We start from the raw sequence: 57,671 nt of genomic DNA on the forward strand, positions 1-57,671 counted from the left end.
ACAGGTGGGCGTACAACGTCACCGTGCCGTCGCGGTGCCGGACCTTGATCCGGTTGCCGTACGCGCTGCCGTTCCATCCCGCCTCGATGATCGTCCCGGCCCCGACCGCCCTGATGGGCGTGCCCACGGGGGCGGCGAAGTCGAGACCGTGGTGGGAGGAGGACCAGTTGTTTCCTTGGTGGCCGAACCGTCCGGTCAAGTGGTATTTCTGTACTGGTAATACCCAAGGTTTTGGTTTCGGGCGGTTCCTGGCCGCTCGGATGGCGGCTCGCCGGCGTTCGGCGTCCTGCCGGAGTCGTGTTCGGGTCGTGGCGGCGGCCATTCGAGGCGTTGGCCGCCCCGCATTCCGGGCCAGCCACGACGTAGAGGCTCGCGTCACACCACTATTTTCTCGGTTTGCGTACATCGTCGAAGAGGTTCGGCGAGGTGGGCTGCGGTGTCGCGGTGCCGCATTATTGCTGGGCCGCGGTTCGGTGCCAGTCGTGACGCCAGTCGGCGCTGGTAGTTCGCCCACCGCCACGGCGGTCGCGGGAACGGCAATGCCAATCAAGAATGTTGCGGCAAGGGTCCACGACACATAACTATGGCCACGCGGCCTTTCGGCAGGAGGTTGTGCTTGCCGCCGATTTCGCAGACGATCCACGATGGTTACCCTCGAGTTCAGCGAATGCGCCACGCCTTCCAGGCAGCCGGTGGCGAGTATTTCGACATCACACCCTCAAGAATTCACCAGTCGATGTAGGGAAAAACGCTTTGTTGGGTGAGTGTTCTCTCTTTGCATTCGGCGGTGGCGGTGAGGCCAAATTGCACTCGGCAATGGCGAGTTCAGTACAGTCACTTTGTTGTTCAACTGCTTAGCTCGACGTTCGACCGTTCTTGAATTGAGAATCGGGCGCGTCCTTGCGATTCACGGCGTGCGGGAAGGGGCCTTCCCGCGGCGTCGTCGCGAGTGGCCGGCGCTGGGTCCGTCGCTGGAGGGCATGCCCGTGCCGACAGACTTCCGATACGACCGTTGCGTAAATCTCTCGGCTGGTGTACCGTCTGATTACGAAACGACCGTATCGAAAAGAGGTGGTCCGACAGTGAACGCTCGGCGGGGCCGGCCGCGGGATCCCGACACCGACGCGCGGATCCTGCGGGTCGCAGGGGAGCAACTCCTGGAGCGCGGCTACACGGCGTTCACGGTCGATCACGTGGCCGAGATCGCGGGTGTCGCCAAGACGACGCTGTACCGACGTTGGCCCACCAGAGACCATCTCGCCATCGCCGTGATCGGCCGAGGGCAGGAGGAGATCGAGATCGCCGACACCGGTGACCTGCGGGCCGATCTCATCGACTTCATGGCCCAGATCGCGGCGGCATTGAACCGCACCCGGCGTGCCGGCCGTGCGGCGGACGACCAGGACGACCAGGACGACCAGGACGGCCAGTCAGCTGGCCTGGTCGCGGAACTCGTCGCCGCCGCGGCGCGACACCCCGACATCGGCACGCTCGTCCGCGATCTCTTCGACAAGCGGATCGCGCTGGCGGTCGCGCGGATCGAGGCTGCGCGGCGGAGGGGCGAGGTGCGTTCCGACTCCGACCCACACCTGCTCGTGGATCAGCTGGCCGGCGCGCTCTACTACCGGATCCTGATCACCGGCAAGCCGATCGATCGTCGCTATGCCACCCACCTCGTCGACGCCGCGTTCGCCGGTGTCCTTCCTCGTTGAGGAGATCTGAGCATGACCACGACCGCGAGTGCACCGACATTGGAAAGTGGAGCCCCGAGGCGGCGGTCTCCTCGCCGACGGTTGATCGTGGTCGGTGCGCTGGTCGCTGTCCTGGCGGGCTACAGCGCGTGGACCAATCTGCGTCCGCTCACCTTGAGCGCGACGATCGAGGTCGACGCCACGTCGGAGCAGGTGTGGAGCGTGTTGGCCGATCTCGACGCGTACGCCGAATGGAATCCGTTCATCGTCTCCTCCTCCGGCGAGCTCGAGGTCGGCTCCACCGTGCGCCACGTCATCCGTTCCGGCGACGGCACGACGACGTTCACGCCTACCGTCCTCGCCGTCGAACCCGGCCGTGAGCTGCGTTGGGTCGGCAGGGTGCCCCCAGGGGGAGTCTTCGACGGCGAACACAGTTTCACCATCGAGCCGCTCGGTCCGAACCGGGTGCGGCTCAAGCAGACCGAACGATTCGCCGGCGTGGCGGTGCCGATCGCCAGTGGCTTTTTGAAGCGCGACATCCTGCCGCGGTTCGAGGCGATGAACCGCGCCCTCGCAGAGCAGGTCGCCCGGCATGGCCGCGGGTGACCAGCTTGTGCCGAGGGCGTCGTGGGGACTTACCGACGGAAGGGGGCGCTCTCTAGTCTTCCGGTGGGGATCACGAGTCCGCGCCGACTAGGTGCTGCGAAGGGAAGGCCATGCCCACAATGCCGCGCACGACCCGGCTGTTGCCGCTCGCCCTTCCCGCCACACTCGTGCTCGCCGCGGCCATGGTCGCCCTTCCCGCCGGACCCGCGGCGAACGCCCAGAACACACCCGGAGCGGCCCCCGACACACCCGGGAGCTCCGTCACCGTACACATCGATCCGTCGTACCAACAGCCGGAGTTCGAGGGATGGGGCACCAGCCTGGTGTGGTTCGCCAACATCACCGGCGGCTATCCGGACGAGATCCGTCACAAGCTCGTCGACATGCTCTTCGCAGACGACGGTCTCCGGCTCAACATCGCCCGCTACAACGTCGGTGGCGGCAACGCTCCGGACGTCCGTGACGACTACATGAAGGTGGGCGCCACCATGCCAGCCTTCTGGAAGGCGCCACCCGGGACCACGCACACAGACGTCGACTGGTGGGACCCCGACAACCCCGACCACTGGAACCTCGACGCCGACGCCAACCAGCGTTGGTGGATCGACCAGATCAAGGACCGAGTGGACCGCTGGGAGGCGTTCAGCAACTCACCGCCCTACTTCCAGACGGTCAGCGGCTACGTCTCCGGCGGCTTCGACTCGAGCGCGGACCAGATTCGCGCCGACCGGGTGGACGACTTCGCCACCTACCTGACCCGCGTGGTCGACCACATCGAGCAGGAGCACGGTATCTCCTTCGACACGGTCGACCCGCTGAACGAACCGAACACGCCCTACTGGGGCACCCAGCTGGGACCCGACGGCCAACCGACGGGCGGCCGGCAGGAAGGCGCGCACGCGGGACCGGCCCTGCAGCAGTTGGTGGTCAAGGCGCTGCGCCGGGCGCTCGACACCGCCGACACCCGTGCGGTCGTCGCCGCCATGGACGAGACCAATCCAGGGACCTTCACCACGAACTGGAACGCCTACGACGCCGAGGCCCGTGCCGCTGTCGACCAGCTCAACGTCCACACGTACGGAACGGGCCAGCGCACCAGTGTCCGCGACCTCGCCAAGGGGAGCGAGAAGAAGCTCTGGATGAGCGAGGTCGAGGGCTCCTGGGGGAGCGGCACCAGCTACACGAGCATGGAGTCCGGGCTGGGGATCGCGACGAGGATCGTCGACGACCTGCGCGAGCTCGAACCTTCGGCGTGGGTGTTCTGGCAGCCGATCGAAGACGCCATCCCGCAGCAGGCGGGCGGGGGCAACTGGGGCAGCATCCACATTCCGTTCGACTGCACGGCAGACGACACGCTCGAGACCTGCCCGATCCAGCCCAACACGAAGTACGACACGATCCGGAACTTCACCCACCACATCCGTCCGGGCGACCACCTGGTGAAGGTCGACGACCCGTCGAGTGTCGCGGCCGTGAAGGCGTCCGGGCGCGCCGCGACCGTCGTCCATGTCAACAACAGTGCCGAGACGCGCGAGGTGACGCTGGACCTGTCGCGGTTCAAGACCGTCGACGCCAAGGCCTCGGTGACGCCCGTCGTGTCCAGTGCCGACGGCGGGCTCGTCACGCAGGAACCGATTCAACTGAAGAACCGCACGGCGTCGTTCGTCGTGCCCGCCAAGTCGGTGACGACGTTCGTCGTCGAGGGCGTACGCGGCGTGGCGAAGGAGGCCGCGTACCTCCAGCCGGGTCACGTCTACCGGCTCCAGGGTGTGCAGAGCGGGAGATCCCTTGCGCCCTCGAACGACCAGAGCGGCGTGGTAATCCGTACGAACGACGCCGAGGACACCGGCCAGCTGTGGACGGTACGGAAGCTGACGGGCGGGACCACCCATCGCGAGCGGTATGCGATCGACAACGCGGGCAACGGCAAACGCCTCGCCGCGCAGGACAACGCCGCAGGACTGGTGGACGTGCCACCCGGTGAGGCCGACGTGGCCGAGAGCGCCCAATGGATCCTGTCGACGACCGGCGACGGCACCTGGACGTTCGTCAACGCCGCCACCGGTCGCCTGATCGACGTGCCGGGGCAGGCGACGGACGACGGTAGTCCGGTGTCGACATACACCCCCACGTCGGGGCCGAACCAGCGCTGGGCCGTCGTCGACGAGACCGCCCAGCGGACCGAGAGACGGTGGAGACCTATACGGTGCCTGGCCGGACGCCGACGCTGCCCGAGGTCGTGACACCCGTCTATCCCGACGGAGCGCGCGGCGCGCTGCCCGTCACGTGGACGATGCCGCCTGACGGGCGGTGGCGCGAGCCGGGAACCGTCCACGTCACGGGAACGGCGACGGATCCGCTCGGCCGGCTGCTGCCCGCCAAGGCCGTCGTCACCGTCGACACCTTCACGTCCACCCTGGCCGGGAGGGCGAAGACCTACGTCGGCGGTCAGCCTGACCTGCCCACCACCGTGGTCGGCGTCGGCGAGCACGGCGGCCGCGCACAGCTGCCCGTGACCTGGGGCGCGCCGCCGGACGGCGCGTACGACCAGGCCGGCGTGACGACCCTGCCCGGTGTGGCGGAGGTGGTCGATGGCACGACGGTCGAGGCGACCGTCCGTGTGCAGGTCACCGAGCCGGTTCCGACCAACCTCGCGCCTGACGAGGACGTGGCGGTAGGCGCCACGTTCACCGAGAGCGGCTACTCGCCCGAGCGGGTACGCAACGGCGACCGTACCGACAAGGCCTGGTCGAACTGGAAGCCTGGCACGAAGAACCCCTCCGACACGTTGACCTTCTCCCTGCCGGGCGCGCGGGATCTCACCCGGGTCGTGACGTACTTCTACCGCGACGGCGACAACATCAGCTTCCCCGAGAGCCTGAAGGTGCAGGTCCAGACCGTGGGCGGCGACTGGGCGGACGCGAGCGACGACATCCCGGTCGGCACGGAAGGCTCACCGGTCATCGACGTTCCCCTGCCGGCTGATGCGGGACCGGCGGCGGGGGTGCGGGTCGTGATGACCGCGCGGCCGTCGGGATACATGACCGTGAGCGAGATCGAGGTGTACGCCAAGGCGCCCGGTGTCTCCTCAGACGCCTCGGCCGCCTCGATCGAGGTGGACGGTGTTCCGCTGGCCGACTTCGACCCTGACACCACGGAGTACGACGTGACCGGCGATCCGAGCAGGAGCGAGGTCACGGCGACGCCCGCCGATCCGTATGCGACCGTGACGATCCACCCGGACGAACGAACGGACAGGTCCGTACTCGTCACCGTGACGAGCGAGGACCGCGACCAGACGCGGGACTACCGGCTCAGGTTCGTACCTCGATGAGGTTGCCGGTTCATGTTCGCTCAGAGCGTCCGGAACGTGCCGCTGGGAAGGGCCCGGGGGGCCGTACCGTGTGCGCATGACGGAACCCAGCGGGACGACGGTCGGTGAGTTGGCGGCACGGCTGAGCGGCTGGCTACGCCGCCTTCCGCCAGCGGAGGACCGGATCGTGGCGTTGATCAAGGAGCTCGACGCCAGGTATGGCGACCGGTCGGACCCGGTGACCGCGAAGACGTGCCGGGAGGTCGAACGCACCGCGTGGGCGTACTCGCGTCATCTCGAGTTGCAGTTCGAGCCTGCGGGTATTGGAACGCCTGACGAGGAGAGCCGGGGTTGGGACGATCCTGACCCGGCCGGCGTCCTGCGTGGTGCCGCCGCGGTGACCCAGGTGCAGCGGTTGCGGGAGGGTGTCAGCCTCATCCAGATCGACAGCCTGGAACCGGTGAGCCTGGCGCAGTCGTACGTCAAGGCGGCGTTCCAGCTCGCTCGGCACGCGTCCGGGATCATCATCGACCTTCGGGGCAACGGCGGCGGCGACCCCGCGACCGTCGCGCTCATCGCCGGCCTGGTGCTCGGAGACGTCTCGCGCCCGTTGTCCGAGGTCACCTATCGCGAGCGTAGGCGGCAGTGGTGGACGCCTGACTTCGAGGCCGGGACAGCTGTGCCGGCTCACGTCCCGGTGGCGGTGCTGTCGAGTACGCGTACGTTCTCCTCCGGCGAGGCGCTTGCCTACCATCTCCAGGCGCGCGGCAGGGTCATGGTTGTCGGCGAGGCGACACCTGGTGCCGCGGACCACGTCACACCCATCCGCCTGGCGCCGACGGTCCTCGGGATCCTGCCGGAGGCGTACGTCACCGACGCGGTGACTGATACCAACTGGGAGGGCCGCGGCGTCCTGCCTGACGTCGCATGCACCGCCGAGGAGGCGGCCTCGGCGGCCGTCGACCACCTGCTGCGGGCGTGACCGATCGGTGTGGTCATCGTGGTGCCGCGAGGTGCCGGGAGAAGAAGTCCACCGACTTCGCACCACTCCAGCCGTGCCCGCCGGGGAACAGGTCGAGCTCGAGCCGATCAGCCGCGCCCGCGGCCCGATAGATGTCCGCCACTCGGGAGTGACACGCCATCGCGGACTCGAGGCGGAAGCACTGGTCGAACGCGCCGATGTCGACCAGGAGCGGGCGTGGTGCCAGCAGGCCTTGCAGGTCTGGTAGATCGACGAGTTCGTACAGACCGGGCGTGATCTGCGATCCACAGTAGTTGAGGTCCCGGAACGCGAAATGTTCGAACAGATCGCTGTAACAGATGATCTCGGCGGCCGCGAGCCGCTCGTCAGTCAGGGCACTCCACAGCGTCATGGTGCCGCCGCCGGACAGACCCATCACCCCCAGCCTGCCCGCGTCGACGTACGGAAGTGCCGAGGCGAAGTCGACCAGGCTCCGCCCGTGCGCGAGGTTGATGCCGAGTGGCGTCATCCCGAGCATCGTGGCCTGCAGGTAGTAGAGGTTGCACCAGTCCCGGCCGCCGGCGAGGTCGTGATGGTGGGGCTTCGCGCTGTCGTCCTGGTCGCCGTACCCCATCCAGTCGATGCCGAACGTCACGAAGCCCGCCTCGGCCATCCGTCGACCGTAGGAGGTGTGGGTGTCCCGGTCGGCCTCACGCAGCGCCGGTGACGAGTCGTTTCCCATGACGACTTCCTTGCCGCCATGGCTGTGTCCGTGCCAGCAAAGGAGCGCGGGACGGGTCTCACTCGCGCCCAGCCCGGCCGGACGGTTGACATAGGCGTACGCCGCAAGGTGTTCGCTCACGTCGAGCAGCCATCGCTGGGTGAGGACGTCGCCACGCTGCCATTCGGCGATGAGCTCTGCCTGCGGCGGGACAGCGGCGGGAGCCGTGCCGAGCGTGGCGAGGACGTCGGGGAGTGCCTTCGCCTGCCACTCCGCTACATCACGGCCAGGGGTGTAGCGGTGAGTGGGTGGTCGGGTGGCGGCGAGTGTGCGGAACATCTCGTACGGGCTCGTGTTGCGGACGGTGCCAGCCATGACAGCCCTTCCTTCCCACCACCTGCCGAGGACCGGCAGCTCGTCAACCGCGCGTAGATGACGCTGGCAGTGATGATGATGAGCTGCCGGTCCACGGCGGCAGGATCATCGTTCACCCTGATCGCTCAGTACCGGCTTGACGTCGACGAGGGGAGTTCCATCGACCGCTTCGAGATCCCGTACGAGGATCCGGAGCCCGTCGATGGCGGTGATGCGTACCCGATGCAGGCCGATCGGATTCGGCCGGTCCGCGGACCGGGTGCTGAACACCCCGGTCACGGGATTCCGGGGATCATCACGCGGATGCACGGCGAGTACGTCTCTCTCGGCGCGGTGAAGCCACGTCAGGACGAGAACCTCCGCACCCACCACGAGGTCGCGGAGGCCGTCCGCCACGTCAGTGTTGAACACCAGCCACGCCTCCGGCGCGCCTTCGGACCCCTGCTTCGGGGCGACCGCAGGATCGACGAGCGTGGACTCGACGTATCCAACGGGCCTTACTTCGTACGACGTCATGGCATCACCCCAGAGCGCGGCTCACCCGGTCACCTTAGACCTGGCCCATGACGCGTGCCTGACCATCCGTCCGTCCGTCCGGCTCAGGCGTCCGTGTAGTACTGCTCGGGGTTGGTCGGCCCAGGTGTGGGATAGACGTACGCGTTGGGCATCGTCCTCGGAACGTTGTGAAAGGTCGTCTTGACGATCCCGTAACCCTGTGCGGGCAGGATCGTGCCGATCGCGTAGAACTCGTCCGTGGCGATCTGCAGGATCTGCATGAAGAGCTCGCGCCGTTCTGCCGGGTCCGGACTTGCCCTGAGCTGGTCGTACAGCTCCATCTGCCGGCGTGTCGTGGCAGGCGGCTTCATGGCGGGGGAGTCGCCGTAGTACCAGTTCGCCCAGGCGATCGCGTAGTTGGACTCCTGGCTGAACGGGAAATACCAGCGGGGGTCCAGGATCGCGTCGTTCAGTCCACCGTCGCCGCCCCAGATGGCGACGTCGTGCTTGTTGGCTTCCTTGCGGGTGTAGAACAGCGCGCGGTCCTCGGCCTTGATCCGCATAGTGATGCCGACCTCGGTCCAGTAGCCCCGGATGAGCTCCAACGCGTCGACCTGCGTGGGGCTGAGGCCGGTTGCGGTCTCGACGTCGAACTGGATCGGTTCTCCGTCCGGCCCCAGCCGTCGGTTCTCGCCGTCCCGTTCGGAGTAGCCCGCCTTGTCGAGATGCTGGTTGGCCAGATCGACGTCGTAGTCGACGTACTGCGTGGCGAGTTCTTCGACGTAGAACTCCGACCGCTCACTTGGCGCCGCCTGCCAGGGCTTGCCCTGCCCCTGGAACACCGCCGTGATGAGTTCCTCGCGGTTGATGGCGTACGACAGGCCGATGCGGAAGTCCTTGTTCTGGAAGATCTCCCGCTTCATCTGGTCCGTGTGGGTGAGGTTGAACGCGATCATCAGGTTGTTCATGCTCGCGGGCACGGTGTCGAAGAAGTCGTAGCCGCCGGATTCGCGGTTGCGGGCGAGGACCGGCTTGTTCCTTGGCTCGTTGATGTGGCGTACGTGCATGTCGAAGTCGCCGTTGCTGGCCCGTAGCAGCATCACCTCGGGGTCGGTGATGACCTGGAAGCGCACCTCGTCGAGGTAGGGAAGCTGGCTGCCGTCCGGGTCGGTCTTCCAGTAGTACGGATTGCGGCTGGCGACCAGGCGGGAGCCGTCACCGAGGGCGTTGTCGACGTGCCACGGGCACAGCGTGGGAAGGTCCGGGTTCATCCAGCGCGCGTTGTAGGGCGTGCCCTCGATCAGGGCGCCCTTGCGGTTGAACAGCTCCACCCAGTCGGCGACGCCCTCCTCCTCGACAAGCGCGTCGATGTCAGGGTTGTACTTCTCGTGGAACTGCTTGAGGTAGTGGAACGGCCTGGACACCAGGTCGGAGCCGCCCGCCTGGGCCTGTTCCTCCGGAAAGAGGCCGTTGGGGCGCTCGAACGTCACGCGTACCGTGACGTCGTCGATCTTCTCGAACGTGGCGGGATTGTCCGGCGGCACCGGGGTGAGCTTCTTGTTCCTCTCCACGTCCTCGTTGGCGAACACGAGATCGTCGGCGGTGAACGGCTCGCCGTCCGACCAGCGCATCCCCGCGCGCAAGGTGATGGTGTACTCCCTGCCGTCGGCGTTGGGTTCCACCGACTTCGCGACGTTCGGGATCACCGTGCTGAACTCGGGGTCCCAGCGCGTGAGGTTGTCGTAGCCGATGGTGCGATCGAGCCAGGCGGCGTCGGCTGGGCCGAGCAACGCGGTGTTCCAGGTGCCGCCGTACGCACCGATCTGATCGGTGGGTTGGACGACGAGCGGTTCCTTCGGCAACCGCTTGGCGACCGGCGGCAGGTCTCCCGCCTTGACCAGCTTCGCCAGGCTCGGCGCTTCGCGACCCTTCTTGCCGCCTCCGCCAACACCACTGCCACCGCCGCCGGAGTTGGGATCGGTGGACAGCAGGTCGCAGCCGGTAGCGAAACCAGCCGCCACCAGTCCTGCGGTGCCCATGCGGAGCAGCTCACGTCGCGTCTGGCCGCGGCCGCGATTGTTCTCGACGCCCATCTCACACGCCCCTGTCCTCGGCTTCGGTGCCTCGATCGTGGAGCCCCCGTGGACAACGCTTTCCGAAGACTAGGGACTACGCAGGACGGAGACAAGAAGGGGCCCTCGGCAGTAGCCATTGTGGGACACCGCGCGGCATTCCGCCCAGCCGCGTCGTAGACCACAGCGACTCCATTGTCGTGGTGGGAGCGACGCGACGTGGGCAACGACGCCGGCGTCAGTGCCGGTATGCGCGTGCCTGCAGATCGAAAAGCCTGGCGTAGTGGCCGCCGGCGTGCATCAGTTCGTCGTGGGAGCCGACCTCGGTGATCCGGCCGTTCTCGACGACGACGATCAGGTCGGCCATTCGCACGGTGGAGAACCGGTGCGAGACGAGCACGGTGACCGCTCCGGTCGTAGCAGCGAGATCGTGCGCGGTGGCGGCGTACTGCTCGTAGAGGGACTGCTCGGCCGCGGGATCGAGTGCGGCCGTGGGCTCGTCGAGCAACATCAGCAACGGCCGATCGCGCATGAACGCCCGAGCGAGGGCAAGTCGCTGCCACTGGCCACCGGAGAGGCCGACCCCACCCTCGAAGGTCGCGCCGAGTTGCGTATCCAGGCCGGCTGGCAGGCTCGCAACCACCGGCTGTGCCTGACCGTCGACGGCCGCCGACGCGACTCGTGCGCGATCCGTGCGGTGCGCGAGGTTACCGACGCCGATACTGTCGACCGCCAGAAACTCAAAGGTCGCGTAGTCCTGGAATCCGGCCGAGATTCGGGCCCGCCACCTGGTCGGGTCGAACTCGGTGAGCGGAACCCCGTCTACGAGGACATTGCCCTCAGTGGGGTCGTAGAGTCGGGCGAGCAGTTTCACCAAGGTCGACTTCCCGGCACCGTTGGCGCCCACGAAGGCGACCGTTGCTCCGGCCGGTAGATGGAGATCAATGCTGTGCAACGCCGGTCGGCGAGACGTGTCGGAAAGACCCACAGGGTAGGTGAACGAGACATCGCGCAGGTGGATGCCGTCGCGGAGAAGCGCGGGCGGCGTCCGGGTGCCATCCCGCCAGCGGCGCTGTGCGGAGTACTCGCGCAGCCAGTGGTATCGGCTGAAGACCTGCATCTGGTCGACGACCATCCGAGCGTTGGCAGTGACCGCTTTGCCCGCAGAGATGACCTGCGCCCCGATGAGTAAGAGCAATGACACATCACCGACGCTCGATGAACCGCTTTGCAGCCCGTCAACTACCCACCACACGGCCAACGCGTACGCCGCGCCGAAGACTACCCAGCTCGCGGCAGCGTAGCCGGCGAAGTGTCTGGTGACGGCGATCTGCGGACGACTGCGCTGTCTCATCGCGGCTTTGCAGACTGCGAGCAGTGGACCGCCGAGGCCGAAACACCGTACTTCCAAGCCCTGGCGCGGATCGGTGAGCACGTCGACGGACTGCTGCGTCAGGCGGCGGTAGCGCTCGTTGTCGAGGAGAACCTCGTTGTGCTTGTTCGCGCCGCGCACCTCGACCGCAGCGGGAAGCAACGCGACCAGAAGCAGCACGCACAGTTCCGGCCGCACCGAGGCGAGCAGACCAACGACGGTGACGGTGCTCGCGACCGAGCCAAGCGTCTCCAGCAGGCGCGGACCGCCTACGAGGGCATTGACGTCAGCCTCGATCATGGCGATGCGGTCCGCCAGCGCCGGATCCTCGTGATGCGCGATCGACGGGATCTCCGCGGTGAGTCGTAGCAGGTCGTCGTGCACATGTCGCGACACCAGGTCTTCCACCGTGTCGCCCAACGGCCAGGTCACTTCGTCTGCCACGGCACCCAGGAGCAGCGCAGCCGCGGCGAGCGCGATGCCGGGCCAGATCGAGTGCCGTGTCGAGTACGCCAGGATCGCGTGGCTGATGCCGAGCAGACTCACCGCCGGCAGGGTGGAGCTCAGAATTACGCACGTGCACATCCCCGCTGTCATCCACGGTGCTGCGCGCCAGGCGGTCGACAGCCACAGCCCGACGATGCGCAGGGCGTTCACAAGCCCTCCTCGACCTCGACGTACCGACTCGCCTGCGTCATGAACATGTCGTGGTAGCGCCCGCGTACACTCATCAGCTCCTCGTGCGACCCCTTCTCGACGATCCGCCCGCCCTCGAGGACACAGATCGTGGGCATGGGCCGCACCACGGAGAAGCGGTGCGAGATGACCAGCGACGTCACCTCCCGAGCAAGCTCGAGATATCCGTTGACCAGCCGCGCCTCCGATTCGACGTCGAGTGCGGCAGCGGGCTCGTCAAGCACGAGTACGCCGGCGCGGGCATCGACCGCACGGAGGGCCCGTGCCAGCGCCACCCGCTGCCACTCGCCACCGGACAGGTCCGCGCCGCCCGGGATCGTCTTGTCCAGCGGAGTCGCCCAACGCCGCGGTAGCCCGTCGACCAGGTCGACGATCCCGGCACGCGCCGCCACCGCCTCCATCGCGTCACTGGGCGGCTGCTGCTCGCCGTCGATCCGGCCGGACCAGAGGCGGCCCGCACCGAGCTCGATGTTGTCGCCGACCGACAGCGGCAGTCGCACGAAGTCCTGGGTGATCGGCGCAATCCGCAGCTGCCACGACCGCAGCTCCTCCTCGTCGAACTCGGCAAGGTCGACGCCATCGACGAGGATGCGCCCGGACGTCGGCTGATGGGTGCCGGCAAGCAACTTCACGAGCGTCGACTTGCCAGTGCCGTTGACGCCCACCAGGGCCACCGCAGCACCCGCATCCAACGTCATCGACAACCCGCGCAAGGTATCGCTGCTCGCCCGTGGGTAGCGGAAACGCACCTCGTCGAAGACGACCATGGGTGCGGCGCCGTGTCCTGGCCTCCGCCCATCCTCGAGCACGGTCGCCGACGGCTCCGGCTCGGGAGTCCCGCCGGAGTTCAGCTGCTCCATCCGCCGGGACACCGTCGCCCCACGCTGGACCTCGGCGTAGCCAGACAGGTTGGTCGATGCGATCGAGAAGACGAGGGGCAACGTCGTCGCCAAGCCACTCAGCGTGAGCCGCCCGTGCTCGGCCTGCCATCCGGCGTATCCGAGCGTCCCTACGGCGATCGCAATATGCGCCAGCCCGAACAGCGACGCCTCCACTGCCTGCTGTCGACGGATGAGCCAGTAGGGTCGAAGCGCCTCGGTGGTGTGCGTCCAGAAGCGGCCACGCAGGAAGCCGGCGAGGCCGAAGATGCGTACCTCCTTGGCTGTCTTTCCCATTCCTTGGGTGAAGGCGTAGCGGGCATGTTTCTGTCCCTCGGTCTGGGCGGTCCACACGTCCATCTGCCTGCTGATGTTGCGTGCGCCATACAGCGAGCGGGCAATGGTGGCAGCAGCCAGGACGAGTGCTCCCCACCAGGAGAAGACGATGCCCAGCGCAACTGACCTTCCCACCAGGCTCAGCGTCAAGGCGGCCAGCGGCCCGCACGCCAGCTGGACCCCCGAGGTGATCCACCACCGGTTGACACTGATCTGCTGGAGCCGTCCAACGATCTCTGGATTGTCCAGGCTCGCCAGGTCGGGACGGGCCGCCCCGACCGCCCCGACCCGCAGGAGCACGTCTTCCTCCGCATTCGCCTGCAGCCGCTCCAGCGGGATGACGGCGAGCGCCTCGACAACGTTGCCGAGGGGTAACGCGGCCAGCAACAGCCCCAGTAGGAGGACGAACGCGATGTCCACACCGTCGGCGACCACGCTCGGCAGCCGGCCCACCACCGCCCCCACAAGCAGTGGCGTCGCCACCTGCAGACCCGCGCTGAGTACGCGCAGTGCAACGCTGCTGACCGCGGCCGCCGGGCTCAACAGGTAGGCGTACCGCCACAACACGAACACGTCGCCGCACCTCCGACGCCTGTTGACCGCTACCGGCATTGCGGCCCGCAACCAGCGTGGCGCCGGCGCTCGTAGCCGGGCAGGCGCCGTCTACTGGTGCCACCCGTGCTGGGCCTCGCGAGGGTGCAGGTCTCAGGGCAAGCCGCTTGGGTTCAATCGGTCAGGAAGGTCTCACGCTATGCCCGGCCACCGACAACGGTTCAGCGATGACGTTGGTTGTGCTGGACGGCGTGATCTCATGCCTGCACGGGTGCGCCCCCCTCGGGGGGCGTCGAGCCCGTCAGCGGTGTGGCGTCGAGCCCGTCAGCGGTGTGGTGACGAGATATCTGACCTCGTAGACCAGCTCCGTGAACTTCCAGCCGTCCGGGGTGCCACGCAGCGCCTCGATCTCGAAGCGATCAGCGATGGCCTGAACGTTGCTCATCGGTTCCGTCCTCGTCAGATCGAACGGCTCACGGCTGCATGGCTCAGCCGGTGAAGGACTGATGGCCGAAGCGGCCCCATGCCACGAGGACCGCCAGGGCGAACAGGGCAAGGGTCATCACGATTCCCTGGACCTCGCGGCGGCGTGCGTGCGGGATGAACGCGCCGACCATCAGCAACGCCAGACCGACGGCGGCAAGCGGTACCAGAACCGGCGCGATGCTGAGCGCGGCGGGCAGTATCAAACCCACCGCACCCAGGACCTCGAGGGCGCCGATGGCCTTGATGGTGCCGGCGCTGAAGCCCTCGAGGACTCCCATGCCGGAGGCGACCAGCTTCTCCTTGGGCTGGGCCAGCTTCACGGCGCCGCTGGCCAGGAAGGTCACGGCCAGCAATGCCGCAATTATCCACAAAGCGATGTTCATGAGGGCTCTCCTTGCAGCGGTGTCGACGACGCCCGCCCTGATGTGCTGAGGTTTCCTGTCCGCGGGACATGTTGGTCTCGGCAGTACGACGACACAACCCGCGGGAATGTGAGGCGACGCGCCAACCTCACAGATCGGTGCGATGTCTCGTCGGACTGGTAGGGGCGGGAGCGACCAAGGGAGTGAGCGACACCGTGACCACCTACTCGGGGCCGGAAGACCGCTGGCTCGATCCGAGCCTGAGCGCCGTCATGAGTGAGCGGCGTCAGCTGATCAACCTCGCGTACCGGCTCCTCGGCTCCCTGTCCGATGCTGAGGATGTCGTGCAGGAGACGTACGTCCGCTGGTACGCCATGTCCGCGCAGCAGCGGGACGCCATCGAATCACCCGCCGCCTGGCTGACGAAGGTCGCCAGTCGCATCTGCCTCGACCTGCTCGGCTCGGCACGGGCGCGGCGGGAGAGGTACGTGGGCGAATGGATCCCGGAGCCGCTGCCCGATCGTGCGGAGTGGATCGGCGGGCGGTCGGGCGATCCCACGGACGACCCGGCCGACCGGGTAACCCTTGACGAGTCGGTCAGCATGGCCTTCCTCGTCGTGCTCGAATCGATGACCCCGGCCGAGCGCGTGGCGTTCATGCTTCACGACGTCTTTCGCTACCCCTTCGCCGAGGTCGCCGAGATCGTCGGCCGTACGCCGACGGCATGTCGCCAGCTGGCCTCGTCGGCCCGCCGTCGCATTCGCGCGGCACAGGCTCCCGCGACCCCGACAGCCCAGCGCGCCGCCATCGTCCGGGACTTCAAACAGGCCTGGGAAGCCAGGGACATCGACGCCCTCATCGGCCTTCTCGACACCGACGCCACGGCGATCGGCGACGGCGGCGGTGTCGTCAGCGCCGAACTCCGTCCGATCGAGGGCGGCGAACAGGTCGCGCGCTACTTCGCCGAGCTCGCTGGTTGGAGAGCCGACATCACGCTCCTGGAACGCACCGTCAACGGCCAACCAGGCCTGATTGCTCTGCAAGACGGCGCCACTGTGACGGTGATGGCGTTCGACGTCGTCGGCGGCAGGATCAAGCACATCTGGGCGGTACGCAACCCCGAGAAGCTCCGTCCCTGGACGACGGACTGACGTCCGTCTCCCTACCATCGCCTCGCGGCCGCGCCGCCTAGCGACCGCCGTTGAGGATCGACGTGAACACGTCCTCGAACCGTGCCCCGTCGGCGGCGTACCCGACCAGCTGCGGTGTGCCGCCCGCTGCGTCGATCGTCTGCCCGGAGGAGGCGCCGTCGAGGACGACGTCGACCTTCCGCGACTGGTAGGGGACGAGGTCGTCGTGTGGTCCCAGGACGAGCGATGCCGCGGCGAGCGCGTCCCACCAGAACATGATGTCGAGGTCGATCAGCGGCGGCATGTCTGGCTGCGTCACGATCGCGTGCACGAGCGTCGCCTCGGCGGTGCGCGCGGAGGCGCCGAGCCGGTCGATGTAGGCCTGGGTGATCATCACGTGGTTCGTCGCGTCCAGCGGGACGATCCGCACCCGACCGGAGGGCATCGTCTGAAACACCGAGTCAGCCGCGTTCGGGTCGATCCATAGGTTGACCTCCTGGGTGTTGTCGAAGCCCCCGGTGGTCGAGCCGAAGAGATTGCCCGGCACGTCGAACGCGCCGCCCATCACGTAAAGCGTGGCGATCTTCTCCGCCACGCTCTGGTCGCGCAACGCCGCGGCAACATTGCTGAGCGGGCCGGTGGCCAGCACCGTCACAGGCTTGCGCGAAGTCAGAACGGACTTGGCGATCAGCTGTGGCGCGGTCAGCGGCGACGGTTGGTTGGGCCGGTCGGCGTTGTCGAGTGCCCCGGTCAGAACACGTTCGAACGTCTCGCGCGCCTCGGGTGGCGCCGGGTGCACGCCGGTCGCCGAACCGTCGGCCACCGGAACGCGTGGCAGTCCGCACTTCTCGAGAATGGTCCGCGCGTGGGTCAGAGACCGGCCGGCCGTGCCGATGCCGTTGTTCACGACTGTGACGGCGCGCAGGTCGATCCGGCGTTGCTTGTGAGCTTGGCAGAGGAACGCCAACGTCGATGCGTCATCGAAGTCCAGGTCGCTGTCGTAGACGACCGGAACGGGATCGTGGCCCGTCGAGTCGTCGGGCGGGACCACGTCCGCCCTGCTCGCAGTCGTCGTGACCCCGACGCATGCAAGGCTCATCACTGCGGCGGCCGCCATAGCGACGGCACCCTTCAGGTACCACATCGACGTCTTCGCCATCTCCGTCCTCCCCAGAAATGTGACACGACGTGCCGGTCGCGTCGCACCGGGAACATAGGGGACGGCAGCTTCATATCGGCTTCATGGACGAGCGTCGGTCGACGCGTTCGAGGTGTTTCCCGTGTACGGACTGAGATCGTTCGGTCGGGCCGCGAGGGTCCAGGGGCGAGGAAGCTTGCCAACCACTGTGCTCTACTTCGGGGATGGTTGAGCAACTGCCGGGTCCCACGCGGGCGGCGAGTTGGCGGCGTGCCGCTGTGCGGCCTGTTCTCGACGCGTATGCCGGCTCCGCAGGTGTCGACGCCGTGATGCTGAGCGGATCTACCGCCCGCGGTGACGCCGACCGCTGGTCCGACACGGAGGTCGGTGTGTTCTGGTGCCGGCCGCCGACGGCGAGAGAACGCGCAGCCGTCGCGCGGGCGGCACGCGCGGCCGACATGCGGACGGTGACCGCCGAGGACGCGAACCCACCCTGGTATGACCACATCTACCTCGGTGCCGGGCGGCCGGACGGGCTGATGGTCGAAGTCGTCCACACGCTGACGGCGGTGGTCCAGGACACCCTCGACACCGTGCTGGGCAGTGACGTTCCGGGCCCTACGAGCTTCGCTCGCGAGGCCCACCCCCGCCACTGCGAACCCGACCCGCCGGGGCTCGACGTCATCAAGGGGATTGTCGACGGCCGCGAGGTCAGCGGGGCACGGGCGGACATCGTTTCCCGGTGGAAGGCACGCGCGGCCTCCTATCCGCGCGGCCTCGCGATCGCAGTCGTCCAACGTGATGGCGCGATCGAACAGTTCTGGCGGTGGCGCATGCTCGTCGAACGCGACAATCCGCTCTTGCTCGCGCGCGAGTTCAGCCGGATCGCGAGCCAGCTGCTGGGCGTCCTGCACGCGCTGAACGGTCGCTACTGCGGACACCCGTCGGCGTTCAAACGCCTCGACTCGCTGGAGCACGACCTGACGCTTGCACCGCGCGGGCTCGCAGCTCGACTGCGTGCGTCATTCACACTGCCCGCACCCGAGGGCGCGGCGGTGCTGCGCGGTCTGGTGGAGGAGACATACGACCTTGTCGAGGTCCACCTGCCCGAAGTGGACGTCGGGCGGCTGCGCTCGCTGTTCCGGTCCGACCGCAGGCCGCTCGAAACCCTGCCCAGGACCCGTGAGCCGTGAATATCGTGGCGCCGTGGATTCCTTCCGGGATACTGCATCCTGCTCGTCGACACGCCGGAGGTTCAGCGGCTTACCGACCTTCCGCGCCGTCGTCGGCGGCGGCGACGCTCTCGGGCCACAACATGAAAGCCTCCGAGCGGAGTTGACGGCCGAGATCGACCGGCTCCGCCTGAGCGGGGACTGGATGCGGTCCGTAGCTTGCATACGAGGAGGACGGCATGTTCCCGGCCGTCGCTCCAGAACGGCGGGCGACGGAACCGTAGACTCGCGCCCGGAACGGACTTTGCGACGACTTGATGCGAGAGGAACTGGTGAAGTGGAAAGGTCGCCGATCGCGATGCTGCGAGAGTTCCACAACGCGTTCGATCTTCCTCGCGCTGAAGTACCCGCATTGCCACACCCAGACGTCGCTGATCTACGCCAGCATCTCTTGGAGGAAGAGGTCGCAGAACTCGCCGCGGCCGTGCAAGCGGGCGGACTCGCTGACATTGCTCATGAGCTGGCTGACGTCATCTACGTAGCGCTTGGCACGGCTGTGACCTACGGCATCGACGTGGATCCGATCCTCGCCGAGATTCACGCGGCGAACATGACGAAGCTAGGACCCGACGGTCGGCCGATTCGTCGGGCTGACGGAAAGGTCCTGAAAGGCGACAACTATCGCGCTCCAGACGTCCGTACTGCACTGCACAGGCAGGGTTGGCGCGATGAGGCTTCTAGCGGTCTGGACGGTCGCCCCGCCCCGGCCGAGGGCGGCCCACGAGGTTGCCCGTAGAACGAGGGCGGGCGTGCGGGACCCCTTACTGACTGATCCCACCCGGCGCGCCCCACGGACCCGACAGACCCCGACGCCACGGCCTGGCAAAGGCGAGTTCGGTCTGCGCGCTCTCGGCAACTCGGCCTGCTAATGTCCGGTCGCATGGACTCGATCTGGGTGGGGGAACGGGTGCGCCTGCGAGGCGTCGAGCCAGAGGAATGGCATCTCGCGGTGGAGTTCGACCAGGACAGCACGGTCACGCGCAACGCGGACAGGCTGCACCCGCCTCGCTCCAAGGCGGGCTACCGCCAGTGGGCCGAGGCCAATGCGGGCACACCAGACGACGACACGTTCAGCGTCGGGATCGAATCGCTCGCCGAACGTCGACTCGTCGGCGGGATGAGCACGAACGGCGTCGACAAGAACGCCGGAGTCTTCTCCTACGGCATCACAATCGGCGCGGACTTCCAGCGATGCGGCTATGCAAGTGATGCGATCATCTTGCTGCTGCGCTACATGTTCGCAGAGCGCCGATTCCAAAAGTGCGACGTCGGCATCTACGCCTACAACACGGCTTCCCTCAAGCTTCATGAGAGGCTCGGCTTTGTCGAGGAGGGACGACGCCGCCGGCACCAGTTCTTCGCTGGGGAGTATCACGACCTGGTACTGATGGGCATGACCATCGAGGAGTACGCCACGGATTACTCGCTCGGTTCCGTCGCGTCCTGCTGATCGCTCCGGAGCGTTCCTGAGCGTGACACGCGGTTGAGGAACCCATGGTCAATCGTGACATGCACGGGGCGTCAGGCCGCCCGTTACGTGCGTAGCGGAGCCGAAGACGGTCGACCGAGGAGGATGGGACCGGAAGCCGGCTCGACCTCCCTCGCGAACTGGACCCTCGTCGGCCACACTGAGTCCATGGAATACGTCGGCCGGGTGCCCGCCCCGCCGCTCGACCGGTTCATCGACGACGTCTACTGCCTTACCGGAGTGCCGCGCCACCGACGGATGAACGTCCCGCCGATGCCATCGGCACACCTGTTCATCAACCTGGGAGGACCCGCCCGCGTGCGGGATTCCGACCCTTCGGTGCCGCCGGCAGTGTTCACCGGTGGCTGGTTCATGGGTGTGTGGACGAGGCGTTTCCTCCTCGAGTACGAAACGCCGGTGCGGCTCGTAGGGGTGCACTTCAAGCCATGGGGGATTTCGCCGTTCGTCGACATGCCGGCGAGCGAGCTGCGGGACCGATGGGTGCCAGTCGACGTGGTTTGGGGACGGACCCTGGACCGGATGCGCGATCGGATCGCCCGTGCCGGGTCGACCGGTGAGATCCTGCACACTCTCGAGGGTGAGCTGCGCTCCCGGCTTGTATCTGCACCGTCGCGCGGCTTGAAGTTGGTCAGCCATACGGCCGGGCGTCTGGAGGCCTCGTGGGGCGCGATCTCGGTCGGGGCGCTTACCGTTGCCGCCGGAGTGAGCGGCAACCACCTGGCCACGCTGTTCAAGTCCCACGTCGGAGTCACCCCGAAGCGGGTGGCGCGGATCTACCGATTCGCGCGGCTGATCCTGTCCGTCGATGCCCTGCGTCCGGTCGACTGGTCGGAGCTCGCTCAAACGGCTGGCTACTTCGACCGGGCTCACTTCAGCAGGGAGTTCAAGGACTTCACCGGCCACACCCCGACGGAATACCTGGCGCTGCGGCGCCGGTTCCCTGCTGAGCCTGGGTTTCCGCCAGACAGCGGCCCGATGCCCGCTGATTGATTTTTTACATGCCCGGTTGCCCTCGAGGACGACATCATCGGCAGCGGATGCGCAAGGAGACCGGAGGAGGCCCGGTGGGCACGGTAATCATGCACAGCGTGGTGTCGGTCGATGGTTTCATCGCCGACGAGAACGACGACGTCGGACCACTCCACGAGTGGTACTTCAACGGGGACACCCCGATCACCGAAAGCGGCGACCAGCAGTACGACCATTCCGGAGCTGGAGCCGGCTTCAAGGCCTCTCGTGTATCGGCGGAGTACGTCCGGCCGATGTGGAAGGCGATCGGCGCGATCGTGATGGGTCGTCACCTGTTCGACCTGGTGAACGGTTGGGAGGGCCACCCGCCCGCAGGCGACCATGTGGTCGTGGTGTCCCACCGGCCCAAGCCCGAAGGCTGGCACCCCGAGGCGTCCTACCATTTCGTCGATGACGTGACAACTGCGATCGACAAGGCCCAGGGGCTTGCCGGGGAGCGGACCGTCAGTGTGAACGCTGGCGAGGTGGGCAGCCAGATCCTCACGGCGGGCCTCGTGGACGAGGTGGCGATGGACGTGGTGCCGGTGGTATTCGGGTCGGGCAAACGCTACTTCGGCAGTATCGAGGGGCAGCATCTACTGGAGGATCCCCACGAGGTTATCCAGGGCGACCGGGTACTACATCTGAGGTTCAAGGTACGCCGCTAGCCCCGGTGGCGTGTGAGGTTTCGCTCCCCAGTCGATGTTGGATCCCGGCGCTGACCGAGCTAAGCCCACGGCCCGAAACACTTTCCATGAGGGAGAGGGCTGCGTCACGACGTCGTGCACCGTCGAGACATCGGTCATCCGAGCTACCACCATTCGTCGCTCTGTCGGCAGGTGACCTTAGCGAGCTGCCGCCGTGAGAGGCAGACAGTCATCCACAGGGTCGCTGCCGTCTCGACTCGACAACGTTGTAAAGGCGGGTTGTCCACACGGGTGGTGATCGTCCGTGGCTCGGATGGCGATATGTCCCCTATGCTCCGTCCTGACATGACCAGGAGACCTGTCGGGGAGGGGGCACGTCATGGGTGGAGAGAACCCGGGTGCGGCTTCTGTTGCGGGGCTGCTGGAGCAGTTGGCAGTTGTCCGTGGGCGTGGTGAGGCCGCGGACGGTCGGGTCGTTGTCGAGCTGGATGGGACCGGCAAGTTGGTGTCGCTGGCGATCGAGCCGAAGGCGATGCGCCTCGGGTCACAGGCCCTCGTCGAGGCGGTCATGAACGCCCACGAAGCGGCGAGAACTGAGGCCAGGGCCAAGGCCCAGGATTCGGCTGCCCCAGTCGAATCTGCGGTCATGCCTGAGGTGAAGGACACCCTCGATCACCTCTCCAGCGACCTCGACAAGACCCTCCAACAGCTGGTCACGATGACCACCGATGCGTTTGCGAAGCTGCCCCGCAAGGACTGACGAGCGGGGCGCGAGCATCGGGCGGTGAAGGGAGTGGGGTTGGTGGCGAAGTTCGAGGACTTGCGCAGCCCGCAGACTGTCTCGACCAGCCCAGGGGGCCAGCGTGCGACGCGGGAGGACTTCGAGCAGCTGCGGTCGAGCGCATCAGCGGTCCACGAATGCGCCGTGGACTTCGAGCGGTCGTTCCAACGGCTCCTACCGACCCTTCGGCAGCGAAATCCCTGGGGAGCGGACGAACCGGGGACGATCTTCGGGATGGCCTACACGGCGCTGTTGGGAAGGCGACGCAGGTGCTCGGTTCGCATGTGGGCCTGCTCCAGGCCGGCGCTAGTGGTCTGGCCACCTGGTCGAAGAACGCTGAGCAAACCGAGGCTGGCAACGCTGAGCGCCTGAACGCTGTTGGTGATGAGTTGGAGCGCTGAGCGGTGGGCCTGTATCTGCCGGACTGGCTCACCGAGCCGGCGGCATGGGTCGGTCTGGACTGGCCGCAGGCCGATGAGGTGCTGCTGGCTGAGGCAGGGCAGGCGTGGTTGGAGTTCGCGGTCTCGTTGATGCCGATCAACGAGGCTGCGGAAAAGGCCGCGGTCGCTGTCTGGGCGGAGAACGACGGCCCTGCGACCGATGCGTTCGAGCGGTGGTGGACAGACGAGCTGGGTCCACGTGAACGACTTTTCGACGACTACGTAGCCGCGATAGCCGTCGGTGCTGCGCTGCTCGCGTTCGCCGCGATCACTCTTGCGGTGAAGCTCGCCTTCATCGTCCAGCTCGTGCAGCTTGTTGTCATCGTCGTCGAGATGGTGATCGCGGGCATCATGACCGGCGGCGGGGCCGCGGCGGCGATTGGCGCGCAGACCGCCGCCATCCGGGTCGCGATCAAAGTCATCACCCAACAACTGGTCAAGTTCGTCACCACTGTCCTCAAAGAAGCACTCCAGCGCGCTGGCCGGCTGTTCAAACGATCAAGGTACGACTACGCCCCAGACACGATGGGACCGGGAAGTGTTCGGTCAGACGTGCGGGACGACACTCCCGGCTGGGGGCCGGCTGGAATCCCTGGCCCGTTGAAGCGTGAGGATCCGTTGTACGCGCAGGGACCCTGGTCGAAGTATCGGGGGGAGAACGACCCGAACAACCCGGATCGCGCGTACTACCCGGACACTGTGAGATACCTGTCGAAGGAGGAGCGTGAGGAGCATCGGCTTGTAGTGCAGGATGGCAAGCTGATCACTACAGACGGCGAACCGTTTGACACCGCGGACGCGTCGACCTTGCGGTCTGGCAGCGACGGTAGGGCCATCTTCGCGATGGATGAGAATGGCAACCTGTATGCCTCTGCCGGCCAGGAGAAGGGCAAGTTCCACCACTCGAGCCTTCTCGGCGGGGAGCCTGCAGTCGCCGCGGGTGAGTTCAAAGTGAAGGACGGCAAGCTGCAGTACTTGAACAACCAGAGTGGCCACTACACTCCGACGGACGGCCAAATCGTTCGAATGATACGAGAACTGCAGCGGCAGGGCCTCGATATCAAAGGAGTGGACTACGGATCAGTGAGATAGGGGAACTGGATGGAAGCGTGGCGCGGCCGGGTGAACGCTGTCACGGACGAGATTGACCTGTTACGGCCGGTTGACGCCGACGTGGTGGCGGATGTAGCCGCTGCGCTGATTGCGCAGCGGCTGTTTCCGCATCCCACGCAGGTCTACTACGACGCGGTGTGTGATGCGTTGACCTCTGGTGAGCGCCTTGCCCGTGAAGCCAACGAAGATGAACACGTCATGCGGGACTACCTCACGCGCCTGCGGGACACGCTTGCCGACAAGCGTCCGTGGCCGGATCCCGCCTACCGAGTGCTCGACCCCACATCGTGGAAGGATCACAGTGCGGGTCGCCCGATAGCGCGGATCGCCTTGCTGAAGAGGAAGGTGTCGGCGAAGTTGAACGGCTTCTTCGAAACGGTTCCGGGGGAGAAGCGCGGCGTGATGCTCGTCAGGCTTAAGACTGGCGACACTGTCGCGCTTCAAGCGCCGGAGGATTTTCGTGAGCCCGGCGTCACCCTGCTCGCCGATACCGACGATCCAGCATCTCTGATTGCCAGGTTCTGCGAACACACGGGGTTCAGCACAGACGACGTAGTAGCGCTGGAACGGTGACCGTATGTTCACGACACAAGCCGCGCGCTGACCTTATCCGGCGCACAGGCGGATCTCGTTGAGCAGCTTCTGAAGCCCGTTTCAGATCGGCGCCCCAGTTCGTGGGTGCGCGGAAGGTGAACGGTAGGTGGGCTTCTTCGATCCTGCTCGTCGGTTCGGCCGGGCCGTGGGTGGGACCAGCGACCGGGCCAGGAGGGCCATCGATCCCGGTCCAGCGGAACGCCCTTGCGGTGGCGGTCAGATGGGGAACCCTTTGTCGGCGAAGAGGGATCCCACGCATGGCTGATCACGCAGTGGCGCCGGCGAGTCGCCGACCGTGACAGGCAACCATGCTTTGCGACACGCCGTTGCGCCTGGACAAACCGCGGTGGGCGAGAGGACGCTCTGCGGATGGCTGACATCGCGGGCGGGAAGCTGACCGGATCCCGGTTCAAAGACGTAGACCTGGCTGACACCGAGGTCCGCAACGTTGACCTCCCCAACGGGCGGCTCCGCGGGGTTGCCTTTGTCGAGGCACGTTCCGTGGCGTGGTCCCGGTCGACGTGAATGTCAGCGGCGAGATCAGCGACCGGCATGGTCCTGGGGTCCCGACAGCTGTGCTGCTCGTTGAGGACAATTCCATCTTCTGCCGCCTCGGCGGCTGGCTTTCGCCTACGGAAGGTGGGCGCTCGATAAGGAGAAGTCATGGCAAAGTTCACCCAGTCCGACGACCTGCAGGGAGCAGAGTTCGTCCGCGCAGGCCTGCATGGCGCCCGGTTCCTCGCGTCCGACCTGTCCAGCGTCGTGATGCGGGGCGTGGATGTGTCGGGGGCGGAGATCGACGCACCGTGGCTCTGCGAGGGCGGGAACTCCTTGCTCGTCAACGACGTCGACGTGGTCCCGTTCGTCGACGCGGAGCTCAACCGTCGCTTCCCTGGCCGCGCCGACCGGCGCGCCAAAGATCCGAACGGCCTGCGCTCCGCCTGGGCCGCGCTCGAGCGCACCTGGGCTGCCACGCTCGAGCGCGCAGCGGCGATGCCGGCTGGCACGGTCGACGTGTCGGTGGCCGGCGAGTGGTCGTTCGCGCAGACGCTGCGGCACCTGGTTCTGGCGACGGACATGTGGCTGGGTCGGGCGGTCCTGGAGATCGAACAGCCGTTCCACCCCATCGGGCTCCTGAACGCCGGCTCCGCAAATGGCGGCTTCGACATGTCGATCTTCACGACGGTCACACCGTCGTACGCCGAGGTTCTCGAGGTCCGGTCGGGTCGCGTCGCGATGATGCGCGACTTCCTCGCCACCGTCACCGCCGACGAGCTGGCCGCGACCCGCAAGAACCCGCACGCTCCCGACTACGAGGAGACCACTCTCTCCTGCCTGCACACGATCTTCGAGGAGGAGTGGGAGCACCACCGCTATGCCGTACGCGACCTCTCCGCGATCGAGGCGAAGTCGGACGCATGACCCGATGACCCAGTAAGTCTCCGGATCCGCCACAGTGACGAAGGGGATAGACGATGAACAGCCTTTTTGAAGAGGAAATTCGCGGACACCACAGCATGCGGGACCACCTGCTGACCGTGGTGTCTGATGCCGATCTCGCCTACAAGCTGCCAGGCCAGAACCCGACGCTGGGCGAATTGCTGGTAGAGATGGGGGACCTCCAGGGCGTGTATACCCATTCTTTCGAGTCGTTCACCCTCGATTGGGCGCACCGCCAACTACCGCCCCCGTCGCCCATCACGATCGCCAGCCTGCGCGCCTGGTTCGAAGCGCAGGACGAGGCCATGAAGACCGCACTGAGCACCTTCACCGAGGAAGAGCTGCGCATCGACCGGATCGACCGCGGGGGCGGTTTCATTGCGTCGCCGTTTGTCCAGCATCAGGTCTACCGTGAGGCGGTGTACATCTCCTACGGCAAGCTGAGCGTGTACCTGAAGGCGCTGGAACGCGACGCCGGCGAGGTGTGGGCAGGCTGGGTGGGGTAGAGAAGGCCTGCGTGAGCAGAGCCGACGTCTCGCCCTCGCGGGCAGCCCTCGGGCCGTTCTCGGAGGGTCAGCGTCCTGCGGGAACTGGCCAGCGCATCAGGTGGCCGCAGCGGAGCTGTCGGTGGCGACGTACTTGACGAACCCCGCCTCGACATGCAGCCGTGCGGGTCGAACAAGGCCGTCATGTGCACAGCAGCGGGGTGGCGGAGTGGCGTGCGCCGGTCGACAACCTCGCGGGAGACCATCGAGGTGAAGTCGTCGGTGAAGGCGGCAAGGAAGTCGGCGTACTTGAGAACGTCGAGCAACTCCAGGGTGCCCCACCGGCGAACGTCCTCGTCCTTGACCGCCTGGAGGTGCTCGGGTTCGGGCCCGGCGGCCAGCCTGCTTGCGGCGGATCAGCCTGCACGAACGCATGAATCCGCAGGTCAGGCCCGGTTTGACAGCTCACGTCGTCGGCGTAACCAAACCAACACTGAGGCGACACGGCGCGGCAACCTCGCGGTCTCACCTTTCTAGCCAACGGGCTGTGAGAGGAGCAGGCATGTTCGCGGTACCGGATCTGGATGAGGTCGTGGCGGCAGCGAAGACGCTGGGAATCCACCTTGGACCCGACGAGGCAGTTCTCTATCGGAAATACCTTCTGCAACACCTGAAGTCGCTGGACGAATTCGTGCAGTCGCGCATGGAAGAAACACCTCCACCGGTCACTTATGCGGCGCGTGGGCCGGGTCATCGTCCGTCGGCCGAGGACGACCCACTCAGCGCGTGGATGTGGAAGTGCGAGATATCCGGCGCCGAGGAAGGGCCGCTCGCCGGCAAGACGGTGAGTTACAAGGACCATATCGCCGTTGCCGGAATCCCCATGACCTTCGGGGCCGCGGCGATGGAGGGGTTCATACCTGACGTCGACGCGACGGTGGTGACCCGCGTGCTCGAGGCCGGCGGCACGATCGTCGGCAAGAACACGATGAACGGACTCACCGGCGGCTTCGGTTTCGGCGGCGCCATCGGTGACTACGAGCGGCCGAAGAACCCGCACAATCCCGAGCACGTGCCGGGCGGCTCGTCCTCAGGCTCGGCGGCAGCGGTCGCGGCGGGAGAGGTGGACATCTCCTTCGGCGGCGACCAGGGCGGGTCCATCCGGATCCCGGCCGCCTGGTCGGGCAACGTCGGGCTCAAGCCGACGTTCGGACTGGTCTCCCACTTCGGCATCGGATTCGGCTCTGACCAGAGCATCGACTACACCGGCCCGATGACCCGGACCGTCGAGGACGCGGCCGCGTCGTTGGAGGTGGTCGCGGGATACGACGGGTTGGATCCGCGCCAGAGTCGCGAGGTCCCCGAACACATGGACGTCATGAGCGGCCTGGCCGAGGGCGTCGACGGCATCCGGATCGGAATCGTCGAGGAGGGATTCGACTCGGCGGAAGAGGACGTCACCGAACTCGTCATGGCGGCGGCCGACAGCCTCGCCGACGCCGGCGCGAAGGTGTCGACGGTCTCGGTGCCGGCCCACCTGCAGGTCAGCAAGGCGGCCATGGCACTCGGCCCCGAAGGCTCCCGGGCGGCCTTCGACACGGGCTTTCTCGGCGTCTACGCCAGGACCTACTACCCGGCGTCGATCATCGCGGCCGTCCACAGGATGCGGACGATGCACGCCGACCTGCTCAACCCCCGCACCAAGCTCAACTACCTGGTGGCGGAGTTCAGCCGACGCAACTTCCATGGCCAGGTCTACGCCAAGGCTCAGAACGTTCGGTCGTCGTTCATCAAGGCCTACGACACCGCCCTGGCCGACGTGGACGTCCTGCTCATGCCAACCTGCATCCTGAAGGCGCCAAAGTATGACCCGCCGACTGGTGAGCTGGAGATTCTCGAGGACGGCATGAACCTGGCGGCCTTCAAGGCGGCACGCAACACCCAGCCGTTCAACTACACGGGCCATCCGGCGCTCGCGGTGCCGTGCGGCAAGTCGGCCGGCCTACCGGTGAGCATGCAGCTGATCGGGCGGATGTTCGAGGATCCACTGTTGCTGAGGGTGGCGTACGCCTTCCAGCAGTCGGTGGCGTACGACGACATCATCGCCGTGACTGCCTGAGCGCGCGACGTAGAGCGGAGCCACACCGATGTCATCGGCGGGTGCGAGATGATCAACCAGCCGTACGCCCACGCGGCGGGCACAGTATCAAGATCAACGCAGGTCTCTCATGCCTTACCTCGGCGTTTCAACCAGGAAATGCCGGTCGGGGAGACTCGGACGGTGTCCACGAGGAAGGACGCTCTCAGCCGAAACCTGTGGCAGAACAGGCATCGGCAGAGTGTGGTGCGCCGGGTACGTGATGTGTTGCGGGCCGAGATCCTCGCGGCGCCGAGCGGTGGGATCCTTCCGAGCGAGGGCGAGCTCGTCGTCGGGCACGGCGTGAGTCGGGGCGTCATCCGCGAGGCGCTCGACCTCCTTCGCTCGGAAGGGTTGATCGAGCGCCTGCAGGGCGCCGGCACATTCGTGGTGGCTCCGCAACGCTCCAACCTTGGTATTGACGTGGCACAAGGCCTCTCTGACGGGCTCGAGTCCGGCCGATCTCGAGTCTCCTGGGACGTCCTTGACCTCGACCGGATACCAGCGCCGTCGCTGGTCGCCGAGCAGTTGCAGCTCGGGAAACCCGGCACCGAGGTCGTCTTTCTCGAACACCTCACCTATCTCGACGGACGTCCACTGGCCGTTCGGTCCCTGTGGTTCCCGATCGACATCGCAGAACCCCTTTTGCGACCGGGGGCCACGCTCACTGTTTCGGTCTACGACCTGCTGGAAACGGTGCTGGGCTGTGACGTGGAGCTGTCCGAACTCAAGCTGCAGGCGATCACGGCCGATCCGGCGACGGCGCCGGTCCTCGGCGTTCCGATCGGAGCACCGCTGCTGCTGATGGAGCGCCTGGTGCGCGGAACGAACGGTCGGCCCATCCAGTACGGCTTCGGCCGGGTGAGGGGTGACCGGTTCGTCGTCGCCAACCGCATGGTCCGCCGACGGCCTCCCGAAGCGTAGTCGGGCAACCGAGCGGTGCGAGGCGACGACGCGGTGCCAGCCGACGAAGCCGGTCGGAGCGCCTGACACACCAACCTTCACAGGAACATGACGGACCGGCGGATTGCCGGCCCGAGTGTCGGCCCTACCCACAAGAAGTCCACAGCCATCGCGAGAAAGGTACGAGCACGTGAGCGTAGCTCTCTTGAACAAGGAGTCCGGCGCCGACCAGGTGAGGTCGGATGTCGCCCTCGAGGTCCGCGACCTGTCGACGGAGTTCCGTACCAACGGCGGATCTCTGCGGGCGGTGAACGACGTCTCGTTTCGTCTGGAGAAGGGCAAGGTTCTCGGGGTCATCGGCGAGTCCGGGAGCGGCAAGAGCGCGATGCTGCGCTCCATTCTCGGCATCCAACCGGACAGCGCTCTGATCACCGGCGAGGTTCTCCTGCACGGTCGGGAGTTGCTGGGCCTGGGCAGGAGCGAGCGGGCAGCCACCCGTGGCCGCGACGTGTCGATGGTGTTCCAGGATCCTCTGACCGCTCTCGATCCCGTCTACACGGTCGAGAAGCAGTTGGTGGAGACGCTGCGTCGGCACCTCAAGCTGAGCAAGGCCCAAGCGCGCCAACGGGCGCTCGAACTGTTGGAGCTGGTGCAGATCCCCTCCCCGGCAGAAAGGCTCAAGGCCTATCCGTTCGAGCTGAGCGGTGGGATGCGCCAGCGGGTGGTCATCGCCATGGCACTCGCCTGTGAACCCAAGGTCCTGCTGGCCGATGAGCCGACGACCGCGCTGGACGTCACTGTGCAGGCGCGGATTCTGCAGCTTCTGCGTGATCTTCAACGGAGCAGGCAGATGGGCGTCGTCATCGTGACGCACGACCTCGCCGTGGCCGCCGAGGTCGCCGACGACCTCGCCGTGATGTACGCCGGCCGGATCGTCGAGATGGGGCCGGTCGACAAGGTGCTCCTCGAGCCCGCCCATCCGTACACCCGTGGCCTGGTGGAGGCCAACGTGCAGCCCAGCCAGGTCGTGCGGCCGCGTGCGATACCCGGCGCGCCGCCGAGCCTCTCGAGGCTGCCGAACGGGTGCTCCTTCGCCCCTCGGTGTGACGTCGCCACGGTCGCGTGCTGGGAGCAGCGACCGGAGCCGATCCCCCTCGCGAACGAACGCTGGAGCCGCTGCCTGCTGACCACCGAGCACTCGGCCGTCCGCAGGGCCAGCTGACAACCGAAAGCAGGAACGACATGGTGGAAGATTCCGACACGGGGAGTCGACTGCGGGCGATGGCCCCGCGTCGCCGCTTGACTTGCCCACGTGCGACGGTCCGAGGACCCCGACGATCTGCGGCCATGGTGGCCGGAGCGGCTCTGATCGTCATGTCCCTTCTCGCCGCCTGTGGCGGCGGTGCCGGTAAGACCAGCGAAGCAAGGGCCAACGGTACGGGCGGCACCCTGCGTATCGCGATGTCCGCCGGCAACATTCCGTTCCCGGCGACGCCGCCGAACGAGGGCTATGAGGGTTACCGCTTCGTTGGCAACAACGTCTATGACGGCCTGACCCACCTCAATGTCGAGCAGGCGGAGAAGATCCCGACTCCGCACCCCGGCCTGGCGACGTCATGGGAGATCTCCGATGACAAGACCCGGTGGACGTTCAAGCTCCGCGAGGGCGTGACGTTCCATGACGGCACGCCGTTCAACGCCGACGCGGTGATCTTCCAGATCAACCGGATGAAGGATCCGGAGTTCGAGTACTACTCCGAGGCAGACGCCCCGCGTGCCGGCAACTTCTTCCGGTTCTTCAAGAGCTGGAAGAAGATCGACGATACGACGATCGAGATCACGACCACCCAGCCCTACGCCTGGCTGTTGTGGGACCTCGCGCACACCTACATCCCGAGCCCGACGGCGGTGAAGAAGTACGGCAACGAGGACTACAACGCGCACGCCAGCGGCACGGGCCCGTTCAAGATCGCGAAGTACGTCGACGGCGAGGTCATGGAACTCGTCGCCAACAATGACTACTGGCGTGGTAGGCCCAAGCTGGACAAGATCGTGTTGCTTCCGCAGCCGGAGCCGGCGGCCCGGATGGCGGCGGTGCAGGCCGGCGAGGTCGACTGGTCGGAGGTTCCTTCGCCCGACGCGTTGGAGCAGCTGAAGGCCGAGGGTTTCCAGGTCCTTCTCGGCAAGTATCCCCACGGCATCATGCCGCGCTTCAACATGTTCCGTCCGCCGTTCAAGGACAACCTCAAGCTGCGCCAGGCGCTCAACTACGCCCTTGACCGCAAGGGCACGGCGGCTCTGATCAACGACGTCGGATATCCGGCAAGTCAGTTCGTCTACGACGGTCATCCCGACTTCACCAGGGACCGGCCGGGCTACAGCTACGACCCGGCGAAGGCGAAGAAGCTCCTGGCCGAAGCGGGATACAAGCCGGGCGAGCTCAAGCTCAAGTTCGGCTACACCACCGGAGGCTCCGGCAACATGTTCCCGGAGCCGATGATGCAGAAGCTCCAGTCCGACTTCAAGGCGATCGGTGTCGACGTCGAACTCGCGCCAATGGAGTGGAACACGCTGCTGACGGTCGGCATCGAAGGTCTGAACACCAAACAGTGGTCCGATCTCGACATCCTCTGGTCGTCGCCAGCGGCCGGAATGACGCCGACGGGCTATGCCTTCTCCTTCCTCTGCGAACGCCCGGGCGGCCTGCCCAACGCGGCCGGAACCTGTGATCCGGACATCGACAAGAACTACCTCGCGGCGGCGGCGACCTTCGACGAGGACGAGCAACACCGCTACCTGCAGAAGATGATGGACGTCACGCTGGACGATGCGTTCTTCCTCTTCTGGATGCACGACCTCAACCTGCGCGTCATGTCGCCGAATGTGCACGGCTACGTGCACCCGCAGTCCTGGTGGGTCGACTTCACGCGGATCTGGGTGGAGGAGTAGCCATGCTGGCGATCGCGTTACGGCGTACGGCCATGGCGATCCCGATCCTGCTGGGGGTCACCGTCATCATCTTCCTGCTGATGACGGTGCTCCCCGGCGACCCGGCCGCAGCCTTCATCGGGGACGACAGCTCGAAGGAGGAGATCGCCAGGATCCGAAGTGACCTCGGCCTCGACGACCCGCTGCCGGTGCGCTACGCGCACTGGTTGGGCGATGCGGTGTCCGGCGACCTCGGCTACTCGCCCTACCGCCGGCGTGAGGTCACCGACCTGCTCGGCCAGGCATGGGTCAACACCGCCGTCCTCGCCGGGTGTTCGGCGGTGTTCGGCCTCACGCTCGGCGTCGTGCTGGGGTTCGCCGCGGGTGTACGCCGCGGCAGCCTCACCGACCGGTTGATCTCCAGCTTCAGCCTCACCGGGCTCAGCATTCCGTCGTTCTTCCTGGCGGTCCTGATGCTGATCCTGTTCTCCGCCACGTTGAACGTCCTTCCCTCAGGCGGGGCGGTGCTGGACGAGGGGCCGGTGGAGTTCCTCCGCCATCTCCTCATGCCGATGATCGCGGGATCTCTTGCCACGGTGGCGATCACCGCACGGGTGACTCGCGCGAGCATCGTGGAGACCTACGGAGCGGACTTCGTTCAGACCCTCCGGGCCAAGGGCCTTGGGACGGTCGACACCATCCGGCACGTTCTGAAGAACGCGATCTCGCCCGTGCTCACAACCTCGGGCCTCCAGATCGGTTACCTGCTTGGCGGTTCGGTCCTGGTCGAGACGATCTTCCGGTGGCCCGGCATGGGCCTGCTGGTGTTCAACGCAATCAGTGCGCGCGACCTGCTGGTCGTGCAGGGCGCGACGCTCGTCATCGCGCTCACCTTCGTCCTGGTGAACCTGGTCGTCGACCTCATGCAGGCGACCATCGATCCGCGCCTCCGGCGGGCAGTCGGATGAGCTCGGCCAGTCGTATGAGGTCGGCCAGTCGTATGAGGTCGGCCAGTCGTATGAGGTCGGCCAGTCGTCGATGGGAGGAGGAACCATGGCGGTAACGGAAGCGTCGGCTCGCACCGTCGAGGAACTACGGGACGCGTGGTACCAGCAGGAGGTCGGCGTCGAGGTCCGGACCTTCTGGTCCGAGACCGCTCGGCGGTTCCTGCGGAGCAAGGCCGGCGTGGGGGCGCTGATCGTCGTGATGCTGCTCGTGGGCTCGGCCATCCTGGCGCCGGTCCTGACGTCGTACGACCCGCTGCTTGGCAATCCGACCGAGCGTCTGCAGGGACTGTTCAGCAAGGGTCACATCCTCGGCACCGACGAGCAGGGCCGCGACATGCTGGCCCGGTTGCTCTACGGCGGGAGACTGTCGCTGGCGGCGGGCTTCATCCCACCGCTGGCGGCGACGATCGTCGGCACGCTGATCGGCACCTGGGCGGGCTTCGTTGGCGGCGTGGTCGGTACGGTGCTGATGCGCACGATGGACATGCTGTACGCCTTTCCGGCGATCCTGCTGGCCATCGCGGTCGGCGCGTCTCTCGGACCCGGTCTGATGAACTCGATCATCGCGGTGTCGATCGTGTTCGTCCCGCCGCTGGCCAGAGTGGCGGAGTCGGCCACCCGTGAGGTGGTCATCCAGGAATACATGGAGGCCGCGCGACTCAGTGGCGCCGGTAGGTTCATGCTGGTCCGCAGCCAGCTGCTGCCCAACGTCCTGAACCCGATCATCGTCTACGCATCAGGGCTTGTTGGTGTCTCGATGATCATCGCGGCCAGCCTCAGCTTCCTCGGCCTGGGATCACAGCCGCCCGCGCCCGAGTGGGGCTACATGTTGAACAGCCTCCGTGGATCGATCTACGTCGCCCCCGTGGTGGTGGCTCTGCCGGGGCTCTTCATCTTCCTCACGTCCGTCGCGTTCAACACCGCCAGCGATGCGCTGCGCGAGGCGATGGACTCCCGGCTCGACTAGGGGAGCGGACATGACAACGACAGATATCGGAACGGATGCAGGCGCCCTGCTCGAGGTGGAGCGGCTCGCCAAGGCGTTCAGCGTCAAGCTCGGCTTGCGCCAGGCGAAGGTCTCCGCGGTAGAAGGCGTGTCCCTGGTGGTGCCGGAAGGCTCGACCCTCGGCATCGTTGGCGAGTCGGGCTGTGGCAAGTCGACCCTGGCGCGGGTCATCCTCGGCCTCTACGCCGCTGACGACGGCCAGATCCGGTTCGACGGCACACCGCTTCCGGCCAGGAAACGGCGCCCACGCAAGGTCGTCGAGCAGATGCAGATGGTCTTCCAGGATCCGTACTCCGCCCTCAACCCACGCGCTTCGATCGGCGAGTCGATCGCCTTTCCCCTTCGTGTGCAGGGCATCGGCAAGGACGAGATCCGGACGCGTGTCTCGAAGGTTCTGGAAGACGTAGGCCTGCACGCCAACTACGCGGGCTACTACCCACACCAGCTCAGTGGTGGCCAGCGCCAGCGGGTCAACATCGCGCGCGCGTTGGCTCTCCAACCCAGGCTGATTGTGCTCGACGAGGCGGTGTCTGCCCTCGACAAGTCGATCCAGGCGCAGATCCTCAACCTGCTCAAGGACCTGCAGGAGACCTACCACCTCACGTACGTCTTCATCAGCCACGATCTCAACGTCGTGGAGTACATGAGTGACCAGGTGGCGGTGATGTACCTCGGCCATGTCGTTGAGAGCTGCAGTGCCGAGGCGTTGTACAGGGAACCGCTACATCCCTACAGCCAGGCACTTCTCGCGTCGATCCCCTCACTCGACCCCACGAAGCGGAAGCTGGAGGAGCCGGTCATCAGCGGAGAGATGCCGAGTCCGCTGAATCCGCCGAGCGGCTGTCGCTTCCGGACCCGTTGTCCCTACGTCATGGACATCTGTTCCGAGCAGCCACCGGCGCTGACCGAGGCCGATCACGCCCACCTGGTGTCGTGCCATCTGCACACATCTACCCAAGGAGGATGAATGGATTCCACCACGAGCACCGAGGTCGTCAAGGGACTCTTGACGGCCGCCCACCTCACCGTGTCGGACGAGGAGTTCGAGCGGATCGTCAGCGTCTACCCCACCATCAGGGCGCAGGCCGATGAGCTGTATCTGCCGGAGCTCGAGATGGAGGATCCGGCGCTCTCGTTCGATCCCGCCGCCCCCTACGCCTGATCGCCCAATACCCCAGATCGGAGGATCGATGTCACACGAACTCCCACTGACGATCAAGGATGCCGCCGCAGCGTTGCGTACGGGTACTTTGACCTCGGTCGAGCTGACGACCGGAATCCTGAAGAAGACCAGCAAGCTCAACGAAGCCCTCGGCACCTACGTCACCGTGACGGAGGAGTCGGCGTTGGAGGCCGCGACCGCGGCGGACAAGGCGTTTGCGGAGGGCGTCGACGCGGGGCCACTGCAGGGGATCCCCCTGGCGGTCAAGGACATCATCGCCACCAGGGACGCGCCGACGACCGCGAACAGCCGGGTGCTCGACCCGGAGTGGGGGAAGGACGTCGATGCGCCCGTCGTGGCGCGGCTGCGTGAGGCAGGGGCGGTGTTCGTCGGCAAGAGCACGACGAGCGAGTTCGCGTGCGGCATGCCCGATCCCGACAAGGGGTTCCTGATCCCGCGCAACTCCTGGAACCTCGACCACACGCCCGGGGGATCGAGTGCGGGTACGGGCAACGGTGTCTCCGCCGGCCTGGCTCTGGGTGGGCTCGGCACGGATACGGGTGGATCGGTGCGCTTCCCGGCGGCGATGAACGGCCACACGGGCCTGAAGGTGACGTTCGGTCGAGTGCCGAAGAACGGCGTCGTTCCCCTGGGTTACACCCTCGACTCGGTGGGTCCGATGGCCCGGAGCGCCTACGACTGTGCGCTGCTACTGGAAGTGATGGCGGGCTACGACCCCGGTGACGTCTACGCCGCGAAGGTGGAGGTTCCGGCATACACAGAAGCACTGACCGGGAGCGTCGAGGGCACGCGCATCGGAGTGCCCATGCCCTACTTCTTCGATGTGGACGGCCTCGACGACGAGGTGCGAGCGGGGGTGCTGGCGGCGGTCGACGTCCTCAAAGAGGCGGGCGCGGCGGTCGCCGAAACCGAGATCCCGTACGCCAAGCAGGCCAAGGTCGCCAACAGCGTGACGATGGCTGCGGAGGCGTACTCCTACCACCGCGACAACCTCGTCCACCGGTGGACCGACTATGGCTGCCACACCCGGATCACGATCGGCCGTGGCGCGCTCTTTTCGGCGGCCGACTATTGGCAGGCACAGCGATTCAGGACGCTCTTCTGCCGCAAGGTCGCCGAGGTGTTCTCGTCGTGCGACGTGATCGTGACGCCGACCTGGGCGAAGCCGGCTCCGCGCAGTGACGAGATGTCGGCCGAGTCGATGATCCACTCGCCGAGCTTCACCGGCCCGTGGAACCTCACCGGCCTCCCGGCGGTCGCCGTTCCGTGCGGCTTCAGTTCCTCGGGGCTTCCGATCTCGATGCAGATCGTGGGCAAGCCGTTCGCCGAAGCCACGGTCCTCCGCGTGGCCGACGCCTACCAGCGGGCGACCGACTGGCATCTGCGAGTCCCGCCCATCGCGTCGCAGTTGGACGCGTGACGGGGGTGTCTGACCCAGCCTCACCTGGCTCGTCTGTGGCACCGGGCCCATCTGTGCCACCGGCCTCATCTGTCGCACCGGGAACGACCATCCGCGAGAGGGCGGTTATCCGCCCTCCTCGCGGTGGTCCCGGACAAGACCAAAGCCCATCGGAAGGTGCGAAGCGGAAGGGCTTCTCGTCCCGGTGGTTCTACGCCAGCATCGCCTCGGGAAGTCTTGGTATGGCGATGACGGCGCCGATCACGGCACTGTACGCGAAGGCGTTGGGAGCGTCCGACAGTCTCGCCGCGCTGATCGTCTCGTCGATGTTCGCGTCGTTTCTCTGCATGGATCTGCTCTGCAGTCGAGTGGTTCCGCGGGTCAACGTCCGGCACGCGCTCGTGGGCGGCTACCTCGTCTTCGGTGTCGGCTCCTTCGTGACGGCGGTGAGCCCCAACCTCACCCTGATGACCGGAGCGCGCGTCCTGCAGGGACTCGCGGTCGCCTTTATCGTGGGCGCGGGCTTCCACACCGCTCTGCGTCTCGCGTCGGCCGGGCGGGAGGGGCGTGAGATCGCACGATTCAATTCCTGCTCCTTCTTCGGGATGACGATCGGCCCACTCATCGTGGGCGCGGTGGCGAGCATCGCGGGCGGGCTCACCGGCATGCGATGGGGCTTCGCGGTCTGCGGTGTCGTCAATGTCGCCACCGCTCTCGTGGCGCGGTTCGCCTTACCGTCGATGCCCGTGGCAGCCCGCCCGGAGTTCGGCCTGCCGCGTCTGCAGGTCTTCCAGGGTTGGCGGACCCGCTCCGCCCTGGCGGCGGCCGGACTGGGGTTCGGCCTGCGGAGCGCGGCCGGCATGACGCTGCTCCCCCTGCTCGGCCACAGCCTGGGCGCCAGCGTCCAGGAGGTGGCGGCGGCGACGATGTGCATGTCGGTCTCCGAGATGGGCGGGATCCTGCTGAGCGGCCGGTTGGCCGATCGGCTCGGACGCAGGCCCGTGGTCGTCATCTCCGCCTGCCTCAGTGTCTTTGCCCTGCTCATCGCACTCGTCGACCTGCCTCTGCTGGGCTACTTCCTGTTGAGTACGGCGATGGGCTTCGTGATGTCGGCCGTCCGGGTGGTCCCGGTCGCGATGATCGTCGACGTGGCGGCTACGAAGGAGGCGGCCGCGATCGGTTGGCGCCTCGCCTGCGATGTCAGCTCCCTCTTGACGGCCGCAGTCACCGGAGCGATGCTCGGCCTGGCGGGCCTGGCCGGTGGTTTCGCCTACGCGGCCGTGATCGCCGCCGTCGTCGGCGTTCTGGCCCTCGTCATCGGAGAGACCCGACGGACCCTGCCCCCACAACCCGCCGCCAGTGCGCACATGACCACGTAGGTCATGCTTCTGGTGGGTGCGCGAGGCACCCACGCCTCGTGGGGCGCGCGTCGTCCGGCGCGTCGAGGGTGAATGGGTGCGGCGTGACAGCAGGTGAAGGCAGGCCGCGGCGGCGGGGCATGTCAGACTCTGCAAGATGAAGTATGCGCTGCTGATCTGTGACGACGAGTCGGTCTCACAGAGCTGTGAGGAACTGAACGCCGATCCGGTGTTTCGGGCATGGGGTGAGGATCTGCAACGGCGCGGCGCCGAACGGTTCGGTGCGCGGTTGCGCCCGGTTGCCGATGCCACGACGATTCGCGTCCGCAACGGCGAGACCCTGGTCTCTGATGGGCCGTTCGCGGAAACGAAGGACCTGGTAGGGGGCATCGTGATCCTCGAGTGCGCCGACCTGGACGAGGCGATCGCTATCGCCGCCGGACACCCGTGGGCGCATCGGGGTTGTGTGGAGATCCGTCCGGTTTGGGAATGACCGCCTCGGGTCAGGGCGTTCACGCCGCGGTAGACGCGGCATACGGGCAGGATTCCCCGCGGCAAGACCACATTGACCGACCCCACTCGACGCCCTCGTGCTGGCCCCGGAACCGGCCCTCCGGGGATTTCCACCACAGCCGCTCGGCCCCCACAGACCATCTGCACGGCGTTTGCATGCGAGAAGGTCAACGGCATCGGTGGCGCATGGCGCGTTGAGCCGGCCGACGCGGGGCGAGGAGGAGCAGCACGGCCAGGATGTCGTAGTGCACGACGACGCTGGCGGGCCAGACGGTTCACGATCTCGCAGACCACGGCGCGTCGCCTGACGATCTGGCTGGCGGAGATCGAGCCGTGGAGATTTTCTGCTGGCATTGTCGAATGCCGTGGTGGCCCGTTCGTCGGTGGGCTAAACCCATCGATGAAAGGGACGACCATGAACGACTACATGATCTACAACCTCGCCAAGCAGCGTCATGCCGATCTCATCCTTGATGAGCTGCACCGTTCGCGGGCGCGCACGTCCCTGGGCCACCGGGGCAGTTGGGTCAGGGTGGCTGCGAGTGCCCAGCAGCGATTCGCGGTCCTCGCCCGCCGGTCGTTTGCCTAGGGCACTCCCCAATCGCGCCGTCCAGCCAAGGATCGAGAGGTCTCCACCATGAGCACACACGCCGCTCAGCCAACGGACAGAACTGATCGTCCGCGCCCGAGGCGAGCCCGGCGCACGGCGGTACTCCGGTTTGCCCGCCACTACGTGGAGATGGTGGCGGTCATGCTCGTGGGGATGGTCGCTTTGGGTCGGTTGGAGTCGCTACTGGCGTCGGCCGTAGGTCGCCCGCATGCCCTGGACGGTACAACGGTTTCGGCGCTGTTGATGGCCGCCAACATGACGGTGGTGGTGGCTGCCTGGATGTGCCTGCGGGGCCACCACATCCGGCTGATCGGCGAAATGGTCGCCGGTATGAACGTGGGTTTCCTGGCAATGGTGCCGCTATGGATTGGCGCGACCAGCCACCACACGCTGATGATGGCCGGGCACGAGCTGATGTTCCTTGGATGCTCGTCGTCATGCTCGCCCGCCGGCAGCACTACTCAGATCACCGACAGTGACCTCCTCCATCGGAGGAACGTCGTCACATCTGGACTCGCGGCCCTGCGGGCATAGCCGCCAGAACAGTGGCCGGAACAGCATGAGGAGACAGTCATGACCGATGAATCAACACACTCGGGTGGGCTGATGCCCAGCGCCGGCAACGCACAGAGCCTGCCCACAGCCGTCGACCGGACAACCTTTCAGGCCGAACTGGACAGGCTACGGGTTCGGGAGAAGGCGCATACCCGCGAAGGGGACGCGATCGCGGCTGCCCGCCGACGGCTGCCGATGGTCGAGGTAGATGCCAGCCTCGAGCTGATCGGGCCTGACGGGCGGGTGACCTTGCGCGACGCGTTCGAAGGACGTCGGCAGCTCATCGCCTACTACTTCATGTGGTGGCCCGGCCGGCCCGCGCCCGGGCAGTGCGAAGGCTGCACGTTGTTCCTCGGCCAGGTCGGCGAGCTGTCCTACCTGCACTCCCGTGACATCACCTACGCCGTCTTCAGCCAGGGACGCAACACAGCGTTCGGCCCGGCCGATGCCCAGGTCTCGTACGACGAGAGCGGCCGCTATCGCGACTTCATGGGCTGGGACATGCCGTGGTACTCGGCACAGCCCTCCCTCGAGGAGTTGCTCGTCGGCCGCGAGCTCGGCCTGTTCCACCTCGTGTGCTACCTCCGAGACGGTGACCGCGTGTTCGAGACCTACTGGACGAGCCGTCGCGGCATCGAGGCAATGGACTACAGCTACGCGCTCATGGACGCCACCGTCTACGGACGCCAGGAATCATGGGAGGACTCGCCTCCCGACTGGCCGCAACAGTGCTCCATGCGGACCGACGGCGGCTCACCCGCTTGGCCACCAGCGTCGGAGTCGGGTGGACGCCCTGTCGCGCAGTGGGACCGCCTGGCGGCCGGACGCTCCGACGACCAACACTTGAGGATCACGCCCAGGGTGTTTCAGCTGGTCAGCGGTCGTTGTGAGTAGCCGACAGGAGAGCGCCCCCGGCAGGATTCGAACCTGCGCACACGGCTCCGGAGGCCGTTGCTCTATCCCCTGAGCTACGGGGGCCCGGGGCGGAGAAAGGTTATCAGGGAGCCTGGCTCGTGCCCCGACTAGGCTGGCGCGGTGTTTCCCGCCCGGCTGGCCGCCGCGATCCGTACGGCGATAGCCGAGGTCGTCCCGCCAACGACCGAGTTACCCGACGCCACGCCGGCCGCATGGATCCGGCGACCGCGCCGCGTCACGTACGGCGACTTCGCCACACCCGCCGCCCGGCGCTGGTCCGCTATGACCGGTATCCCCACTGCGCAGCTTGCCGAGCGGCTCGCGGCCGGGTTGCGCGGCGTCGAGGGGGTTGCCGAGTGCGAGGTGGCAGGCGACGGCTTCGTCAACATTCGGGTCGACGCCCGCGCATTGGCAGACATCGTGCGCGAAATCGTGAAGGCGGGGCAGGCGTACGGGCGAAAGGATCATCCCGGCCTGGAGGGCCCGGCCACCGTTCCAAGGCACGTCCCGTCACCTGCCCTGGCGGACGAGGTGCGGTACGCCCACGCGCGCATGTGCGGTTTTCTCCGCGCGGCCGGGGCGTTGGGGATCGACCTCGATCCCGACCGCGACTCCGCCCGGATGACGACGGAACGCATCCGCCCGCTGGTGTGCGCACTCGCGGAGTTCCCGGCCGTGGTCGCCCGGAGCGGGCGGGCGGGCCGACCGGAACGCACGTCCCAACGCCCACTCGACCGGTACCTCAACGAGGTGCTCCGCCTCGTCGAACGGTTCGAGGACGCGGGCGGGATCCTGCCGAAGGGCCCGGAGGAGCCGTCGCCGAGCCACCGCACCCGGCTGCTGGTCGTGGACGCCACCCGGATCGTGCTTGCGGACGCGCTGGGCCTGCGCGGCCTCGACGCGCCGACGCACTGGTGACGCCCGCGCACCGTCGAGACCCCAGATGGCGCAAGGTATGTCGGCGCGCGCCGATGATCCGAGCTGATCGCTATTGTTCGCCGGATGGTGTGTCCTGACCGAGCGCCCCGGGTCGGAGGATGACAGGTGACCGACGTTCTCGTCATCGGCAGCCCCAGTTCGAGCGCCGGCGGGCTCGCCCGGATCGCCGGCGACTTCACCTCGTCCGGATGCACCGTACGCGTGGCCCTCGCGGTCACTCCCAGGCACGCCATCCCGAACGATGTGCGGGAGGCGCTACGGGTCGCCGAGATCCGGCAGTTGCGCACGAGTCTCACCGGGCGCCGGGCGGGTGTCGCTCCACGCCGGGGATCGGCCGCGTGGGCAAGGGTCGTCCTGCGGAATGCGGTCGTACGCGCAGGCGTCCGCATCGGCGGACCGTCCCGAAGGGCCTGGTTACTGGCGAAGTACGACCCGTGGCTGCGCCGTTCGGCTGTCAAAGCCGACGTGATCCTCGCCGCCGACCGGCATGCGCTTCGGGCGGCGCGGCACGCGGGCACCCATGGGACGAACGCCGTCGTCGCGGCCGTCGGCGACAGGACGTACGCAGAACTGCGTGACCGGGCGATCGGAGTCCGTCCGCTCCAGCGGTTGCTGCACACCCGCTCCGCCGACCAACCACCGCAGGCGGCGGTTCTCGCCGCGTGGCGGAAGGTGGCGGCCGACCCGGGCGACCTGTGCCACCGTCCCTTCGTTGCCAAGGTAGTCGAGATCACCAAGGCCCTACGCCGGCACGAAGCGCTTGATGCCACCGAGGAAGTCGGCCGGTCGGCGTTGGACCTCCCGCTCTCCGCGTTGGACAGGGACCGGATCAGGCTCGAGCTCGTCATGGTCCGGATCTCCCGTGGTGATCTCCCCGACGAGCTGGACGAGACGGCACGCGCGATGGTGCGGCACGCGGACGAGCACCTGCGTGCGGGCAGAACGAGGCTCGCCGCCGCGTTCGCCCTGGACGTGGCCGACGCGATGTTCAGCCGTGAGCTGCACGCCGACGCGTTGAGCACGCCGCTGGTCGAGGCACCCGAGGAGTTCCTGGCGCCGCTGCACGAGTCGCTGACGTTCCGCGCGCTCGCGGCGCGGTCGGGCGCCCTCGCCGACGCAGACGGTCCCGGTGCCGCGGACGCGCGATTTCGCGGTGGTCCCTCACCCCGTCCGCCACTGGGGCGAACGAAGGGCAGGCGTCCGCACCGGATCCTCGTCGTACCCGGTGACTATCCCCACTTCACCCAGGGGATCATCAGCACCCTGGCAAGCTACGACGATGCCGACCTGCGGGTCCTGTCGCTGCGCGAACCGGGCGTGAACCGGCGGAAGAAGCGCCTCACGATGGTGACCGACCGGCTGAACGACGCGCGCGGCGCGCCGCCTCCTCCGCTCGAGCAACGAGACGCAGAGCTCCTGGCCTGGCCGGACACGATCTTCGTCGACTGGTGTGACAACGCCGCGCAGTGGGTCGCCCTCCACGCACCTTCCCACGTCCGGCTCGTGGTCCGGCTGCACAGCCTGGAGGCGATCTCGCCCCAGCCACACCTGATCGACTGGTCGCGGGTGTCCGACGTGGTCTTCGTCGCCCAGCACGTCCGCCACCTGGTCGAGCGCGCCGTCCCCGGCGTCGCCGCCGCGGGACGCATCCACGTGATCCCCAACGAGATGCGGTTGCGGCGCTTCGGCCTTCCCAAGCGCCCGGGCGCCGAACGCACGGTGGCCATGGTCGGGTGGGCGCAACAGGTCAAGGACCCCCTGTGGGCGCTGGAAGTGCTCGCCCAACTGCGTGGCCACGACCCGAGCTGGCGACTGCGGCTCATCGGCCACGACTTCTCCGATCGACAGCACCGCAGCGCACTGCGCTACCGGGACCGGTTCCGGGCCCGCGCCGAGGACGGCGACGTCCGCGACGCCCTGGACCGCGTCCCCTACACCGACGATCTCCCCGAGGCGTTGCGCGACGCCGGGTTCATCCTGAGTGCCAGCCGGCGGGAGGGGTTTCCGGTGGGTACGACCGAGGGCGCCGCCTCGGCAGCGGTGCCGGTCATCCGGGACTGGCCGATGTATGCATCCGCAGGTGGCGCGCGCGGGATCTACCCGGTGGAATGGGTGGTCGAGACGCCCGTCGAGGCCGCGACCCGGATCCTCGCGTACGCCGACCACGGCGCCAGAGACAGGGCCGGACAGGCCGCACGCGACCACGTGGTCGCGCACCTGGACTGGACAGTCGTCGAACCGCGGTTCCGCGAGATTCTGCTGGGTCCTGTCTCCCAGATGGCGCCGGTCAGGCGAGGGGCGTCGCGAGTCAGGCGTGATGTGGGCGCAGGACACTAGCTGAGAGGACTGCCCCGGCGGCAGGCGAGTTCGTGGAGCACACCGGCGGCGGCGTCCACATCGCCCACGGGTGAGGCGAAGGTGAGCGGCCTGGTGCTCAGCGGGCTACCAGCCTCGACCAGACCCCATACCGGCCGGCCGGTCCCGGTGTAGTCGCTCCACTTCGACGGGAGATACGGATTGCGCTCATGGCTGTCCGCCGTCAAGGCGTCGTTGACAATCAGGCAGTCGAACTTCGTCGCGAGGTTCAGGAACGCGAGGAACCGTACGTAGCCGTTGCTGCGTACGATGTCGCCGATCTGTAGGTCGTCAACATGACCTTGCAGGTCCGCGGGCTTGCTGGTGAAGACGTGCAGTCGAAGGCGGGCGCGGACGTCGGGTTCGAGCCGGGCAAGTGCCTGGAGCACGTCTCCCAAACCCCGGGTGGCGTAGAAGTTGCCGAAGTACGCGAGGTTGACGACCGACTGATCAAGTACGTAAGGGTGCTGGACCATCGAGTAGAACGCGGGGGCCAGCGTCGGATGCGGCGAGATCACGGACTTCTCCCGGGCCATGTCCGCGACCTCGGCGATCGGGCAGTAGCTCAGCATGTAGTCGCGCTGGTTCTCGTTGGTGAAGACGATCGAGTCCGCACACGCGTAGGCGAGGTACTCACACCAGTCCAGGCAGTTCCGCGATCCCAGCAACGGAATGTCTTTGCGCTTGAGTTCTGACTGCACCATGTCGAGGAGGGGTCCCGGCGAGATGGGTGCCCGTCGTTCGGCGCCGGCGACATCGCGCGCCGCCGGATCGGAGAACTCCGCGGTCCAGGCAACCGTCGGATTCCTGAGCTTGTACGCAGCGGCGAGAAAGTGCGAGGCCGGCCACATCACCCTGCTGTAGAGCCGGTCATAGGTGCCTTTGGCGCGTTCCAGCGCGCTGATCCTGGCGAGGCCCTCGGCGCAGAACGCCTCGATGGCGGCCCAGTTGGAGAAATAGGTCGGGCTGTCGATGGCGAGCTCGTTCTCGACGTACGGTCCGCAGATCCGGCGCAGGCTCGGGTCCCGCTCACGGTTCTTGTCCATGCTGTTGAACACGACGTCGACGATGTCGGCGCGGTCGCGCACCCGCTTGGCCATGACCACGGCGCTGGAGTCGTTGTACGGCGCGAAGCAGTAGGCGACGGCGAGGGCCCGTGCCATCCCGGCGTTGAGACGTTCGTACGGGAAGTTCTCGAGTTCGTACTCGTCGAGCAGTTGGACGACGCGTGGGTGAGCCGCCGGATTCTGCCGCAGGTACGCGTTGAGCACGTCGACCTGCGCGTCGACCTGCCGGCACAGCAGGTCGAGGGTCGCGGGGTCGCAGTCGTGGGAGAGCGCGTCGAGCTGGGCGATGACCTCCAGGCGTACGACGACGTCGGATTCGAAGTCAGGTGGGTCGGAAGGTTCGGCGGCGGAGCCGGCGGCCCGATGGTAGGTGGCCTCGCCGTCGGCCACCAGCGTCTCCCGGAGACCGCAACGGTGGTCCGCCAACATGGCCATGAAGAAGACGACGTCATGGGCAGATCTCGGTGTCGCATCGCGTTCGACCTGCTTGGCTAAGGCCGCTGGGACCAGCGTGCCCGCGCTGGACATGAGCGCCTCGGCAACGGTCGGCGGGTCGCCGCCCGCGACTGGGACCACGGGGGCCAGCAGGATCGTCTCGTCGTCGGCGTGCTTGAGCAGAGACTCGAGATAACCGGGGGAGATCCGGTCGCGGGCGTCGACGAAGGCGATGAACGGTCGTCGCGCCGCCGCCACGCCGATATCGCGGTGGCAGAAGACTCCGATCCCGGAGAGCTCGACGGCCCTCAGGGTCATTGGCTGCTCGGCCGATTCGGAGAGTACGCGGTCGAGTTCGCCTGGAGCGCCTTCGACGACGACAATGACCTCGAAGGAATCTACCGAGAGTGTCTGCGACCTGATCGAGTCGAGACAGCCGGCCAGATCGTCGCCACTGCGGTAGGAGATGACGACGCTGACGCCGTCAGCGTAGGGACCGGCGCCGACCGGCTCGTCACCGCGAGGCCCAGTAGCGGATTCGGTAGCGGATTCGGTCGCGGAGCCGGACGCCGAATCGGACTCGTCGGAGTCGCGCCGCCCACCGAGTTCGGGAATCCACTGATCGACCAGCGCTTCGGTGACGGAACGCTCGCCCATGGGCAGTTGCCATGGGCGTCGCGTGGCCGCGCTGGAAGCGTCGGCGTCTCTTGTCGGCGACATGTGGTTCACCACGTGTTTCCCCCCGGTTTGTTTCTCGGTCAATTCTTCGAATGTCTGCCGACGTGCTGCCGCGAATGGGCGGGTGCAAAGAAGGCGCGGTGACCGAGTGTGTCCGGGGCTTGCGGTCGTACGCTACCAATTCGTCGGCGTGTCCGCGGACCAGATATCCGTAAGCTGCTTAGCTACCGTTCGGCGAGGCGAGACTGTTCACAATGGCGCGTGTTCACTAATGGCAAGACTGTGCGGTCTGAGAAGGCCGCGGCCCTGGAGACCATCCCACCGGTCGCACGGCCACTCATTCCGTCCAGTCGCGGGAGGTTGAGCGTGGCTGACATCACACTGGCCCCGAAGGATCGCTCCCCGGCCTCGGTCGAGCTCCTCGACATGGGCGACGCGGACTGGGCACGTCGCACGCTGCTCGTGATCACGGCTGAACCGCGGGCGGCATCGGCCAGCCTGATGCTGCCGTTCACCCGGGCGCGCGTCTCGCGCGACGGGGACCTCCACGACGCGGAGGCGCTTGCCGGAACCTGCTTCGACACCGTGGTCATCGACGGCCCTGCGCTCGGGCCCGTGCGCCGCGACCTCGCCGCGGCCTGGGCCAGCGAGCACGTCCGTCCAGGCGGCCGGGTCGTGATTCTCCTGGAGCCCTCCGCCGGCGGATCGGATGCCACGGGTGCGCTCACGGGGCTCGCGTGGCTTGGCGTTGCCACCCTCGACGGTCACCCCTGTGCCGTCCTTCGCCCGGCCGGTGGGGCAGGCCGGCCGAACGCAGCGGAGACGAGGGCTGACATCGCGGGCCGGCTGACGGCCGCGGCCCAGACCTTGCTGGCGATGCCTCAGGCCGGGCGGGCGGGCAGGCCCGCGTCATCCGCCCTCCACCGGGCGAAGAGGGACCGCGAGGACAGCGAGAAGGCCCTGCTTCATCACCTGCGTACGTTGGCGAAGGAGCTCGCCGACGAGCGACGCCTGCGGATCGCGGCCGAAGAGCGGCATCGCGACCTCGAACGCCGACACAGGACGCTGGAGACCCGGTACGCCCGGCTCCGCGACTCCAAGCTTGGCTCGGCGACGGTGCGCTACTGGCAGCTGCGGAAGAACCTCCGCCGGAGGTTGGACGGTTGACGTGAACGTGACACTTCGACAGGTCAGGTCCCACGGTCCTCTGCGGGCGGTGGGCTGGCTGATGCTCGGGATGGGCAGCTGGGTGGTCCTGGTGGCGGGATTCGCGAGCATCACGCGGCCCGGGACCCCGGTCGTCGCCGTACTCCTTGCGTTCGGACCGGTCCTCGGCGGCCTACTCCACCTGCAGCTTCAGAACCGCGCCCTCCTGCGCCGGCTCGACCGCCTGGCGAAGGCCCAGGTCACGACCACCAAGGACGTCGCCGCCACGAGGCAGCGGCTGGACGCGGTTGCCGACGCGACTGTCAGTCGCACAGTCCTGTCCAAGGTCCTGAAGGACACCGCCAGCGACGTGATCACCCGGACCCGCCGCGGTGTCGCGGTCGACCTGTTGCTCACCTATCGCCAGCTCGAAGCGCTCCAGAACATCTACGCGGTCGCGGGCGTCGACCGGCCGATGCCGCCGACCCGCGGCTGGGCGTCATCACCTGACCTGCTGCTCCTTCTCACCGACCTCGTCGAGCGCGCGCGGCCGTCGCTCATCGTCGAATGCGGCAGCGGCACCTCGACGCTGTGGTTCGCCATGGTGCTGCGGCGGTTCGAGATCCCGGGACGGGTGATCGCGCTCGAGCACCAGCAGCAGTTCGTCGACAACCTGCGCGACCGGCTGGACGGGCACGGGCTCGGCGGCCTGGTGGACGTCCGCTACGCCCCACTGGAGCCCGTCCGCGTGGGCGAGGCGGAATTCCAGTGGTACGCCCGCGATGCGTGGAAAGACCTGAAGGACGTCGATCTGCTCTTCGTCGACGGTCCGCCCGGCATCCTGGGTGAGCATGCCCGACTGCCGGCGCTTCCGCTGCTCGCCGACCACCTGCACCCGGACGGCGTGGTCGTGCTCGACGACATGATCCGTACGGACGAGCAGGAGGTCCTCGCGGAGTGGCTGCGGACCTGCCCGGACTTCACCGCCGAAGAGGTACCCCTGGAGAAGAACGCCGCACTGCTCCGCCGTCGGCGGCCGTCCGGCTCCTGATCGTCGGGCCGCCGCCTGGGGTCTCGGCCGCGGCAGCGCCAGTGCAGCCGGGCGAGAATGACCACGCTGAGCATGCCTGTGATCCCCCTGCGAGGCGTCGACACCTGGCTGGTGGTCGTTCGCCTGGCTGACCAGGCCACGTACCCCGAGCCGTCACCCCGCTGCCGGCTTCCAGGACGGGCGCGCCAGTGCGAATGCCCGAGGCGCCACCCCCGCTGCGGCTTCCAGGACGGGCGCGCCAGGATGGTGGCGTGAGTAGAGCGCATGAAGCCGGTGCCCTCCATGCCGGGGTCGGGCACCGCGGCCCCGCCTGGCTGCGTCCGCCCGAAGACCCCGACGGCCTCGTCGCCGGCCTGTGGCCCCGCAACGTGACCAAGACCTCCGCCGGCGTCCTCGATGTCGCGGGCGTCGCCGTCACCGAGCTGGCCCGCGAGTTCGGCACGCCTGCCTACGTCATCGACGAGGACGACTTCCGCGCCCGCTGCCGGGAGTTCCGCGACGGGTTCTCCGGCTGGCACGTCTACTACGCCGCCAAGGCGTTCCTCTGTGCGGCGATCGTGCGCTGGGTCGCCGAGGAAGGGCTGCGGCTCGACGTCTGCACCGGCGGTGAGCTGGCCGCGGCGCTTCGCGCCGGCTTCCCTCCCGAACGCATCAAGATGCACGGGAACAACAAGTCGCTGTCGGAGCTGGCCCGCGCACTCGACGAGGGCGTCGGCCGGATCGTGGTCGATTCCTACGACGAGATCGACCGGCTCGCCAAGCTCGCCACCGACCGCGGCGTCCGTGCGTCCGTCCTGGTGAGGGTCAAGGTGGGTGTCGAGGCACACACCCACGAGTACATCGCGACCGCCCACGAGGACCAGAAGTTCGGCTTCTCACTCGCCGGGGGCGACGCCGCCCACGCCGTGGAGCGGGTCCTTGCCGAGCCTGCCCTGGAGCTTGCCGGCCTGCACTCGCACATCGGCTCGCAGATCTTCGACACCTCGGGCTTCGAGGTGGCTGCCCGCCGGGTCGTCGGTCTGCACGCGCAGGTCCGCGAACGCCATGGCGTCGAGCTCGCCGAACTCTGCCTGGGCGGCGGCTTCGGCATCGCCTACACCACCCAGGACGACCCGGAGCCGCCGGCACAGCTGGCGGCGGAGCTGGGCGCGATCGTCGAGCACGAATGCCGGGCGTCGGGGATCACCACCCGGCCGCAGCTGTCGATCGAACCCGGACGGGCGATCGTCGGTCCGGCCGTCTTCACGCTGTACGAGGTGGGCACGGTGAAGGTGGTCGAGCTCGACGCGAAGGCCTCGCGTACCTACATCGCGGTCGACGGCGGCATGAGCGACAACATCCGTTCGGCGCTCTACGACGCCGACTACTCCTGCACGCTGGCATCCCGGCGCTCGGTCGCTCCGCCCGTGCTCAGCCGGGTCGTCGGCAAGCACTGCGAGGCCGGCGACATCATCGTCAAGGACGAGTTCCTGCCCGGCGACGTCCACCCTGGTGACCTGCTGGCGGTGCCGGCGACGGGGGCCTACTGCCGGTCGCTGGCCAGCACCTACAACCACGTCCCGCGCCCGCCGGTGGTCGCCGTCCGCGGGGGCGACGCCCGTCTTGTCGTACGCCGTGAGACGGAGGACGATCTCCTGCGACTCGACGTGTGGTGAGACATAGTCTCGGAGTCCGGACGCCGGAGGCAAGAATCTGCGGCGGTACCCAGACTTGGGTGGTCATGGTGGGCGGTGACGGACGAATGCCACCGACACCTGACCGGGCGGGTCGAGACGCGCAGACGGGCGAAGGGTTGCGGATCGGATGAACGGCGTCGGGCGAGGTGAGCCCCTCAAGGTGGCCCTCCTGGGCTGCGGTGTGGTCGGTACCCAGGTGGTCCGGCTGCTGACCGAGCACCAGGACGATCTCGCCGCCAGGGTCGGCGCGCCGCTCGAACTGGCCGGCATCGCGGTCCGCCGGGCGGGGCGGCGGCGTGACGTGCCGGTGGACCCGAGCCTGTTCACGACGGACGCGGCCGCGCTGGTCAGGCGTACCGACATCGATCTCGTCGTCGAGGTGATCGGCGGCATCGAGCCCGCCCGCTCCCTCATCCTCGGCGCCCTGGAGCACGGTGCCTCCGTCGTCACCGCCAACAAGGCGCTGCTCGCCGAGGACGGGTCCTCGCTGTTCTCCGTCGCGCAGAAGTACGGTGCCGACCTCTACTACGAGGCCGCCGTCGGCGCGGCGATCCCGCTGATCCGGCCGCTGCGGGAGTCGTTGGCCGGCGACCGCGTCACACGCGTGCTCGGCATCGTCAACGGCACCACCAACTACATCCTCGACCGGATGGACGCCGAGGGTGCCGGGTTCGCGGAGGCGCTCGAGGACGCCCAGGCCCTCGGCTACGCCGAAGCCGACCCGACGGCCGACGTCGAGGGGTTCGACGCGGCGGCGAAGGCAGCGATCCTCGCCGGTCTGGCGTTCCACACGAGGGTCACCGCATCCGACGTCCACCGGGAGGGCATCGCCGAGGTGACCGCCACCGACGTTGCCAGCGCGCGGGCCATGGACTGCGTGGTCAAGCTCCTGGCGATCGCGGAGCTGGCACCGGGCGGGGAACAGTTGGGCGTCCGCGTCCACCCGGCGATGATCCCGCGGGCGCATCCGCTCGCCAGCGTCCGTGAGGCGTACAACGCGGTCTTCGTCGAGAGCGCGGCCGCCGGGCAGCTGATGTTCTACGGGTCGGGTGCGGGTGGCGCGCCGACGGCCAGTGCCGTCCTCGGCGATCTCGTCGCCGTCGCGCGCCACCGCGTGCAGGGGGTCACCGGGGTGGGCGAGTCGACCTACGCCCAGCTGGCCGTGAGACCGATGGGGGAGACCCCGACCCGCTACCACATCTCGCTCGACGTCGATGACAAGGCGGGCGTGCTGGCGGCCGTCGCCGACGCGTTCGCCCAGCAGGGCGTCTCGATCCAGACCGTACGCCAGGAAGGCCGCGGCGCGGATGCGCAGCTCGTCGTGGTGACCCACCAGGCGCCCGACCGGGCGCTTGCCGCTACCGTCGATGAACTGGTGAAACTCGGCGTCGTCCGCGAGGTCCTCAGCGTGATGCGCGTCGAGGGCCTCGGCGAGGAGTAGGTGGCGTGGGCGCGGCGACGACTGAGCCGGGCGCCAGGGACAATGACCACGCTGCCCATGCGGGTGTGCCCCTACCAGGTGTCGATGCCTCGCCCGGGTTCTGCGAGCATGCCTAGCGTGGTCATTTGCAGGACAGGCGGCCGCCCCGGAGTCGCCTGGACGGCCGACTGTACGGCTGAGGAGAGAGCCTGATGGCGGAAGTGTCGCGGCTGTGGCGGGGTGTCATCGAGGAGTACCGCGCATGGCTGCCCGTCAGCCCCACGATGCCGGTCGTGACCCTCGGCGAGGGCGGGACCCCGCTGGTGGCGTCCGCCTGGCTCTCTGAGGCAACCGGCTGCGAGGTGTGGGTCAAGGTCGAAGGGGACAACCCGACCGGTTCGTTCAAGGACCGTGGCATGACGATGGCCGTGTCCCGTGCCGCTGATGCCGGCGTCAAGGTGGTCATCTGTGCCTCGACCGGCAACACCAGCGCCTCCGCCGCGGCCTATGCCGTACGTGCGGGGCTGGTGCCGGTCGTCCTCGTCCCGGAGGGACGCATCGCGCAGGGCAAGCTCGCGCAGGCGATCGTGCACCGGGCGCGCCTGGTCCAGGTCAAGGGCAACTTCGACGACTGCCTGAAGCTCGCGCGTGGCCTGTGCGAGCAGTACTCCGCGGTCCTCGTCAACTCCGCCAACCCCGACGGCTACCGGCTGGCCGGTCAGAAGACGGCGGCCTTCGAGATCGTCGACGTCCTCGGCGACGCGCCCGACATCCACGTGCTACCGGTGGGCAACGCCGGCAACATCACCGCCTACTGGGCGGGTTATCAGGAGTACGCCAAAGCCGGACGGGCGCAGCGTCTTCCCCGGATGTGGGGCTTCCAGGCGGCGGGCGCGGCCCCGATCGTGAGCGGAGCGCCGGTGGAGCATCCCGAGACCGTCGCCACCGCGATCCGGGTCGGCAACCCCGCACGGTGGGGAGACGCCGTGGCGGCGCGGGACGAGTCCGGCGGGCGGATCGACGCCGTACCGGACGAGGCGATCCTCGCCGCACAGGCCGGGCTCGCCGCTCGTGACGGGGTGTTCGTCGAACCCGCGTCGGCAGTGGGCGTCGCGGGCCTGCTCCGGGTGGCAGAAGCGGGCGAACTCGACCGGGGGCAGACCGTGGTGATCACCGTCACCGGGCACGGACTGAAGGATGTCGCCACCCCGCTCGAGGTGGCCGGTGACGTCGGCGCGATCGTCGTACCGCCCGAACCCGACGCCGCGGCCCGCGCGCTCGATCTGGACTGACCGCGGTGGGTGGCGTGCGCTTTCGTGCGGACCCGGTACGCGTCCGGGTGCCGGCGACGAGCGCGAACCTCGGCCCCGGCTTCGACGCATTGGGCCTGGCGCTGGGGATGTACGACGAACTCCAGGTGCGGCCGACCCCCTCCGGACTCACCGTCGAGGTCGTGGGTGAGGGCGCCGCCCTGGTTCCCCGCGACGGGACGAACCTCGTCGTCCGGGCGCTCAGGACGGCGCTGGACGAACTGGGCGGCCAGCCGCCGGGCCTCGCCCTCACGTGTACGAACCGGATCCCGCACGGCCGTGGGATGGGTTCCTCCGCGGCCGCCATCGTCGCCGGGATCGTCGCCGCGCGTGCCCTGGTGTCAGACGGAGGCACAGGACTCGACGATGCGGCCGTGATCGCGCTGGGCTCGGCGCTCGAAGGCCATCCGGACAACGTGGCCGCCTGCGTGCTGGGTGGGCTGACGATCGCATGGACTCCAGCGGGGTCCCGCGCCCGGGCGATCCGGTTGGAGCCGGTCTCGGTGGCACTGGTCGTCTTCGTCCCGGACAGTCCACTTGCGACCGAAACCGCCCGTGCTGCCCTTCCGGACCTAGTGCACCATGCCGATGCGGCCGTGAACGCCGGCCGGGCGGCACTTCTCGTCGCCGCGCTCGCCGGAGGCCACCCCGCGCTCGCCGGAGGCCGCGCCGCGCCGGCAGAGGTGGACATCGACCTCTTGCTCGCGGCGACCGAGGACCGGCTCCACCAGCCCTATCGGGCGTCAGCCATGCCAGCCTCGGCGGCGCTCGTCGCGGACCTGCGTGCACGGGGGGTCCCAGCCGTGGTGTCAGGCGCCGGACCGTCCGTCCTCGCGTTTGCCCCGTGGGGTACGGCTCACAGGCTGGCAGAGGCGGCACCCACCGGGTTCCGTGCGTACGAGGTCCCTCTCGACCTCGACGGCGCCCGGATCTTGCCTCCGACTGACGGGAATTCATCACCGTGGGAAGATGTTGAGCAGGGTGAGGGAGCCAGGCCCGAGAGATTCTGTTAGGCTCCCTATCGGGCCGGAGCCCTTGTTATGGCCCCTGGTGCCATCTCGCCACGATTCCGGGAAGCGTTTCTTTCGCTGTCATCAGATTTCTGTGGCGTCCCCGTTGAGGCCTGTGCACTCTTTGTGCGCAACAGGCATACAACTGGTGGACCCGGACTCGTCGAGAGCTCGTTCACTCGTGCACATGAGGCACGACTCCAACAGGGAGGACCCGGCAATTTGCCGGCAACGACAAGTCGGCACGCCATCGAAACGGCCGACACCACGCGTGGGAAGGACCTCACGTGACCGAAACCACTGATCTCACCACCGCACCGGGTTCTGACGCCCACGCCGGGGATGCATCCGCTACCGAAGACGGCGGCACCCCGACACGCCGTCGCCGTGCGAGTGGCCTCGCGGGCATGGTGCTCGCAGAACTCCAGCAGGTTGCGCAGGGCCTTGGCATCACGGGTACCGCCCGGATGCGCAAGAGCCAGCTGATCGACGCCATCAAGGCGGCGCAGGCGGCTGGTGGCCAGGCAACCGACGGAGGCTCGGCCTCGGCGGACCGCCCCGCGTCGAAGCGCGACCGCCGGACGCAGTCTGCCGAAGGGCAGACCCAGATCGACATCGCCGACGGCCAGTCGGAGGGTGGCGACGCCACCCGGTCCCGCGGTCGCCGGGCGGACAAGCAGGACAAGCAGAACGGCCAGCAGGCCGACACCGACGGCGACCGTGCCGCCGACCGGGGCGAAGAGGCCGCGGCCAAGGACGGCACCGAAGGCCGGGGCGACAACTCGTCTGAGTCCGGGCGCGACGGTGGGCGCGAGTCTCGCGGCTCGGGCCGCGACGGCGGCCGGGGCGGCCGTGACGGCCGTGACGGTGGCCGTGACAACAACCGTGACGGCGGCCGGGGCAGCCGCGAGCACAGCAGCCAGAACCAGCGGGACGGCGGCCGCGACAACCGCGACAGCCGCGACGGCGACGACGACGAAGGTGGTCGCGGGCGTCGGCGGAGGCGTTCGCGTGATCGCTTCCGCGATCGCAGGAGTGGTGGCGGACGCAGCGACCGTTACGACGGCGAGCCGCAGGTCAACGAGGACGACGTTCTCATCCCGGTGGCCGGCATCCTCGACGTGCTCGACAACTACGCGTTCGTCCGCACGAGCGGGTTCCTGCCCGGCCCCAACGACGTCTACGTCTCCCTCGCGATGGTCAAGAAGTACGGCCTGCGCAAGGGCGATGCGATGAGCGGCGCCATCCGCCAGCCGCGCGAAGGTGAACGCCGGGAGAAGTTCAACCCGCTGGTCCGTGTGGACACGGTCAACGGTGCCGACCCGGAGCTGTCCAGGCAGCGGCCCGACTTCGGCAAGCTCACCCCGCTGTACCCGCAGGAGCGGCTCCGGCTCGAGACCGAGCCGAACATCCCGACGACCCGGATCATCGACCTGATCGCTCCGATCGGCAAGGGCCAGCGGGCGTTGATCGTGTCGCCGTCCAAGGCCGGTAAGACGCTGATCATGCAGGCGATCGCTAACGCGATCACCCAGAACAACCCCGAGGCCCACCTCATGGTCGTGCTCGTCGACGAGCGGCCCGAGGAGGTCACCGACATGCAGCGGGCGGTCAAGGGTGAGGTCATCGCCTCCACCTTCGACCGGCCGGCCGACGACCACACGACCGTTGCCGAGCTCGCGATCGAGCGGGCCAAGAGGCTGGTCGAGCTGGGCCACGACGTGGTCGTGCTGCTCGACTCGATCACCAGGCTCGGTCGTGCGTACAACCTCGCGGCTCCCGCGAGCGGCCGGATCCTGTCCGGTGGTGTGGACTCGAGCGCCCTGTACCCGCCCAAGCGGTTCTTCGGCGCGGCCCGCAACATCGAGCACGGGGGATCGCTCACCATCATCGCGACTGCCCTGATCGAGACCGGCTCGAAGATGGACGAAGTGATCTTCGAGGAGTTCAAGGGCACCGGCAACATGGAGCTCCGGCTGCGCCGGGAGTACGCCGACAAGCGGATCTTCCCCGCCATCGACGTCGACGCGTCCAGCACCCGGCGCGAAGAGCTGCTCATGGGCAAGGAGGAGCTCGGCATCGTGTGGAAGCTCCGTCGGGTGATGTCGGGGCTCGACGGCCAGCAGGCCCTCGAGCTACTGCTCAACCGGCTCAAGGACACGCGAAGCAACGTCGAGTTCCTGATGCAGATCAACAAGACGATGCCGGGTGCCGGCGGGAACTCCTCGTCGCGCGACGACGACTGACCCGTCCTACATCTGAATCGGTGCACGGACCCGGAGCGGTCCTCGGCAGTCGGCGCGGGAATGCGCCGACTGCCGGGGCCGTTGCTCCGGGTGGCTGAACAGATGGGAAACTACATGCGCTGGCACCGGTTCACGCCCACCCAGCTGGGTGACGGCGACCCGGCGCTCTACAAAAGCGGAGGAAACCTGTGAAGTCTGGCATTCACCCTGACTACATCGAGACGACGGTGACGTGCACGTGTGGCAACGCGTTCACCACCCGCAGCACCGCCCGGAACGGCTCGATCCACACCGACGTGTGTTCGGCCTGCCACCCCTTCTACACCGGCAAGCAGAAGATCCTCGACACCGGTGGTCGCGTGGCCCGCTTCGAGAAGCGGTACGCCAAGGCGCAGTCGAAGGACAAGCAGAACAAGAAGTAGCACCCCAACAGCGCCGGTCGGCGGGGCCCGTTCACGGGTTCCCGCGTGGCCGGCGCTGTCGCGTCCGGGCGCGGTTGACCAGGCTCGGTCGCGCATGCGGGCGAGGGCCGCTGTCCGACCGCGGGCGTCGTTCGTTCATCGTTCTCTCCAGGAGGCATCGTGTTCGAAGCCGTTGAGGCGCTGTTGACCGAGCACGCTGACCTCGAACGCCGCCTCGCCGACCCGGCGATCCACGCCGACCAGGCGACCGCCCGCAAGGTCGGCCGCCGCTATGCCGAGCTGCAGCGCTTGGTCGCGGCCTACGGCACCTGGCGGCAGTTGAACGACGACCTCGAAGCCGCACGGGAACTCGCCGGCGAGGACGCGGGGTTCGCCGAGGAGGCCGAACGCCTGTCAGCGCAGCATTCCGACGCCGAGGAACGCCTGCGCCTGCTGCTCCTTCCCCGCGATCCCCTTGCGGACAAGAACGTTCTGCTCGAGATCAAGGCCGGCGAGGGTGGTGCGGAGTCGGCCCTGTTCGCCGGCGACCTGCTGCGGATGTACGACCGGTACGCCGAACGGCGCGGCTGGCGTACGGAGACCCTCGAGGTCGCCGAGTCCGAGCTCGGTGGGGTCAAGAGCGTGACGCTCGCGGTCAAGGGCAAGGGCGGGGGAGCGACGGGCGGCGAGCTCGACGAGACGCCGTACTCCCGGTTGAGGTTCGAGGGCGGCGTGCACCGGGTGCAGCGGGTGCCGGTTACCGAGTCGCAGGGCCGGATCCACACCTCGGCGGCCGGTGTTCTCGTCCTGCCAGAGGCGGAGGACATCGACGTCGACATCGCGGAGAAGGACCTCCGCATCGATGTGTTCCGTTCCTCCGGGCCGGGTGGGCAGAGCGTCAACACCACCGACTCGGCCGTACGCATCACCCACGTCCCCACCGGCATCGTCGTCTCCTGCCAGAACGAGAAAAGCCAGCTCCAGAACAGGGAACAGGCCCTACGCATCCT

At 67.6% G+C, this 57,671-nt stretch carries 53 protein-coding genes and 1 tRNA gene (2 of these 54 running past the window's edge); 43 read left to right on the forward strand and 11 right to left on the reverse strand.

Translation table 11 applies throughout. From position 1 onward, the window contains the following. Positions 1 to 199 carry the 5' portion of a M23 family metallopeptidase gene (locus tag ABN028_RS08700; RefSeq protein ID WP_349696233.1) on the reverse strand. Its footprint begins 176 nt before the window's first position, so 199 of the gene's 375 nt are visible here — the first part of the coding sequence; it begins with the start codon at positions 197 to 199; the stop codon falls past the left edge of the window. Positions 200 to 1,082: 883 nt separating this feature from the next. Here ABN028_RS08700 and ABN028_RS08705 point away from each other — a divergent pair. The 5 genes from ABN028_RS08705 (at position 1,083) to ABN028_RS08725 (ending at position 6,592) form a co-directional block, all read left to right on the forward strand. Next, positions 1,083 to 1,712 carry a TetR/AcrR family transcriptional regulator gene (locus ABN028_RS08705; RefSeq protein WP_349696234.1) on the forward strand — a complete coding sequence of 210 codons (630 nt, stop codon included), beginning with the start codon at positions 1,083 to 1,085 and terminating at the stop codon, positions 1,710 to 1,712. 12 nt (positions 1,713 to 1,724) lie between these two features. Then, the gene (locus ABN028_RS08710; RefSeq protein WP_349696235.1) at positions 1,725 to 2,297 is read left to right on the forward strand and encodes an SRPBCC family protein; all 573 of its coding nucleotides are present in this window, start codon (positions 1,725 to 1,727) and stop codon (positions 2,295 to 2,297) included. A gap of 110 nt (positions 2,298 to 2,407) precedes the next feature. Beyond that, positions 2,408 to 4,540, forward strand: coding sequence for a glycoside hydrolase (locus ABN028_RS08715; RefSeq protein WP_349696236.1), 2,133 nt, complete (start codon positions 2,408 to 2,410; stop codon positions 4,538 to 4,540). After that, on the forward strand, positions 4,504 to 5,631 hold the full coding sequence (locus tag ABN028_RS08720) for an Ig-like domain-containing protein (RefSeq protein WP_349696237.1): 1,128 nt from the start codon (positions 4,504 to 4,506) through the stop codon (positions 5,629 to 5,631). The genes ABN028_RS08715 and ABN028_RS08720 overlap by 37 nt, the downstream gene beginning before the upstream one ends. Before the next feature lie 76 nt (positions 5,632 to 5,707). Beyond that, positions 5,708 to 6,592, forward strand: coding sequence for a S41 family peptidase (locus ABN028_RS08725; protein ID WP_349696238.1), 885 nt, complete (start codon positions 5,708 to 5,710; stop codon positions 6,590 to 6,592). A gap of 13 nt (positions 6,593 to 6,605) precedes the next feature. On the opposite strand, the gene ABN028_RS08730 is transcribed toward ABN028_RS08725, so the two are convergent. The 7 genes from ABN028_RS08730 to ABN028_RS08760 form a co-directional block, all read right to left on the reverse strand. Beyond that, a complete protein-coding gene (locus ABN028_RS08730; RefSeq protein ID WP_349696239.1) occupies positions 6,606 to 7,667 on the reverse strand; it encodes an alpha/beta hydrolase family protein in 1,062 nt (353 codons plus the stop codon). 105 nt (positions 7,668 to 7,772) lie between these two features. After that, entirely contained in the window at positions 7,773 to 8,183 is a 411-nt protein-coding gene (tsaA, locus tag ABN028_RS08735; protein WP_349332048.1) for a tRNA (N6-threonylcarbamoyladenosine(37)-N6)-methyltransferase TrmO, read from the reverse strand. Between the two features lie 83 nt (positions 8,184 to 8,266). Further along, on the reverse strand, positions 8,267 to 10,201 hold the full coding sequence (locus ABN028_RS08740; RefSeq protein WP_349696240.1) for an ABC transporter substrate-binding protein: 1,935 nt from the start codon (positions 10,199 to 10,201) through the stop codon (positions 8,267 to 8,269). A gap of 271 nt (positions 10,202 to 10,472) precedes the next feature. After that, on the reverse strand, positions 10,473 to 12,263 hold the full coding sequence (locus ABN028_RS08745) for an ABC transporter ATP-binding protein (RefSeq protein WP_349696241.1): 1,791 nt from the start codon (positions 12,261 to 12,263) through the stop codon (positions 10,473 to 10,475). Continuing rightward, a complete protein-coding gene (locus ABN028_RS08750; protein ID WP_349696242.1) occupies positions 12,260 to 14,089 on the reverse strand; it encodes an ATP-binding cassette domain-containing protein in 1,830 nt (609 codons plus the stop codon). Before ABN028_RS08750 ends, ABN028_RS08745 begins: the two co-directional genes overlap by 4 nt. A gap of 280 nt (positions 14,090 to 14,369) precedes the next feature. Beyond that, on the reverse strand, positions 14,370 to 14,513 hold the full coding sequence (locus ABN028_RS08755; protein WP_349696243.1) for a hypothetical protein: 144 nt from the start codon (positions 14,511 to 14,513) through the stop codon (positions 14,370 to 14,372). Between the two features lie 43 nt (positions 14,514 to 14,556). Beyond that, on the reverse strand, positions 14,557 to 14,937 hold the full coding sequence (locus tag ABN028_RS08760) for a DoxX family protein (RefSeq protein WP_349696244.1): 381 nt from the start codon (positions 14,935 to 14,937) through the stop codon (positions 14,557 to 14,559). A gap of 194 nt (positions 14,938 to 15,131) precedes the next feature. Here ABN028_RS08760 and sigJ point away from each other — a divergent pair, with 194 nt between their 5' ends. Next, positions 15,132 to 16,067 carry an RNA polymerase sigma factor SigJ gene (sigJ, locus tag ABN028_RS08765; protein WP_349332054.1) on the forward strand — a complete coding sequence of 312 codons (936 nt, stop codon included), beginning with the start codon at positions 15,132 to 15,134 and terminating at the stop codon, positions 16,065 to 16,067. A 37-nt stretch (positions 16,068 to 16,104) separates the two neighbouring features. Here sigJ and ABN028_RS08770 read toward each other — a convergent pair whose 3' ends face one another. Continuing rightward, the gene (locus ABN028_RS08770; protein ID WP_349696245.1) at positions 16,105 to 17,205 is read right to left on the reverse strand and encodes a nucleoside hydrolase; all 1,101 of its coding nucleotides are present in this window, start codon (positions 17,203 to 17,205) and stop codon (positions 16,105 to 16,107) included. A 203-nt stretch (positions 17,206 to 17,408) separates the two neighbouring features. Between ABN028_RS08770 and ABN028_RS08775 the strand changes: the two genes are divergently transcribed. The 26 genes from ABN028_RS08775 (at position 17,409) to ABN028_RS08900 (ending at position 40,906) form a co-directional block, all read left to right on the forward strand. After that, positions 17,409 to 18,377: a hypothetical protein gene (locus ABN028_RS08775; protein WP_349332056.1), complete on the forward strand. Its 969-nt coding sequence runs from the start codon at positions 17,409 to 17,411 to the stop codon at positions 18,375 to 18,377. A 337-nt stretch (positions 18,378 to 18,714) separates the two neighbouring features. Continuing rightward, a complete protein-coding gene (locus ABN028_RS35310; RefSeq protein ID WP_502879174.1) occupies positions 18,715 to 19,152 on the forward strand; it encodes a pyrophosphohydrolase domain-containing protein in 438 nt (145 codons plus the stop codon). 144 nt (positions 19,153 to 19,296) lie between these two features. Beyond that, the gene (locus tag ABN028_RS08785) at positions 19,297 to 19,866 is read left to right on the forward strand and encodes a GNAT family N-acetyltransferase (protein WP_349696247.1); all 570 of its coding nucleotides are present in this window, start codon (positions 19,297 to 19,299) and stop codon (positions 19,864 to 19,866) included. A gap of 186 nt (positions 19,867 to 20,052) precedes the next feature. After that, positions 20,053 to 20,895 (forward strand): DUF6597 domain-containing transcriptional factor, encoded by an 843-nt coding sequence (locus ABN028_RS08790; protein ID WP_349696248.1) that lies wholly within the window; start codon positions 20,053 to 20,055, stop codon positions 20,893 to 20,895. Positions 20,896 to 20,969: 74 nt separating this feature from the next. Then, positions 20,970 to 21,581 carry a dihydrofolate reductase family protein gene (locus ABN028_RS08795; protein ID WP_349696249.1) on the forward strand — a complete coding sequence of 204 codons (612 nt, stop codon included), beginning with the start codon at positions 20,970 to 20,972 and terminating at the stop codon, positions 21,579 to 21,581. Positions 21,582 to 21,939: 358 nt separating this feature from the next. Then, the gene (locus tag ABN028_RS08800; protein ID WP_349325978.1) at positions 21,940 to 22,320 is read left to right on the forward strand and encodes a YbaB/EbfC family nucleoid-associated protein; all 381 of its coding nucleotides are present in this window, start codon (positions 21,940 to 21,942) and stop codon (positions 22,318 to 22,320) included. Positions 22,321 to 22,745: 425 nt separating this feature from the next. Continuing rightward, a complete protein-coding gene (locus ABN028_RS08805) occupies positions 22,746 to 23,873 on the forward strand; it encodes an IQM protein middle domain-containing protein (protein WP_349696250.1) in 1,128 nt (375 codons plus the stop codon). Positions 23,874 to 23,882: 9 nt separating this feature from the next. Further along, the gene (locus ABN028_RS08810) at positions 23,883 to 24,467 is read left to right on the forward strand and encodes a hypothetical protein (protein WP_349696251.1); all 585 of its coding nucleotides are present in this window, start codon (positions 23,883 to 23,885) and stop codon (positions 24,465 to 24,467) included. A 390-nt stretch (positions 24,468 to 24,857) separates the two neighbouring features. Continuing rightward, positions 24,858 to 25,013, forward strand: coding sequence for a hypothetical protein (locus ABN028_RS08815; protein ID WP_349325982.1), 156 nt, complete (start codon positions 24,858 to 24,860; stop codon positions 25,011 to 25,013). Between the two features lie 138 nt (positions 25,014 to 25,151). Continuing rightward, entirely contained in the window at positions 25,152 to 25,910 is a 759-nt protein-coding gene (locus ABN028_RS08820; protein WP_349696252.1) for a DinB family protein, read from the forward strand. Positions 25,911 to 25,963: 53 nt separating this feature from the next. Next, positions 25,964 to 26,434, forward strand: coding sequence for a DinB family protein (locus tag ABN028_RS08825; RefSeq protein WP_349696253.1), 471 nt, complete (start codon positions 25,964 to 25,966; stop codon positions 26,432 to 26,434). Positions 26,435 to 26,595: 161 nt separating this feature from the next. After that, a complete protein-coding gene (locus tag ABN028_RS08830) occupies positions 26,596 to 26,850 on the forward strand; it encodes a hypothetical protein (RefSeq protein WP_349325985.1) in 255 nt (84 codons plus the stop codon). Then, positions 26,847 to 28,532: an amidase family protein gene (locus ABN028_RS08835; protein WP_349696254.1), complete on the forward strand. Its 1,686-nt coding sequence runs from the start codon at positions 26,847 to 26,849 to the stop codon at positions 28,530 to 28,532. Before ABN028_RS08830 ends, ABN028_RS08835 begins: the two co-directional genes overlap by 4 nt. Positions 28,533 to 28,694: 162 nt before the next feature. Next, positions 28,695 to 29,474 (forward strand): GntR family transcriptional regulator, encoded by a 780-nt coding sequence (locus ABN028_RS08840; protein ID WP_349696255.1) that lies wholly within the window; start codon positions 28,695 to 28,697, stop codon positions 29,472 to 29,474. A gap of 169 nt (positions 29,475 to 29,643) precedes the next feature. Beyond that, complete coding sequence (locus tag ABN028_RS08845; RefSeq protein WP_349696256.1) at positions 29,644 to 30,675, forward strand: ABC transporter ATP-binding protein; 1,032 nt, start codon at positions 29,644 to 29,646, stop codon at positions 30,673 to 30,675. Between the two features lie 125 nt (positions 30,676 to 30,800). Continuing rightward, positions 30,801 to 32,402 (forward strand): ABC transporter substrate-binding protein, encoded by a 1,602-nt coding sequence (locus tag ABN028_RS08850; RefSeq protein ID WP_349696257.1) that lies wholly within the window; start codon positions 30,801 to 30,803, stop codon positions 32,400 to 32,402. Between the two features lie 2 nt (positions 32,403 to 32,404). Further along, positions 32,405 to 33,349, forward strand: coding sequence for an ABC transporter permease (locus ABN028_RS08855; protein ID WP_349325990.1), 945 nt, complete (start codon positions 32,405 to 32,407; stop codon positions 33,347 to 33,349). Between the two features lie 85 nt (positions 33,350 to 33,434). Continuing rightward, positions 33,435 to 34,355, forward strand: coding sequence for an ABC transporter permease (locus ABN028_RS08860; RefSeq protein WP_349696258.1), 921 nt, complete (start codon positions 33,435 to 33,437; stop codon positions 34,353 to 34,355). Positions 34,356 to 34,365: 10 nt separating this feature from the next. Beyond that, a complete protein-coding gene (locus tag ABN028_RS08865; protein ID WP_349325992.1) occupies positions 34,366 to 35,361 on the forward strand; it encodes an ABC transporter ATP-binding protein in 996 nt (331 codons plus the stop codon). Continuing rightward, positions 35,362 to 35,556 (forward strand): hypothetical protein, encoded by a 195-nt coding sequence (locus tag ABN028_RS08870; protein ID WP_349325993.1) that lies wholly within the window; start codon positions 35,362 to 35,364, stop codon positions 35,554 to 35,556. 28 nt (positions 35,557 to 35,584) lie between these two features. After that, positions 35,585 to 36,997 (forward strand): amidase, encoded by a 1,413-nt coding sequence (locus ABN028_RS08875; protein WP_349696259.1) that lies wholly within the window; start codon positions 35,585 to 35,587, stop codon positions 36,995 to 36,997. A gap of 53 nt (positions 36,998 to 37,050) precedes the next feature. Then, positions 37,051 to 38,355, forward strand: a complete 1,305-nt coding sequence (locus ABN028_RS08880; protein ID WP_349696260.1) for an MFS transporter — start codon at positions 37,051 to 37,053, stop codon at positions 38,353 to 38,355. Positions 38,356 to 38,491: 136 nt separating this feature from the next. After that, positions 38,492 to 38,827 carry a YciI family protein gene (locus ABN028_RS08885; protein WP_349325996.1) on the forward strand — a complete coding sequence of 112 codons (336 nt, stop codon included), beginning with the start codon at positions 38,492 to 38,494 and terminating at the stop codon, positions 38,825 to 38,827. 435 nt (positions 38,828 to 39,262) lie between these two features. Next, positions 39,263 to 39,436 carry a hypothetical protein gene (locus ABN028_RS08890; RefSeq protein ID WP_349696261.1) on the forward strand — a complete coding sequence of 58 codons (174 nt, stop codon included), beginning with the start codon at positions 39,263 to 39,265 and terminating at the stop codon, positions 39,434 to 39,436. A gap of 150 nt (positions 39,437 to 39,586) precedes the next feature. Beyond that, the gene (locus ABN028_RS08895; RefSeq protein ID WP_349696262.1) at positions 39,587 to 39,991 is read left to right on the forward strand and encodes a hypothetical protein; all 405 of its coding nucleotides are present in this window, start codon (positions 39,587 to 39,589) and stop codon (positions 39,989 to 39,991) included. 39 nt (positions 39,992 to 40,030) lie between these two features. Beyond that, on the forward strand, positions 40,031 to 40,906 hold the full coding sequence (locus ABN028_RS08900) for a DUF899 family protein (protein ID WP_349696263.1): 876 nt from the start codon (positions 40,031 to 40,033) through the stop codon (positions 40,904 to 40,906). 12 nt (positions 40,907 to 40,918) lie between these two features. Here the strand turns inward: ABN028_RS08900 and ABN028_RS08905 are convergent. Beyond that, positions 40,919 to 40,990: transfer RNA gene (locus tag ABN028_RS08905), tRNA-Arg, on the reverse strand. A 57-nt stretch (positions 40,991 to 41,047) separates the two neighbouring features. Here ABN028_RS08905 and ABN028_RS08910 point away from each other — a divergent pair. Continuing rightward, entirely contained in the window at positions 41,048 to 41,845 is a 798-nt protein-coding gene (locus ABN028_RS08910) for a DALR anticodon-binding domain-containing protein (RefSeq protein WP_349696264.1), read from the forward strand. 126 nt (positions 41,846 to 41,971) lie between these two features. After that, positions 41,972 to 44,203, forward strand: coding sequence for a glycosyltransferase family 4 protein (locus ABN028_RS08915; protein WP_349696265.1), 2,232 nt, complete (start codon positions 41,972 to 41,974; stop codon positions 44,201 to 44,203). On the opposite strand, the gene ABN028_RS08920 is transcribed toward ABN028_RS08915, so the two are convergent. Continuing rightward, a complete protein-coding gene (locus ABN028_RS08920) occupies positions 44,200 to 46,380 on the reverse strand; it encodes a glycosyltransferase (protein WP_349696266.1) in 2,181 nt (726 codons plus the stop codon). The two genes, ABN028_RS08915 and ABN028_RS08920, sit on opposite strands and share 4 nt — an antisense overlap. Before the next feature lie 387 nt (positions 46,381 to 46,767). Between ABN028_RS08920 and ABN028_RS08925 the strand changes: the two genes are divergently transcribed. The 9 genes from ABN028_RS08925 to prfA form a co-directional block, all read left to right on the forward strand. Continuing rightward, positions 46,768 to 47,568 carry a hypothetical protein gene (locus tag ABN028_RS08925; protein WP_349696267.1) on the forward strand — a complete coding sequence of 267 codons (801 nt, stop codon included), beginning with the start codon at positions 46,768 to 46,770 and terminating at the stop codon, positions 47,566 to 47,568. A 1-nt stretch (position 47,569) separates the two neighbouring features. Continuing rightward, complete coding sequence (locus ABN028_RS08930) at positions 47,570 to 48,598, forward strand: class I SAM-dependent methyltransferase (protein ID WP_349696268.1); 1,029 nt, start codon at positions 47,570 to 47,572, stop codon at positions 48,596 to 48,598. A gap of 251 nt (positions 48,599 to 48,849) precedes the next feature. After that, positions 48,850 to 50,253, forward strand: coding sequence for a diaminopimelate decarboxylase (gene lysA, locus ABN028_RS08935; protein ID WP_349696269.1), 1,404 nt, complete (start codon positions 48,850 to 48,852; stop codon positions 50,251 to 50,253). Between the two features lie 148 nt (positions 50,254 to 50,401). Beyond that, the gene (locus ABN028_RS08940) at positions 50,402 to 51,715 is read left to right on the forward strand and encodes a homoserine dehydrogenase (protein WP_349326006.1); all 1,314 of its coding nucleotides are present in this window, start codon (positions 50,402 to 50,404) and stop codon (positions 51,713 to 51,715) included. Positions 51,716 to 51,906: 191 nt separating this feature from the next. Next, positions 51,907 to 52,986, forward strand: a complete 1,080-nt coding sequence (thrC, locus tag ABN028_RS08945; protein ID WP_349326007.1) for a threonine synthase — start codon at positions 51,907 to 51,909, stop codon at positions 52,984 to 52,986. 14 nt (positions 52,987 to 53,000) lie between these two features. Continuing rightward, positions 53,001 to 54,017 carry a homoserine kinase gene (thrB, locus tag ABN028_RS08950; RefSeq protein WP_349696270.1) on the forward strand — a complete coding sequence of 339 codons (1,017 nt, stop codon included), beginning with the start codon at positions 53,001 to 53,003 and terminating at the stop codon, positions 54,015 to 54,017. Between the two features lie 284 nt (positions 54,018 to 54,301). After that, entirely contained in the window at positions 54,302 to 56,260 is a 1,959-nt protein-coding gene (gene rho, locus ABN028_RS08955) for a transcription termination factor Rho (RefSeq protein ID WP_349696271.1), read from the forward strand. Between the two features lie 188 nt (positions 56,261 to 56,448). Beyond that, positions 56,449 to 56,682: a 50S ribosomal protein L31 gene (rpmE, locus tag ABN028_RS08960; RefSeq protein ID WP_349326010.1), complete on the forward strand. Its 234-nt coding sequence runs from the start codon at positions 56,449 to 56,451 to the stop codon at positions 56,680 to 56,682. Between the two features lie 159 nt (positions 56,683 to 56,841). After that, positions 56,842 to 57,671, forward strand: partial view of a peptide chain release factor 1 gene (gene prfA / locus ABN028_RS08965; protein WP_502877528.1) — the 5' portion only. Its footprint extends 265 nt past the window's final position; the window shows 830 of its 1,095 coding nt (coding positions 1-830); its start codon is at positions 56,842 to 56,844; its stop codon lies off the right edge, out of view.

Origin of the sequence: Actinopolymorpha sp. B17G11 (assembly GCF_040196095.1) — a bacterium.
GTDB lineage: Bacteria > Actinomycetota > Actinomycetes > Propionibacteriales > Actinopolymorphaceae > Thermasporomyces.

What these genes read in the sequence shown, in the direction of transcription:
- ABN028_RS08710 (WP_349696235.1), top strand. Translation starts at nt 1,725, where the DNA reads ATGACCACGACCGCGAGTGCACCGACATTGGAAAGTGGAGCCCCGAGG.
- ABN028_RS08715 (WP_349696236.1), top strand. Translation starts at nt 2,408, where the DNA reads ATGCCCACAATGCCGCGCACGACCCGGCTGTTGCCGCTCGCCCTTCCC.
- ABN028_RS08725 (WP_349696238.1), top strand. Translation starts at nt 5,708, where the DNA reads ATGACGGAACCCAGCGGGACGACGGTCGGTGAGTTGGCGGCACGGCTG.
- ABN028_RS08730 (WP_349696239.1), bottom strand. Translation starts at nt 7,667, where the DNA reads ATGGCTGGCACCGTCCGCAACACGAGCCCGTACGAGATGTTCCGCACA.
- tsaA (WP_349332048.1), bottom strand. Translation starts at nt 8,183, where the DNA reads ATGACGTCGTACGAAGTAAGGCCCGTTGGATACGTCGAGTCCACGCTC.
- ABN028_RS08740 (WP_349696240.1), bottom strand. Translation starts at nt 10,201, where the DNA reads ATGGGCACCGCAGGACTGGTGGCGGCTGGTTTCGCTACCGGCTGCGAC.
- ABN028_RS08755 (WP_349696243.1), bottom strand. Translation starts at nt 14,513, where the DNA reads ATGAGCAACGTTCAGGCCATCGCTGATCGCTTCGAGATCGAGGCGCTG.
- ABN028_RS08760 (WP_349696244.1), bottom strand. Translation starts at nt 14,937, where the DNA reads ATGAACATCGCTTTGTGGATAATTGCGGCATTGCTGGCCGTGACCTTC.
- ABN028_RS08770 (WP_349696245.1), bottom strand. Translation starts at nt 17,205, where the DNA reads ATGGCGAAGACGTCGATGTGGTACCTGAAGGGTGCCGTCGCTATGGCG.
- ABN028_RS08775 (WP_349332056.1), top strand. Translation starts at nt 17,409, where the DNA reads ATGGTTGAGCAACTGCCGGGTCCCACGCGGGCGGCGAGTTGGCGGCGT.
- ABN028_RS35310 (WP_502879174.1), top strand. Translation starts at nt 18,715, where the DNA reads ATGCTGCGAGAGTTCCACAACGCGTTCGATCTTCCTCGCGCTGAAGTA.
- ABN028_RS08785 (WP_349696247.1), top strand. Translation starts at nt 19,297, where the DNA reads ATGGACTCGATCTGGGTGGGGGAACGGGTGCGCCTGCGAGGCGTCGAG.
- ABN028_RS08790 (WP_349696248.1), top strand. Translation starts at nt 20,053, where the DNA reads ATGGAATACGTCGGCCGGGTGCCCGCCCCGCCGCTCGACCGGTTCATC.
- ABN028_RS08800 (WP_349325978.1), top strand. Translation starts at nt 21,940, where the DNA reads ATGGGTGGAGAGAACCCGGGTGCGGCTTCTGTTGCGGGGCTGCTGGAG.
- ABN028_RS08810 (WP_349696251.1), top strand. Translation starts at nt 23,883, where the DNA reads ATGGAAGCGTGGCGCGGCCGGGTGAACGCTGTCACGGACGAGATTGAC.
- ABN028_RS08815 (WP_349325982.1), top strand. Translation starts at nt 24,858, where the DNA reads ATGGCTGACATCGCGGGCGGGAAGCTGACCGGATCCCGGTTCAAAGAC.
- ABN028_RS08820 (WP_349696252.1), top strand. Translation starts at nt 25,152, where the DNA reads ATGGCAAAGTTCACCCAGTCCGACGACCTGCAGGGAGCAGAGTTCGTC.
- ABN028_RS08825 (WP_349696253.1), top strand. Translation starts at nt 25,964, where the DNA reads ATGAACAGCCTTTTTGAAGAGGAAATTCGCGGACACCACAGCATGCGG.
- ABN028_RS08835 (WP_349696254.1), top strand. Translation starts at nt 26,847, where the DNA reads ATGAATCCGCAGGTCAGGCCCGGTTTGACAGCTCACGTCGTCGGCGTA.
- ABN028_RS08850 (WP_349696257.1), top strand. Translation starts at nt 30,801, where the DNA reads ATGGTGGCCGGAGCGGCTCTGATCGTCATGTCCCTTCTCGCCGCCTGT.
- ABN028_RS08855 (WP_349325990.1), top strand. Translation starts at nt 32,405, where the DNA reads ATGCTGGCGATCGCGTTACGGCGTACGGCCATGGCGATCCCGATCCTG.
- ABN028_RS08860 (WP_349696258.1), top strand. Translation starts at nt 33,435, where the DNA reads ATGGCGGTAACGGAAGCGTCGGCTCGCACCGTCGAGGAACTACGGGAC.
- ABN028_RS08865 (WP_349325992.1), top strand. Translation starts at nt 34,366, where the DNA reads ATGACAACGACAGATATCGGAACGGATGCAGGCGCCCTGCTCGAGGTG.
- ABN028_RS08870 (WP_349325993.1), top strand. Translation starts at nt 35,362, where the DNA reads ATGGATTCCACCACGAGCACCGAGGTCGTCAAGGGACTCTTGACGGCC.
- ABN028_RS08875 (WP_349696259.1), top strand. Translation starts at nt 35,585, where the DNA reads ATGTCACACGAACTCCCACTGACGATCAAGGATGCCGCCGCAGCGTTG.
- ABN028_RS08885 (WP_349325996.1), top strand. Translation starts at nt 38,492, where the DNA reads ATGAAGTATGCGCTGCTGATCTGTGACGACGAGTCGGTCTCACAGAGC.
- ABN028_RS08890 (WP_349696261.1), top strand. Translation starts at nt 39,263, where the DNA reads ATGAACGACTACATGATCTACAACCTCGCCAAGCAGCGTCATGCCGAT.
- ABN028_RS08895 (WP_349696262.1), top strand. Translation starts at nt 39,587, where the DNA reads ATGGTGGCGGTCATGCTCGTGGGGATGGTCGCTTTGGGTCGGTTGGAG.
- ABN028_RS08900 (WP_349696263.1), top strand. Translation starts at nt 40,031, where the DNA reads ATGACCGATGAATCAACACACTCGGGTGGGCTGATGCCCAGCGCCGGC.
- ABN028_RS08920 (WP_349696266.1), bottom strand. Translation starts at nt 46,380, where the DNA reads ATGGGCGAGCGTTCCGTCACCGAAGCGCTGGTCGATCAGTGGATTCCC.
- ABN028_RS08940 (WP_349326006.1), top strand. Translation starts at nt 50,402, where the DNA reads ATGAACGGCGTCGGGCGAGGTGAGCCCCTCAAGGTGGCCCTCCTGGGC.
- thrC (WP_349326007.1), top strand. Translation starts at nt 51,907, where the DNA reads ATGGCGGAAGTGTCGCGGCTGTGGCGGGGTGTCATCGAGGAGTACCGC.